The sequence below is a fragment of the Rhizobium alarense genome, from assembly GCF_021555155.1.
Classification (GTDB): Bacteria; Pseudomonadota; Alphaproteobacteria; order Rhizobiales; family Rhizobiaceae; genus Rhizobium_D; species Rhizobium_D alarense.
The window spans coordinates 6,984-48,251 of record NZ_JAKGBU010000033.1 but is presented as its reverse complement, the minus strand read 5'-3'; the positions used below and the strand labels follow the sequence as shown (position 1 = coordinate 48,251).

Annotated in this window: 50 protein-coding genes; 28 read left to right on the top strand and 22 right to left on the bottom strand. The window is 64.7% G+C overall.

Annotated features, from left to right (window positions below; genetic code table 11):
* The first annotated feature begins 98 nt into the window (after window positions 1-98).
* The 4 genes from LXM94_RS12330 to LXM94_RS12315 all read left to right on the top strand — a co-directional run bounded on the left by LXM94_RS12330 (window position 99) and on the right by LXM94_RS12315 (window position 2,466).
* Window positions 99-386: a PQQ-dependent sugar dehydrogenase gene (locus LXM94_RS12330; protein ID WP_235771673.1), complete on the top strand. Its 288-nt coding sequence runs from the start codon at window positions 99-101 to the stop codon at window positions 384-386.
* A complete protein-coding gene (locus LXM94_RS12325; protein ID WP_235771672.1) occupies window positions 383-1,279 on the top strand; it encodes a DMT family transporter in 897 nt (298 codons plus the stop codon). Before LXM94_RS12330 ends, LXM94_RS12325 begins: the two co-directional genes overlap by 4 nt.
* 425 nt (window positions 1,280-1,704) lie before the next feature.
* Entirely contained in the window at window positions 1,705-1,920 is a 216-nt protein-coding gene (locus LXM94_RS12320; protein ID WP_235771671.1) for a cold-shock protein, read from the top strand.
* Between the two features lie 144 nt (window positions 1,921-2,064).
* Complete coding sequence (locus LXM94_RS12315) at window positions 2,065-2,466, top strand: BA14K family protein (protein ID WP_235771670.1); 402 nt, start codon at window positions 2,065-2,067, stop codon at window positions 2,464-2,466.
* A 47-nt stretch (window positions 2,467-2,513) separates the two neighbouring features.
* Here the strand turns inward: LXM94_RS12315 and LXM94_RS12310 are convergent, their stop codons facing one another.
* The 3 genes from LXM94_RS12310 to LXM94_RS12300 all read right to left on the bottom strand — a co-directional run bounded on the left by LXM94_RS12310 (window position 2,514) and on the right by LXM94_RS12300 (window position 4,020).
* Complete coding sequence (locus LXM94_RS12310; RefSeq protein ID WP_235771678.1) at window positions 2,514-3,155, bottom strand: MBL fold metallo-hydrolase; 642 nt, start codon at window positions 3,153-3,155, stop codon at window positions 2,514-2,516.
* An 81-nt stretch (window positions 3,156-3,236) separates the two neighbouring features.
* Window positions 3,237-3,401, bottom strand: coding sequence for a hypothetical protein (locus LXM94_RS12305; RefSeq protein ID WP_235771669.1), 165 nt, complete (start codon window positions 3,399-3,401; stop codon window positions 3,237-3,239).
* A 160-nt stretch (window positions 3,402-3,561) separates the two neighbouring features.
* Window positions 3,562-4,020 carry an Lrp/AsnC family transcriptional regulator gene (locus LXM94_RS12300; protein WP_235771668.1) on the bottom strand — a complete coding sequence of 153 codons (459 nt, stop codon included), beginning with the start codon at window positions 4,018-4,020 and terminating at the stop codon, window positions 3,562-3,564.
* 126 nt (window positions 4,021-4,146) lie between these two features.
* Between LXM94_RS12300 and hppD the strand changes: the two genes are divergently transcribed.
* The gene (gene hppD, locus LXM94_RS12295; protein ID WP_235771667.1) at window positions 4,147-5,256 is read left to right on the top strand and encodes a 4-hydroxyphenylpyruvate dioxygenase; all 1,110 of its coding nucleotides are present in this window, start codon (window positions 4,147-4,149) and stop codon (window positions 5,254-5,256) included.
* A 210-nt stretch (window positions 5,257-5,466) separates the two neighbouring features.
* Window positions 5,467-5,730 (top strand): hypothetical protein, encoded by a 264-nt coding sequence (locus LXM94_RS12290; RefSeq protein ID WP_235771665.1) that lies wholly within the window; start codon window positions 5,467-5,469, stop codon window positions 5,728-5,730.
* A gap of 67 nt (window positions 5,731-5,797) precedes the next feature.
* On the opposite strand, the gene LXM94_RS12285 is transcribed toward LXM94_RS12290, so the two are convergent.
* On the bottom strand, window positions 5,798-6,688 hold the full coding sequence (locus LXM94_RS12285) for a branched-chain amino acid aminotransferase (RefSeq protein ID WP_235771677.1): 891 nt from the start codon (window positions 6,686-6,688) through the stop codon (window positions 5,798-5,800).
* A gap of 314 nt (window positions 6,689-7,002) precedes the next feature.
* Here LXM94_RS12285 and LXM94_RS12280 point away from each other — a divergent pair, with 314 nt between their 5' ends.
* From LXM94_RS12280 to LXM94_RS12270, 3 genes are read left to right on the top strand one after another with little or no spacing between them, the layout of a single operon-like run.
* A complete protein-coding gene (locus LXM94_RS12280; protein WP_235771676.1) occupies window positions 7,003-7,458 on the top strand; it encodes a MarR family winged helix-turn-helix transcriptional regulator in 456 nt (151 codons plus the stop codon).
* A 4-nt stretch (window positions 7,459-7,462) separates the two neighbouring features.
* Window positions 7,463-8,164 (top strand): response regulator, encoded by a 702-nt coding sequence (locus LXM94_RS12275; protein ID WP_235771663.1) that lies wholly within the window; start codon window positions 7,463-7,465, stop codon window positions 8,162-8,164.
* A 45-nt stretch (window positions 8,165-8,209) separates the two neighbouring features.
* Window positions 8,210-9,592 carry an ATP-binding protein gene (locus tag LXM94_RS12270; RefSeq protein ID WP_235771661.1) on the top strand — a complete coding sequence of 461 codons (1,383 nt, stop codon included), beginning with the start codon at window positions 8,210-8,212 and terminating at the stop codon, window positions 9,590-9,592.
* A gap of 21 nt (window positions 9,593-9,613) precedes the next feature.
* Here the strand turns inward: LXM94_RS12270 and LXM94_RS12265 are convergent, their stop codons facing one another.
* The 4 genes from LXM94_RS12265 to LXM94_RS12250 form a co-directional block, all read right to left on the bottom strand.
* Window positions 9,614-9,955 (bottom strand): tRNA-binding protein, encoded by a 342-nt coding sequence (locus tag LXM94_RS12265; protein WP_235771658.1) that lies wholly within the window; start codon window positions 9,953-9,955, stop codon window positions 9,614-9,616.
* 28 nt (window positions 9,956-9,983) lie between these two features.
* Window positions 9,984-10,802, bottom strand: coding sequence for a pyrroline-5-carboxylate reductase (proC, locus tag LXM94_RS12260; protein WP_235771657.1), 819 nt, complete (start codon window positions 10,800-10,802; stop codon window positions 9,984-9,986).
* 2 nt (window positions 10,803-10,804) lie between these two features.
* Window positions 10,805-11,305, bottom strand: a complete 501-nt coding sequence (locus tag LXM94_RS12255; protein ID WP_235771656.1) for a type III secretion system chaperone family protein — start codon at window positions 11,303-11,305, stop codon at window positions 10,805-10,807.
* Between the two features lie 391 nt (window positions 11,306-11,696).
* Window positions 11,697-11,957: an accessory factor UbiK family protein gene (locus tag LXM94_RS12250; protein WP_235771655.1), complete on the bottom strand. Its 261-nt coding sequence runs from the start codon at window positions 11,955-11,957 to the stop codon at window positions 11,697-11,699.
* A gap of 194 nt (window positions 11,958-12,151) precedes the next feature.
* Here LXM94_RS12250 and lgt point away from each other — a divergent pair, with 194 nt between their 5' ends.
* From lgt to LXM94_RS12220, 6 genes are all read left to right on the top strand, one after another.
* Window positions 12,152-12,988: a prolipoprotein diacylglyceryl transferase gene (gene lgt, locus LXM94_RS12245; RefSeq protein WP_235771653.1), complete on the top strand. Its 837-nt coding sequence runs from the start codon at window positions 12,152-12,154 to the stop codon at window positions 12,986-12,988.
* A 12-nt stretch (window positions 12,989-13,000) separates the two neighbouring features.
* On the top strand, window positions 13,001-14,101 hold the full coding sequence (locus LXM94_RS12240; RefSeq protein WP_235771652.1) for a class I SAM-dependent methyltransferase: 1,101 nt from the start codon (window positions 13,001-13,003) through the stop codon (window positions 14,099-14,101).
* 105 nt (window positions 14,102-14,206) lie between these two features.
* A complete protein-coding gene (pgeF, locus tag LXM94_RS12235; RefSeq protein ID WP_235771651.1) occupies window positions 14,207-14,992 on the top strand; it encodes a peptidoglycan editing factor PgeF in 786 nt (261 codons plus the stop codon).
* 16 nt (window positions 14,993-15,008) lie between these two features.
* Complete coding sequence (locus LXM94_RS12230; protein WP_235771650.1) at window positions 15,009-16,160, top strand: M24 family metallopeptidase; 1,152 nt, start codon at window positions 15,009-15,011, stop codon at window positions 16,158-16,160.
* A gap of 113 nt (window positions 16,161-16,273) precedes the next feature.
* Complete coding sequence (locus tag LXM94_RS12225) at window positions 16,274-17,065, top strand: RodZ family helix-turn-helix domain-containing protein (protein ID WP_235771649.1); 792 nt, start codon at window positions 16,274-16,276, stop codon at window positions 17,063-17,065.
* 120 nt (window positions 17,066-17,185) lie between these two features.
* Window positions 17,186-18,118 (top strand): ribose-phosphate pyrophosphokinase, encoded by a 933-nt coding sequence (locus LXM94_RS12220; protein WP_235771648.1) that lies wholly within the window; start codon window positions 17,186-17,188, stop codon window positions 18,116-18,118.
* 11 nt (window positions 18,119-18,129) lie between these two features.
* Here LXM94_RS12220 and LXM94_RS12215 read toward each other — a convergent pair whose 3' ends face one another.
* The 4 genes from LXM94_RS12215 to LXM94_RS12200 form a co-directional block, all read right to left on the bottom strand.
* Window positions 18,130-18,498: a DUF779 domain-containing protein gene (locus LXM94_RS12215; protein ID WP_235771647.1), complete on the bottom strand. Its 369-nt coding sequence runs from the start codon at window positions 18,496-18,498 to the stop codon at window positions 18,130-18,132.
* Between the two features lie 117 nt (window positions 18,499-18,615).
* On the bottom strand, window positions 18,616-20,124 hold the full coding sequence (gene adh, locus LXM94_RS12210; RefSeq protein ID WP_235771646.1) for an aldehyde dehydrogenase: 1,509 nt from the start codon (window positions 20,122-20,124) through the stop codon (window positions 18,616-18,618).
* 177 nt (window positions 20,125-20,301) lie between these two features.
* The gene (locus LXM94_RS12205) at window positions 20,302-21,264 is read right to left on the bottom strand and encodes a helix-turn-helix domain-containing protein (RefSeq protein WP_235771645.1); all 963 of its coding nucleotides are present in this window, start codon (window positions 21,262-21,264) and stop codon (window positions 20,302-20,304) included.
* A gap of 166 nt (window positions 21,265-21,430) precedes the next feature.
* Window positions 21,431-22,444 carry a 1-aminocyclopropane-1-carboxylate deaminase gene (locus LXM94_RS12200; protein WP_235771644.1) on the bottom strand — a complete coding sequence of 338 codons (1,014 nt, stop codon included), beginning with the start codon at window positions 22,442-22,444 and terminating at the stop codon, window positions 21,431-21,433.
* 160 nt (window positions 22,445-22,604) lie between these two features.
* On the opposite strand from LXM94_RS12200, the gene LXM94_RS12195 reads away from it, so the two are divergent.
* On the top strand, window positions 22,605-23,069 hold the full coding sequence (locus tag LXM94_RS12195; RefSeq protein ID WP_235771643.1) for an Lrp/AsnC family transcriptional regulator: 465 nt from the start codon (window positions 22,605-22,607) through the stop codon (window positions 23,067-23,069).
* 15 nt (window positions 23,070-23,084) lie between these two features.
* On the opposite strand, the gene LXM94_RS12190 is transcribed toward LXM94_RS12195, so the two are convergent.
* Window positions 23,085-24,536: a hypothetical protein gene (locus tag LXM94_RS12190; RefSeq protein WP_235771642.1), complete on the bottom strand. Its 1,452-nt coding sequence runs from the start codon at window positions 24,534-24,536 to the stop codon at window positions 23,085-23,087.
* Window positions 24,537-24,771: 235 nt separating this feature from the next.
* On the opposite strand from LXM94_RS12190, the gene LXM94_RS12185 reads away from it, so the two are divergent.
* From LXM94_RS12185 to LXM94_RS12165, 5 genes are all read left to right on the top strand, one after another.
* Window positions 24,772-25,386 (top strand): 50S ribosomal protein L25/general stress protein Ctc, encoded by a 615-nt coding sequence (locus tag LXM94_RS12185; protein WP_235771641.1) that lies wholly within the window; start codon window positions 24,772-24,774, stop codon window positions 25,384-25,386.
* A 212-nt stretch (window positions 25,387-25,598) separates the two neighbouring features.
* Window positions 25,599-28,010 (top strand): putative bifunctional diguanylate cyclase/phosphodiesterase, encoded by a 2,412-nt coding sequence (locus LXM94_RS12180; RefSeq protein WP_235771640.1) that lies wholly within the window; start codon window positions 25,599-25,601, stop codon window positions 28,008-28,010.
* A gap of 24 nt (window positions 28,011-28,034) precedes the next feature.
* On the top strand, window positions 28,035-28,772 hold the full coding sequence (locus LXM94_RS12175) for a substrate-binding periplasmic protein (RefSeq protein ID WP_235771638.1): 738 nt from the start codon (window positions 28,035-28,037) through the stop codon (window positions 28,770-28,772).
* Window positions 28,773-28,859: 87 nt separating this feature from the next.
* Window positions 28,860-29,573 carry an aminoacyl-tRNA hydrolase gene (gene pth / locus LXM94_RS12170; RefSeq protein WP_235771636.1) on the top strand — a complete coding sequence of 238 codons (714 nt, stop codon included), beginning with the start codon at window positions 28,860-28,862 and terminating at the stop codon, window positions 29,571-29,573.
* Window positions 29,570-30,052 (top strand): GNAT family N-acetyltransferase, encoded by a 483-nt coding sequence (locus LXM94_RS12165; RefSeq protein ID WP_235771634.1) that lies wholly within the window; start codon window positions 29,570-29,572, stop codon window positions 30,050-30,052. The genes pth and LXM94_RS12165 overlap by 4 nt, the downstream gene beginning before the upstream one ends.
* Here the strand turns inward: LXM94_RS12165 and LXM94_RS12160 are convergent.
* From LXM94_RS12160 to LXM94_RS12145, 4 genes are all read right to left on the bottom strand, one after another.
* Window positions 30,039-30,422 (bottom strand): hypothetical protein, encoded by a 384-nt coding sequence (locus LXM94_RS12160; protein ID WP_235771632.1) that lies wholly within the window; start codon window positions 30,420-30,422, stop codon window positions 30,039-30,041. The two genes, LXM94_RS12165 and LXM94_RS12160, sit on opposite strands and share 14 nt — an antisense overlap.
* A 61-nt stretch (window positions 30,423-30,483) precedes the next feature.
* A complete protein-coding gene (clpS, locus tag LXM94_RS12155) occupies window positions 30,484-30,792 on the bottom strand; it encodes an ATP-dependent Clp protease adapter ClpS (protein WP_235771630.1) in 309 nt (102 codons plus the stop codon).
* A gap of 86 nt (window positions 30,793-30,878) precedes the next feature.
* Complete coding sequence (locus tag LXM94_RS12150; protein WP_235771628.1) at window positions 30,879-31,280, bottom strand: type II toxin-antitoxin system VapC family toxin; 402 nt, start codon at window positions 31,278-31,280, stop codon at window positions 30,879-30,881.
* Window positions 31,277-31,537, bottom strand: coding sequence for an AbrB/MazE/SpoVT family DNA-binding domain-containing protein (locus LXM94_RS12145; protein WP_235771626.1), 261 nt, complete (start codon window positions 31,535-31,537; stop codon window positions 31,277-31,279). The genes LXM94_RS12150 and LXM94_RS12145 overlap by 4 nt, the downstream gene beginning before the upstream one ends.
* 137 nt (window positions 31,538-31,674) lie before the next feature.
* Here LXM94_RS12145 and ychF point away from each other — a divergent pair, with 137 nt between their 5' ends.
* The 3 genes from ychF to LXM94_RS12130 all read left to right on the top strand — a co-directional run bounded on the left by ychF (window position 31,675) and on the right by LXM94_RS12130 (window position 33,808).
* Window positions 31,675-32,778: a redox-regulated ATPase YchF gene (ychF, locus tag LXM94_RS12140; RefSeq protein ID WP_235771624.1), complete on the top strand. Its 1,104-nt coding sequence runs from the start codon at window positions 31,675-31,677 to the stop codon at window positions 32,776-32,778.
* Window positions 32,779-32,874: 96 nt separating this feature from the next.
* Window positions 32,875-33,354: a MaoC family dehydratase gene (locus LXM94_RS12135; protein ID WP_235771623.1), complete on the top strand. Its 480-nt coding sequence runs from the start codon at window positions 32,875-32,877 to the stop codon at window positions 33,352-33,354.
* Window positions 33,341-33,808 carry a MaoC family dehydratase gene (locus LXM94_RS12130; RefSeq protein ID WP_235771622.1) on the top strand — a complete coding sequence of 156 codons (468 nt, stop codon included), beginning with the start codon at window positions 33,341-33,343 and terminating at the stop codon, window positions 33,806-33,808. Before LXM94_RS12135 ends, LXM94_RS12130 begins: the two co-directional genes overlap by 14 nt.
* A gap of 12 nt (window positions 33,809-33,820) precedes the next feature.
* Here LXM94_RS12130 and LXM94_RS12125 read toward each other — a convergent pair whose 3' ends face one another.
* Window positions 33,821-34,366 carry an adenine phosphoribosyltransferase gene (locus tag LXM94_RS12125; RefSeq protein ID WP_235771621.1) on the bottom strand — a complete coding sequence of 182 codons (546 nt, stop codon included), beginning with the start codon at window positions 34,364-34,366 and terminating at the stop codon, window positions 33,821-33,823.
* 169 nt (window positions 34,367-34,535) lie between these two features.
* Here LXM94_RS12125 and LXM94_RS12120 point away from each other — a divergent pair, with 169 nt between their 5' ends.
* The gene (locus tag LXM94_RS12120) at window positions 34,536-34,889 is read left to right on the top strand and encodes a hypothetical protein (protein WP_235771620.1); all 354 of its coding nucleotides are present in this window, start codon (window positions 34,536-34,538) and stop codon (window positions 34,887-34,889) included.
* Window positions 34,879-35,211: a type II toxin-antitoxin system PemK/MazF family toxin gene (locus tag LXM94_RS12115; protein ID WP_235771619.1), complete on the top strand. Its 333-nt coding sequence runs from the start codon at window positions 34,879-34,881 to the stop codon at window positions 35,209-35,211. The genes LXM94_RS12120 and LXM94_RS12115 overlap by 11 nt, the downstream gene beginning before the upstream one ends.
* A gap of 56 nt (window positions 35,212-35,267) precedes the next feature.
* Here LXM94_RS12115 and LXM94_RS12110 read toward each other — a convergent pair whose 3' ends face one another.
* The 4 genes from LXM94_RS12110 to LXM94_RS12095 form a co-directional block, all read right to left on the bottom strand.
* On the bottom strand, window positions 35,268-36,146 hold the full coding sequence (locus LXM94_RS12110; RefSeq protein WP_235771618.1) for a cytochrome c1: 879 nt from the start codon (window positions 36,144-36,146) through the stop codon (window positions 35,268-35,270).
* Between the two features lie 28 nt (window positions 36,147-36,174).
* Window positions 36,175-37,443: a cytochrome b gene (locus LXM94_RS12105; RefSeq protein ID WP_235771617.1), complete on the bottom strand. Its 1,269-nt coding sequence runs from the start codon at window positions 37,441-37,443 to the stop codon at window positions 36,175-36,177.
* Window positions 37,444-37,457: 14 nt separating this feature from the next.
* Entirely contained in the window at window positions 37,458-38,036 is a 579-nt protein-coding gene (gene petA / locus LXM94_RS12100) for a ubiquinol-cytochrome c reductase iron-sulfur subunit (protein WP_235771674.1), read from the bottom strand.
* A 264-nt stretch (window positions 38,037-38,300) separates the two neighbouring features.
* The gene (locus LXM94_RS12095) at window positions 38,301-40,169 is read right to left on the bottom strand and encodes an ABC transporter ATP-binding protein (protein WP_235771616.1); all 1,869 of its coding nucleotides are present in this window, start codon (window positions 40,167-40,169) and stop codon (window positions 38,301-38,303) included.
* Between the two features lie 249 nt (window positions 40,170-40,418).
* Between LXM94_RS12095 and LXM94_RS12090 the strand changes: the two genes are divergently transcribed.
* Together LXM94_RS12090 and LXM94_RS12085 are read left to right on the top strand one after the other, a co-directional pair.
* Window positions 40,419-40,877 (top strand): (2Fe-2S)-binding protein, encoded by a 459-nt coding sequence (locus LXM94_RS12090; protein ID WP_235771615.1) that lies wholly within the window; start codon window positions 40,419-40,421, stop codon window positions 40,875-40,877.
* Window positions 40,878-40,880: 3 nt separating this feature from the next.
* Window positions 40,881-41,268 (top strand): molybdopterin cofactor-binding domain-containing protein (locus tag LXM94_RS12085; RefSeq protein WP_235771614.1); only part of this gene is annotated, 388 nt, incomplete at its 3' end.

Here is a 41,268-nt window from a genome sequence, read left to right as displayed (position 1 = left end):
ACCGGGAATCACATCTCAAACGAAATTAATAGGTCCTGAGCCTAGGAGCAGCCGCCCTCCTGCCGGGATCCGCCGGCAATCGCGTTGATCGCGGCGCCATGTTTCCCGAGCGGGACGGAGACCTGCCGGTCTCGGCGCTGAAGGACCAGTTGCCCGCCCTCAGCGCGGGTATCCCCGCCGAGGAGCGCCTGTGCGACGGCGCGTTCGGGCGCCTGCGAGACGTCCATGTCGCCCCGGACGCGGTGATCCTGGTTCTGACGGACGGCGGCGGCCTGCTGCGGGCTTCCCGCGCTCCGGCATCGGAACAGGCGCCGCGCTCTTGCCTGCCGACGCCGCCGGATGCTACCGCGCGCAGCGGACGCCCTTCCGACAGGATTCGACCATGACGCGCCTCCAGGCGAACCTTCTGCTGCTGCTTGCCGGTGCCATCTGGGGTGCGGGCTTCATCGCGCAGTCGACGGCGATGGAGAGCCTCGGCCCCTTCTGGTTCATCGGCCTGCGCTTCGCGGTCGCCACCCTGGTCTCCCTCCCCTTCGCGTTCGTCGAACGGCGGCGCGCGGCGGCTCCGGCGCGCCCGGCACACCGGCTGGGCTTTGTCCTGACGGGCCTCGCCCTTTTCGCCGCTGCAGCCACCCAGCAGGCCGGCCTGCTCACGACGACGGTCACCAATTCGGGTTTCCTCACCGGCCTCTACGTCGTCTTCACGCCGATCCTCACCGTGCTCTTCCTGCGCAGCAGGCCGCACTGGATCATCTGGCCCGCCGCCCTGTTCTCCGCTTTCGGCATCTATCTCCTGAGCGGCGGCGTGCTCTCCGCACTGTCGGTCGGCGACCTGCTCACCGTGGCCTGCGCCGTGCTGTGGTCGGCGCAGGTGATCTGCGTCGGCGTCTTCGCGACCCGCTCCGGCCGCCCGTTGGCGCTGTCCGCCGTGCAGTTCGGCGTCTGTGCGGTGCTCGGCTGCCTTGCCGGCGCGATGCTGGAACCCGTCAGCGTCGCGGCAATCAGCGGCGCGCTGCCGGAGATCCTCTATGCCGGCTTCTTCTCGAGCGGGCTCGCCTTCATCTGCCAGAACGTGGCGCAACGCTATACGACCGCGCCGCAGGCCGCGATCTTCCTGTCGAGCGAGGCGCTCTTCGCCGCGCTGTTCGGCGTGCTGCTGCTCGGCGAGAAGATCAGCAGCATGGGTTACGCCGGCTGCGTCGTGATCTTCGTCACGATGCTCGCGACCGAACTGGTGCCGGAACTCACGAAGGGACGCCGTCGCTCGGCTACCGTCTGAGAGCCCCGCAGGCACGTCGAGACATTTCCGGGACGTTGCACCGCGACGAAATATAACTCCTTCCCAGTGAAGAAGGTTTACCCACAAGCTTGAGGTTTTTTTCGGCAATCGCTTCGAATTTGACCAAAGTTAGGCAACCGTAAAGGGTCGGAAAACTTTTGCTTGCCAATTCAAGATAAACACAGCACTCTTGCTTCGTTCGGGCAATTTGCGAACATGGGAAGACCTTGAATAAAAGCGCGCCGGAGACGCGAAAATTCCGGGCAACCGAAGCCGGCAGTTCTCTCGAACGACCGGGCGGTTGACTGTGGCAACAGACAGGACCCTTTCCTCACATCGAGAACTGCCTGCCTCACGCCCTTCGGGGCAAAACTGACATGCTGCCCGCCGCCACGCAAACGGGCAGAGAGAAAAGGACCTGACGCATGGCCGAGACTGGCACTGTAAAATTCTTCAACACCGAAAAGGGTTTCGGCTTTATCAAGCCGGACAACGGTGGTGCGGACATCTTCGTACACATTTCCGCCGTACAGGCTTCGGGCCTGAACGGACTCACCGAGAATCAGAAGGTTAGCTTCGACACGGAACCGGATCGCCGCGGCAAAGGCCCCAAGGCGGTCAATCTGCAGATCTCCGGCTGAGCCGGGCCTGCGGAGCGTTACACGTTGAAGCCCGGCAGCGATGCCGGGTTTTTTTATTCAGACGCGGTTCAGACGAACGGGCCTAGCTTCCATCCTGTTTCCTCGATCGGGCACACCGCCCGTCGGCTTCACGGGAGCAGGAAGATGAACACGATCGCCAAGACCCTCGTACTGACCGCCGCCGTCGCGGCAACCGTCCTTTCCTCGATCGGCGCGGCGGATGCGCGTGACCGCTACCGGCGCCATCACAATCACGGCGACGCCTGGGCAGCCGGCGCCGTCGGGCTCGCCACCGGCATGATCATCGGCGGCGCGATTGCCAATTCCGGGTCGCGTTACTATGAACCGCCGCCGCGGCGCGTCTATGTCGAGCCGGAATACTATCCGGTCCGCCGCGTCTACCGCGAGCCCATCGTCGTGAACTCGCTCGAACCCTGGTCTCCGGCCTGGTATGACTACTGCTCGGCCCGTTACCGGTCGTTCAATTCACAAAGCGGCACCTATATCGGCTACGACGGGCTGCAGCATTTCTGCACTGCCGGCTGAATGCCTTCGACGGGGGCGGGTTCGCCCGCCCCCGTCGCGATCCGTCGCTAGAGCCCGCGCAGGAACGGGTTCGTGCGGCGCTCTTCGCCGATCTGCCCGCCCGGCCCGTGCCCGCAGAGAAAACCGGTCGCGTCGCCGAGCGGAAAGACCTTGTCCCGGATCGAGTCCAGCAATTGCCGGTGGTTGCCGCCCGGCAGGTCGGTGCGGCCGATCGAGCCGCGGAAGAGCACGTCGCCGAGATGCGCGAAGCCCTGCGCACGGTTGAAGTAGATGACGTGGCCGGGCGCATGGCCGGGCGTGTGGTAGACCTCGAATTCGTGTGCGCCGAAGGACACGCGGTCGCCCTCATCCAGCCAGCGGTCCGGCACGACATTCTTCACCTTCATCGGCACGCCGAACATGGCCGCCTGGCTTTCGAGCTTCTCGAGCAGCGGCAGGTCGTTCTTGTGCGGGCCGATGATCTCGAGCCCGAGTGCATCCTTCAGCTCCTTCGCGCCGCCCGCATGGTCGATATGGCCATGCGTCAGCCAGATCGCCTTGAGCGCGATGCCGTTCTCTTCCACCGTTCTCAGGATCACCTCGACGTCGCCGCCCGGATCGACGACCACGCCTTCCTTCGTCTCCATGTCGTAAAGGATGGTGCAGTTCTGCTGGAAGGGGGTGACGGGGATGATCCCCGCCTGAAGCATGCCCATGGCGCCCTCGTTCGCTCGTTCGTTCCCAGCCTCTATAGACCGCGAGCCGGGAGCGAACCAAGCCCGGATGCGGTCTTACCGGATGCTGGCGATCTCCTGGTTGGCCGCCACCGGCAGGGTCGGCGATACCGTTGAAAGAAGAAGCGCCGCGACCGCCACGTTCAAGGCCGCGTAGATCAAGACGATCGGGCGAAGCCGTGTGGCGACGGTCTGCCGGTCGGAAGCGGGTTGCGTGTCCATTGCCTTTGTCCCTGTCTGTGCCTGCGGCAGGCGCCGCATCGAAGCTGTGTCAGGCGTACAATGGCAGGCCGCCACGATCTGTTCCCGGGGTGACAGGCGACAGGCAAAACGTGACATCAATGCACAGGCCGCCGAACGGCGCCCGGCGGGATGCCCCCCTTCAGATCGGCAGGGCCGTCGTCTCCTTCAGCGTGTCGAGCACGATCGCCGTCTTCACATGCGCGACGGATTCGTGCGGCAGCAGCACGTCGTTGACGAAAGCGGAAAGCGCCTTGAGGTTCGGCACGACCACCTTGATGACATAGTCCATCTCGCCGGTCAGCGAGAAGGCTTCGAGCACTTCCGGCAAACTCGAAATGAGCCGTGCGAAGCGCTGGGCATTGTCGCGGTTGTGGGTGGCAAGCGTCACCGTGACGATGATGACGATGCCGAGATCGAGCTTCTCGCGGTCGAGTTCCGCCCGATAGGCACGGATGATGCCCTCCTCCTCGAGCCGAGCCCGCCGCCGCGAACATTGCGACGGCGAAAGATTGATGCGCTCGGACAGCTCGTTGTTGGTCAGCCGCGCGTCCTGCTGGAGATGCAGCAGCAGCTTGCGGTCGAAGTCGTCGATACGCATAAAAATGCCTCCTAAAGCCGTCTTAATGCATGTTTCATGCATAATTTTCGCCATGAATCGGCAGAATGCAAGCACATTGCGGCGAGAGAAGCTCATACTGTGCGCGGATGACCATAGGAGGATGAGATGGGGCCTTTCCCGCATGACGCACCGCCGGCCGAGATTTCGGCCGCCAACCCCGCCGGCACCGACGGCTTCGAATTCGTGGAATTCGCCCATCCCGAGCCGGAGAAGCTCGAAGAGCTCTTCGGGCGCATGGGCTACACAAAGGTTGCCAAGCACCGGTCCAGGAACATCACCGTCTGGCGCCAGGGTGACATCAACTACATCCTGAATGCCGAGAAAGGCTCGTTCGCCGACCGCTTCGTCGACAAGCACGGGCCCTGCGCCCCCTCCATGGCGTGGCGCGTCGTCGATGCGCAGCACGCGCTGAAACATGCAGTGGCGATGGGCGCGGAGGAATATACCGGCGGCGACAAGTGCCTCGACGTGCCGGCGATCGTCGGCATCGGCGGATCAATCCTCTATTTCGTCGAGACCTATGGCGAAAAGGGCTCGCCCTACGAGGCGGAATTCGACTGGATCGGCGAGCGCGACCCAAAGCCGGAAGGCGTCGGCTTCTACTATCTCGACCACCTGACGCACAACGTCTTCCGCGGCAACATGGACAAGTGGTGGGCCTTCTACCGGGAACTCTTCAACTTCCGGCAGATCCACTTCTTCGACATTGCCGGCAAGATGAGTGGCCTCGTGTCGCGCGCGATCACCTCGCCCTGCGGCAAGATCCGCATTCCGCTCAACGAGTCGACGGACGACAGGAGCCAGATCGAGGAATATCTGCGCAAGTACAAGGGCGAAGGCATCCAGCACATCGCCGTCGGCACCGAGGACATCTACGACGCGACCGATCGGCTCGCGGCAAACGGCCTCAAATTCATGCCCGGCCCGCCCGACACCTACTACGAGAAGTCCCAGGAACGGGTGCACGGCCACGAGGAGCCGATCGACCGGCTGAAGACGCACGGCATCCTGATCGACGGCGAAGGCGTCGTCGACGGCGGCATGACGAAGATCCTGCTGCAGATCTTCTCGAAGACGGTGATCGGCCCGATCTTCTTCGAGTTCATCCAGAGGAAGGGCGACGAGGGTTTCGGCGAAGGCAATTTCAAGGCGCTCTTCGAATCCATCGAGGAAGACCAGATCCGCCGCGGCGTCTTCAACGACGCAGCCGAATAAAGGACAGGCGGGAGGGGTGCAGGGCGGGCCGGCGACGGACCGCCCGTCCGTCGCCTGCAGATGCCGCCCGGCCTCCCACGGCAAATTGACAGCGCCCCGATTCACAACCACGGTAGGAGCTGCCGGGATCCGGCACCGGGAGGGCTCGCGGGCCGGCCCGCAATCGTGACGCTGTTCCGCGCTCGGGCGCGGTCAATGTGGGAGGGAACCATGGAAGCATTGATGCCGATCGTCACACAACTGATCGCAGGCGCGATCGGAGGCAATGCCGCCGGGGCGGCGCTGAAGCAGCAGGCGGTCAGCGTGATCGTCCGCACCATCGTCGGCGCGATCGGCGGCGTCGGCGGCGGGCTGCTGCTGCAGCTCGTCGGGGGGGAAGCCGGGCTGACCGGTCTCGTGTCCGATGCCATTGCCGGCCTTGTCGGCGGCGGTGTGCTGCAGGCAATCGTCGGCGCCGTGATGAACAAGCGGTAGCAGATCCGCCGACGGAGAAGGCGGCCCCTGGGCCGCCTTCAGCTTTTCGGAGGGGAGCCGGTGCCGGTCATTCCGCCGCGGCGGCGACCGGATAGACCTCTTTCATGTAGTCGTTCATCAGCGTCTCGCAGATCGCGGCCGGCATGAAGCGATAGGGGCCGATCTCCGAGACGGGCGTGACCTCGGCCGCCGATCCGGTCAGGAAGCACTCGCTGAAGCCGGAAAGCTCCTCCGGCAGGATGACGCGCTCGACCACCTGGTAGCCGCGGCGCCTGGCGAGTTCGATGACCGTGCGGCGCGTGATGCCGTCAAGGAAGCAGTCCGGCACCGGCGTGTGGATCACGCCGTCCTTCACGAAGAAGATGTTGGCGCCGGTCGCCTCGGCGACCTGGCCGCGATAGTCGAGCATCATCGCATCCGCATAACCCTTGGCTTCCGCGGCGTGCTTGGAGATCGTGCAGATCATGTAGAGACCGGCCGCCTTCGACTTGGACGGCGCAGTCTTCGGGTCGGGGCGGCGGTATTCCGCGATGTCGAGGCGGATGCCCTTCAGCTTCTCGGCCGGATTGAAGTAGCTGCCCCACTGCCAGATGGCGATCGCCACATTGATGCGGTTGTTCTGCGCCGAAACGCCCATCATCTCCGAGCCGCGCCAGGCGATCGGCCGGACATAGGCTTCCGAGAAGCCCTGGCGCTTCAGCAGTTCGACGCTCGCCGCGTCGAGTTCGGCGACGCTGTAGGGAATCTTGAAGCCGAGGATCTCGGCCGACTGATGGAGCCGCTGGTTGTGTTCGGTGAGCTTGAAGATGCGGCCGCCATACGCGCGCTCGCCCTCGAAGACGGCGCTCGCATAATGCAGGCCGTGGGTCAGCACGTGGATTTTCGCATCCTTCCAGTCGACGAATTCGCCGTTGAACCAGATCTGCCCGTCCAATTGATCGAAAGGTACCGCCATGATGTCTTCCTCCGGCGCCGTCACGCCATTCTTTATGTTGATTGTTCCGCCCGATACGGTCTAACCAGAAGCAGGGCGCGGATTGTGGGTTGAAGAATAATCCGGATTGGAGATCGGGGGAACACCGCATATCGTCACGAGGCTGTGCCCAGCGGATCGCCATTCTGAGGAAACGCTAGCAATGGCGTTAAAATATGTCAACAAAGCTGACATATTTTTGTATTAGTTGCGCTGGAGCGTTGCTGAATGAAAGGAAACACGCCTTGGCACGTCAATCGCCGGAGAAGCGGACGGTCGTCGAAGTCCACGAGGACGCCATGACCGGCGAAGGCAGGATCGACTTCGAAGTGATCGAGTCCTTCTTCTTCGCCTATCGCGACTTCATCTCCGACCCGGATGCGATCCTCGAGAAGAGCGGCTTCGGGCGTGCCCACCACCGCGTCGTGCACTTCGTCAACCGCGAGCCCGGCATGACGGTCGCCGACCTGCTCGACACGCTGAAGATAACGAAGCAGAGCCTGGCGCGGGTTTTGAAACAGCTGGTGGATTCGGGCTATATTCGACAGGTGACGGGCCCGGAGGACCGGCGGCAGCGCAAGCTCTATCCGACGCGGGCGGGACGCGAGCTGGCACTTGCTCTCGCCGAGCCACAGTCCCGCCGCATAGCACGCGCATTCGAGGGCCTTTCGGCAAACGACCGCCGCGCCGTGACCCGGTTTCTCGCCGGCATGCAAAACCCCCGCATGACCGACGGCGAGACGGAGAAGGCATGAGACGATGACCGCTCCCACCGCCCTTTCGGACGATGCACCCCACCTGCTGGTGGTCGACGACGACAAGCGCATTCGCGAACTGCTCAACCGTTACCTCACCGAGCAGGGATTCCGCGTGACCGTCGCCGCCGACGCCGACGAGGCGCGCCGCAAGCTGAAGGGCCTCGATTTCGATCTGATCGTCATGGACGTGATGATGCCGGGCGAAAGCGGCCTGTCGCTGACCCAGAGCCTCAGGGCGATCAAGTCCGTCCCGATCATCATGCTGACGGCGCTGACGGAATCGACCGCGCGCATTGAGGGGCTCGAGGCAGGCGCCGACGACTATCTCGCAAAGCCGTTCGATCCGCGCGAACTCGTGCTGCGGATCAACAACATCCTGCGCCGCAACGCGTCGCCGGCAGCCCCCAAGATCGAGCAGGTGATGTTCGGCCCCTACACCTTCTCCATCGTCCGCAGGGAGCTGAAGCGCGGCGGCGACAGCATCCGGCTGACCGACCGCGAACAGGAGATCATGCTGCTCTTTTCGCTGAGGGCCGGCGAAACCATTCCGCGCCACGAACTCATCGGCGAGGAGACGGAAGTCGGCGAGCGGACGATCGACGTGCAGATCAACCGGTTGAGGCGCAAGATCGAGGACGACCCGTCCAATCCGGTCTGGCTCCAGACGGTCCGGGGCGTGGGCTACCGGCTGAGCATCGAATAGCGCGGTGTTGCAAGCCGTATGGGAAAGAACAGGCATAATGATCACATGACGACCTTCGAGACGTTCAGGCGGGAGATCGAGCGGGCACCGCGCACGGGCTGGAAGCGTTTTGCGCGCTGGCTCCGTCGCCAGTTGCCGACCGGCCTTTATGCGCGCTCCCTGCTGATCATCATCATCCCGATGGTGATCCTCCAGTCGGTCGTCGCCTTCGTCTTCATGGAGCGCCATTGGCAACTCGTCACCCAGCGCCTCTCGACGGCCGTGACCCGCGACATCTCGGCGATCATCGACATGATCGAGACCTATCCGCAGAACGGCGACTATTCCGAGATCGTCCGCATCGCCCGCGAGAGGCTTGATCTCAACATAGCGATCGACCCCGGCGACGAGTTGCCTCCGCCGCGGCCGAAGCCGTTCTTCTCGATCCTCGATCATATCCTCAGCGAGGAGATCACCGACCAGATCAAGCGGCCGTTCTGGATCGACACGGTCGGCGAGAGCAACATCGTCGAGATCCGCATCCTGATCGGCGACAAGACGCTGCGGGTCTATGCCCGGCGCAGCCACACCTATGCCTCCAACACGCATATCTTCCTGCTCTGGATGGTCGGCACGTCCCTCGTGCTGCTGACGATCTCGATCCTCTTCCTGCGCGGCCAGATCCGGCCGATCCTGTCGCTCGCACATGCCGCCGAAAGCTTCGGCAAGGGCCAGAAGATGCCCGAGGATTTCGCGCCGCGCGGCGCGGAGGAGGTCAGGCGTGCGGGGCTCGCCTTCATGCTGATGCGCGAGCGCATCGAACGCCAGATCGAGCAGCGGACCGCGATGCTCTCCGGCGTCAGCCACGACCTGCGCACGATCCTCACGCGATTCAAGCTGCAACTGGCGCTCGCCGGCGACAATCCCGACCTCGCCGGGCTCAACAAGGACGTCGAGGACATGCAGAGCATGCTCGAAGGCTATCTCGCCTTCGCCCGCGGCGAGGCCGAGGAGGATGTCGGCAAGCTCAAGCTCGGCGAACTCTTCGAGAAGCTCGGCATCGAGGCCGAACTTCTCGAAAAGCACCTGACAAGCGAGATCGAAGGCGCCGACGCGGTGATGGTGCGGCCGAATGCCTTTACCCGCCTCGTCACGAACCTCGTCTCGAATGCGCTGCGTTATGCCGGCAAGGTGCATATCGGCGTGCGCCACGGCACCAAATGGCTGACGATCACCGTCGACGACGACGGACCGGGCATTCCGGAACGCTCGCGCGACGACGTGTTCAAGCCGTTCTTCCGTCTCGACGAGGCCCGCAACCTCGATGCCTCCGGAACCGGCCTCGGTCTTGCGATCGCCCGCGACATCGCGCGAAGCCACGGCGGCAACGTGACGCTCTCCGACAGCCCGCTCGGCGGCCTGCGCGCGACGATCCGCATCCCGGCCTGACGGCCGGCCATCCGCCGGATTTCAGAAGAGCTTCCTGCCGTTCGGCACAGGCTGGCTGACGGCGGCGAGCACCACGGCGCCGTTCTCGTCCTCGAATCCGAGCGTCAGCACCTCCGAGCGCACGGGGCCGATCTGGCGCGGCGGAAAGTTGACGACGCCGAGCACCTGCCGACCGACGAGGTCCTCCAGCCTGTGGCGCACGGTGATCTGCGCCGAGGACTTCTTCACCCCGATCTCGGGCCCGAAATCGATCGTCAGCCGGTAGGCCGGCTTGCGCGCCTCCGGAAAGGGCAGAGCCTCGACGACGGTGCCGACGCGGATGTCCACGCGCTCGAAATCGGCATAGGCGATGGTCTCGGTCATGAATGTCTCCGGATGTCTGCGGCCTGGCTCAGCCCGCCAGTTCCTCGGCACGCTGCCGGGCAGCGGCAAGCGCCCTGTCGAAGAGCGGTTGCATGCCGTCCGCTGCCATGAGGATGGAAAGCGCCGCGGCGGTCGTGCCGCCCGGCGACGTCACGTTCTGGCGCAGGCGCGAAGCGTCGTCCGGGGACTGGTGAAGCAGTTCACCAGCCCCCGAGACGGTCTCCCGTGCGAGACGCATGGCGAGGTCCGCCGGCAGGCCGAGTTTACGGCCTGCCTCTGCCATGCATTCCACGAGATAGAAGACATAGGCCGGGCCGCTGCCCGAGAGCGCCGTGACGGAATCGATGTCGGTCTCGCCGCCGACCCATTCGACAGGCCCGCTCACTTTCAGAAGGGCATGCACGAAATCGCGCTGCCGGGGAGAGACCGCCGCGTTGGCATAGGCGCCGGTGACGCCGCGCCCGACCATCGCAGGTGTGTTCGGCATCGCCCGCACCATGGCGGCCTCGCCGAGATGTGCCGAAAGATTGGCAAGCGTCTTGCCCGCCGCAACGGAGACGACGACGGTATCCGAACCGACAAGCCCCTTGAGCGGCGGCAGCACAGTGTCGATCACCTGCGGCTTGACGGCGAGAAACAGCACGCCGGCCTTGAGCCCGTCGGGCGCGCCGGTTTCGTGGCGGACGCCGTTGTCGGCAATCAGCTTCGCCATGGCGGGCGACGGGCCGGGATCGATCACGAGCACCGACGAGCCCTCGACGCCGCTCTTCAGCCAGCCGGCAAGCATCGCGCCGCCCATGTTGCCTGCGCCGACGAGAACGATCGGACCGGATGCGGCCACCGCCATGCTCAAGCCTCGCCCACCGTTTCGAAGAGAACCGCATCGACGGCGGACTGCGCGTCGAGCCCGGACCACACGACGAACTGGAACGCCTGGTAGTAGGCCTCGCAGGTCTCGAGCGCGCTCGACAGCAGCACCTCGACCTGCCGGTTGGTCGGCTCCGCACCGCCGGCGAGCAGCAGAGACTGGCGGAAGATCACCACCTCCTCCTGCCGCCAGAGGTCGAAATGCCCCATGAGCACCTGGCCGTTGACGTGGGAGAGCAGCCGGATCACCTCGTTCACACGGCTTTCAGGAACCTTGATGTCGAAGGCGCAGGCGAGATGGAGCGCTTCGAACTCCTCCATCCAGGAAAAGGAAACATGGTAGTCGGCCCACTTGCCTTCGACGGTCATGGCGATTTCGTCTTCGCCGGACCGCTCGAAGCACCAATCGTTGTTCGCCGCGACGAACTCGATCATGTCGACCGGATTGGACTGGCGCGCGTATTCCAATTCTATGAGGCTCATGCATCACCTTCTTGACCAGCAGGCATGCGTCATCGCGTCCACTCACACACGATGCGGCAAACCATACTCCGGTTACGATACTGAATGATTGCCCGGCACTTTAGCGAAGCTTGACTGAACTACCCTGCCCGAAGCTTGCGCCGCCCGTCTCGAATCATCATTTAAAATCAGTGTATAACGGCAGAGTCAGGAGACCAGCCCCAGGCCTGGGATTTTACGCCTTGCTTGTGGACAGCGGATTCGAAACCAATGAAGCCGTTCAGCTTAAGCGACTCTCCGGAAAGCACTTTTCGCGAGTGTCCACAGGGCAGAAAATTTTAATAAAAAAATGGGTTGCCGCAGCCAGAATCACACCGATTGGTTGCGGCCGCGGGAAGAGACTCGAATTGCGCTATTTCCGGCTGGCGGCGACCGTCGCCTCGAGTGCCTCGATGCGCTTCTGCAGCGCCTCGTTCTCGTCGCGCGCCTTGATGGCCATTTCCCGGACGGCCTCGAATTCCTCGCGCTTGACGACGTCCATGCTGTTCATCAGTCGCTCGGCCTGCGCACGGAACACGGTCTCCATCTCGCGGCGCACGCCCTGTGCAGCGCCCGCGGCATCGGTCATCAGCTTGGCGAAATCGTCCAGCAGACGGTTTGTTCCGGTGGTCATGTCCGGTCTCCTCGGGCTTAGAGCATGGTATCTCGGCAGGTGCCGCGCCCTATCAGGTAGGGTCTGCCTCCACTCTATGCAAGCGGATTTGCATGTGTGCAACCGTCAGGCCCATCTTACGCCGCCTTTGCATTTCAGGTAGCTGTGTCATCCATTCCCGGCCGTACACGGCCCCCGGAGCAACGAGAGAAGCCTTGAACACAGCCCCGAGTCTCCTTGCGATCATGCCCTTTCCGGAGATCGACCCGGTGGCCTTCGCCATCGGCCCGGTGGCGATCCACTGGTATGGCCTCGCCTACGTCGCGGGTATCATGCTCGGCTGGCTCTATGCCCGCAGGCTCGTGTCCAGCCCCTCGCTGTGGGCGGACGACAAGCCGCCGATGACCGTCGCACAGCTCGACGACTTCCTCGTCTGGGCGGCGGCCGGCATCATCCTCGGCGGGCGGATCGGCTACATCCTCTTCTACGACTTCGCTGCCGTGGCGGACAATCCAGTCCGCGCGGTCCAGATCTGGAACGGCGGCATGTCCTTCCACGGCGGGCTTGCCGGAACGGTGCTGGCAATGCTCTTCTTCGCGCGCCGCAACGGCATCGCCGTCTGGAGCCTGTTCGACACCGTCGCCACCGTCGTGCCCTTTGGGCTGCTCTTCGGCCGCATCGCCAACTTCGTCAACGGCGAGCTCTGGGGGCGCCTTTCGGATGCGCCCTGGGCTGTCGTCTTTCCGAACGGCGGCCCCTTCGCGCGCCATCCGAGCCAGCTTTACGAGGCCGCGCTGGAGGGCATCGGCCTGCTGCTGCTGCTCGCGCTCGCCGTCTACGGCTTTCGCACGCTGAAGAGGCCGGGCTTCACCGCCGGTCTCTTCGTCTGCGGCTATGCCGCCTCGCGCATCTTCGTCGAGTTCTTCCGCGAACCCGATCCGCAACTCGGTTATCTCGCCGGCGGCTGGCTGACCATGGGCATGCTCCTTTCCCTGCCGATGGTCGCCCTCGGCCTGTGGGCGATGCTGCGCGCTCGCCGCGCCGGCGCCTGAGCGGGTGCGCCCATGCCGACCGCGCTTGCCCGCAAGATCAAGACGCTGATCCGCACCGGCGGACCGATCAGCGTGACCGACTATTTCGCGCTCTGCCTCGCCGATCCAGAGCACGGCTACTACCGCACCCGCGACCCGTTCGGGCGCGCCGGCGATTTCGTGACGGCACCCGAGGTCAGCCAGCTCTTCGGCGAGATGCTCGGTGTCTTCCTCGTCCAGGCCTGGCAGAAGCACCGCGGGCCGCACCCTGTCCGGATCGTCGAGATCGGCCCGGGGCGCGGCACGATGATGGCCGACATGCTGCGCGTCGTCGCCCGCCTCGCGCCCGATCTCCTCGACGCCGCAAGCGTGCATCTCGTCGAGACGAGCCCGAAGCTGCGCGAGGTGCAGCGCCAGACGCTCGGCACCTTCACCGAGCGCCTGTCCTGGCACGACGGCTTCGACGACATTCCGCCGGGCTTCCTATTGCTTGCCGCCAACGAACTCTTCGACGCCATCCCGATCCGCCAGTTCGTGAAGACGCAGGCCGGTTTTCGCGAGCGCATGGTCGGCCTTGACGCGCAGGACGACCTTGCCTTCGCCGCCGGCGTCGCCGGCATCGATCCGGCACTGCTGCCGGAAACCCACGTCAACGCGCCGGTCGGCACGATCTTCGAGATCGCCCCGGCGCGCGAAGCGGTGATGCAGACGATCTGCGAACGGCTCGCCCACCAGGGCGGCACGGCGCTCGTCGTCGACTACGGGCACTTCGTCACCGGTTTCGGCGACACGCTGCAGGCGGTGCTGAAGCACGATTTCGATCCGCCGCTCGCCCATCCCGGCGAAGCGGATCTGACCAGCCATGTCGACTTCGCGAGGCTCGCATTGACCGCGGCCGATTGCGGCGTGCATGTGCATGGAATCCTGCACCAGGGCGACTTTCTCATGGGCCTCGGCCTCGCCGACCGTGCCGCGGCCCTCGGCCGCAATCGCGACGCCGACATGCAGGCCCAGATCGTCGCCGACGTCCAGCGTCTCGCCGGCTCCGGCGCCGGCCGGATGGGCGATCTCTTCAAGGTTATGGCGGTCAGCAGCGAGGCGATCGCACTCGCCCCCTTCCGCAACGGCGATTGACAGCCGCCCGGCGGGAGGCCAACATCCGGCCGAATCCTCCCGGCAGCGTCCCGTCACGCCCGGCTTCATCCCTCACCGCGCGCAACCAGAAGGACTGGCCACCCGATGACGCACGATGCGCTTTCACCGGTCCTCAGTCCGCTGCTTGAGGCAGCGGGCGGCTCGGCGATCCGGCATGGCTATTTCAGCCGGGCCGGCGGCGTCTCGCAAGGCCTCTATGCCGGGTTGAATGTCGGGCTCGGCTCGGCCGACGACCGCGCCCGCGTCCTCGAAAACCGCGCGCGCGTCGCGCGATGGTTCGGCGCCGCGCCGGAAGCGCTCGCGACCGTCCACCAGGTGCATTCGCCGGACGTCTTCACCCTGTCCGGCGCCTATGACGGGACGCGCCCGGCGGCCGATGCGCTGGTGACCGCGACGCCCGGCATCGTGCTCGGCGTGCTTTCGGCCGATTGCGGCCCCGTGCTTTTTGTCGATCCCGAAGCCGGGGTCATCGGCGCCGCGCATGCCGGCTGGAAGGGCGCGCTCGGCGGCGTCCTGGAGAATGCCATCGAGGCGATGGAGGCCCTCGGCGCCGCGCGAAGCCGCATCCGCGCCTGCCTCGGCCCCTCGATCAGCGGGCGCCACTACGAGGTGGGGTCGGAATTCGTCGCGCGCTTCGTCGGAACCAATCCGGACCATGCCGGGTTCTTCAGGCCGTCGCCGCGCGAAGGCCATGCCATGTTCGACCTGCCCGGACTGAGCATCGCGCGTCTGACGGCCGCAGGTGTCGAGGCGGAAAACCTCGACATCTGCACCTATGCGGACGAAAGCTACTTCTCCTACCGGCGCACGACACATCGCGCCGAGCCCGACTACGGGCGCCAGATTTCAGCGATAATGATAAGAGACTGAAGAAGGGAGACACCCGATGGCCCTGCATTTCGAGACCGAGGAATACGCAACGCGTCTACAGCGCCTGACGGCCCGCATGCGCGAGGAAAAACTCGATGCCATGCTGCTGTTCGCCCAGGAAAGCATGTACTGGCTGACAGGCTATGACACGTTCGGCTACTGCTTCTTCCAGACGCTCGTCGTCACGGCGAGCGGCGAGATGACGCTGCTCACCCGCGTGGCCGACCTGCGCCAGGCCCGTCATACGTCCACCATCGCCAATATCCAGGTCTGGGTCGACCGCGTGCACGCCGACCCCACCATGGACCTGAAGAACCTGCTGTCGGAACTGGACCTGCTTGGCTGCCGCATCGGCGTCGAGTACGACACGCACGGGCTGACCGGCCGGAACGCCCGCCTGCTCGACAGCCAGATCCAGAGCTTCGGCCAGATCGTCGACGCCTCCGCGATCGTCAGCCGCCTGCGCCTCACCAAAAGCCCGGCCGAGATCGTCCATGTCGAGCGCGCCGCCGCGCTTTCCGACGACGCGCTGGCGGCCGCCCTGCCGCTGATCGTCCCGGGCGGGGACGAAGCCGCCATCCTGGCGGCGATGCAGGGCGCGGTGCTCGCCGGCGGCGGCGACTACTCGGCCAACGAATTCGTCATCGGCTCCGGTGCCGACGCCTTGCTCTGCCGCTACAAGTCCGGCCGCCGCAGGCTGGATGCGCAGGACCAGATCAGCCTGCAATGGGCCGGCGTCAGCGCGCACTACCATGCACCGGCGATGCGGACGATCGCCATCGGCGAACCGAGCAACCGGCACCGTGAACTCTACAGCGCCTGCCGCGAGACGATGCAGGCGATGGAAATGGTCCTCCGGCCCGGCAACACCTTCGGCACCGTCTTCGACACCCATGCCCGGATCATGGAGGAGCGCGGCCTCGCCCGTCACCGCCTGAACGCCTGCGGCTATTCCGTCGGTGCACGCTTCTCGCCGTCCTGGATGGAGCACCAGATGTTCCTGGCCGGCAATCCGCAGGAGATCGAGCCGGACATGTCGCTCTTCCTGCACGTCATCATCATGGATTCCGACACCGGCACCGCGATGACCCTCGGCCAGACCTATCTCACGACCACCGACTCGCCGCGGGCGCTCTCGCGCTACGGGCTTGATGTCATCGAGGCATGAGGCGACGCCCCCGTCCCCGCGAAATCCGACGATTGACAGGAGGGGCCGCGGGGAACCATAAATTCGTCCGGGGACAGAGAGACCGCCAGAGTCTCGCAAGACGGACGGACATGATGCAACACGGGCTCATCCGGCTGGCACTGATCGGCCTCCTCGCAGTGCTTCAATCCTGCAACAGCACCGACGCGCTGACGCCGCAGGTCGGCATCGGCGACGAAACCCTGCAATCCTCCACGGTCACCCAGGGCGACCTGGACCGGGCGGGCACATCCGATCAGCCGGTCGGAGCCGCCCAGCAGGCGGCGATGTCCGGCGATGCGGGCTCGACGGCCACCTCGCTCGCCGCCGAGGGCAGCACCCTGCAGGCGCAGGCCGACGCACTGCAGCGCAACAACGTCAACCCTGTGGCGAGCGGCGACCCGACGGCGGGCCAGACGACGACCGTCTTGACGGATCAGCAGCCGGCGGTGACCGAGAATGCGGAAAGCGCGGCGGACACGACCCGGCAGACCGCCGCGCTCGATCCCGCCGCCGCCGGCACCGGCACGATCCGCTTCCTGCCGATCATCGGCGCGCCCGTCCAGGCCGTGACGCCGCTCTCGCGCAAGCTCGGGGCGCTTGCCCGGGCAAACGGCCTGACGATCAGGAGCTCGACCGACACATCGAGCCAGCACATCCTGAAGGGCTACCTTTCGGCCATGACCGACAACGGCAAGACGACCGTCGTCTATGTCTGGGACGTGCTTGACGGCAGCGGCGGGCGCCTGCACCGCATCCAAGGGCAGGACAGCGTCTCGCGCACCGCCGACGACCCGTGGGCGGCGGTGCCGCCCCGCACGATGGAAACAATCGCCGAGCGCACGATCGACGCCTATCTCGAATGGCGGCAGCAACAGCGCGGTTAACCACAGTGAAAACGGCCGCGCGGCTTTCGCGCTGCGGCATGGGCCTTGCATTCGCCCGCGGGGACGCTAAAAGGCGGCCATCAGCATACTCAGACAGGCCATCAGACAGGCGGACCACATATGAAGGTTTTCGCGGGCAACTCGAACCGGCTGCTGGCCGAAGCGATCTGCAATTATCTCAATGTTCCGCTGGGCCGCGCCAGCGTCCGGCGCTTCGCAGACCAGGAAATCTTCGTTGAAATCCAGGAGAACGTGCGCGGCGAGGACGTCTTCGTGGTCCAGTCGACGTCCTTCCCGACGAACGACCACCTGATGGAGCTCCTCATCATGATCGATGCGATGCGCCGCTCCTCGGCACGCCGCATCACCGCCGTGATCCCCTATTTCGGCTATGCGCGGCAGGACCGCAAGCCGGGCCCGCGCACGCCGATCTCGGCGAAGCTCGTCGCCAATCTCATCACCGAGGCCGGTGCCGACCGCGTGCTGACGCTCGACCTGCATGCCGGCCAGATCCAGGGCTTCTTCGACATTCCGACCGACAACCTTTACGCCGTGCCGATCCTCGCGCGCGACGTGAAGGAGAACTACAATCTCGAAAACGTCATGGTCGTCTCGCCGGACGTCGGCGGCGTCGTGCGCGCCCGCGCGCTTGCCAAGCGCCTCGACTGTCTTCTGGCGATCGTCGACAAGCGCCGCGACCGCCCGGGTGAATCGGAAGTGATGAACGTCATCGGCGACGTGGCCGGCAAGGACTGCCTGCTGATCGACGACATCGTCGATTCCGGCGGCACGCTGTGCAATGCCGCCGAGGCGCTCCTGAAGAACGGCGCGACGAGCGTCACCGCCTATATCACCCACGGCGTACTCTCCGGCGGCGCCGTCGCCCGCGTCACCTCGTCGAAGCTCAAGGAGCTGGTCATCACCGACTCGATCCAGCCGACGACCGCCGTGCAGTCCGCCCACAACATCCGCGTCATCTCGACCGCCAACCTCATCGGCGAGGCGATCAACCGCACGAGCGCGGAAGAATCGGTGTCGAGCCTCTTCGACTGAGCCCGTCCGCGTCACGGCACCGCACAGCCCTCCCCGCCGCCGAAGAGCCGCGAGCGTGTGAGAAAACGCCGCTCCCGGCCGTTGTCGAGCGAGAACATGCCGCCCCTGCCCGGCACCACGTCGAGGATCAGTTGCGTATGCTTCCAGACCGCATATTGCGATTGCGAAATATAGACCGGCACGCCGTCGATCTCGCCGAGCTTCACGTCCCGGTCGCCGACGATGTAGTCGTCCGCCGGATAGCACATCGGCGAGGAGCCGTCGCAGCAGCCGCCTGACTGATGGAACAGGATGTCCGGATGGTCGGCCCGGATCTCCCGGATGAAGGCGCGCGCAGCCTCGGTGGCGACGACGCGGGGCTCGCTGTCCGTCTCGTTCATGCCAAACCTCCTCCTTGCCGTCTCGCAAACGGGAAAGGCGCCGACCGGGCGGATCGGCGCCTCTCGCATCGGCTGCCCGAGCCCGTTGCCGGGCGGGCAGCCGGTTCGCAGTCCGGCTCAGAAGAAGCCGAGCGCCTTGGGAGAGTAGCTGACCAGCATGTTCTTGGTCTGCTGGTAGTGGTCGAGCATCATCTTGTGCGTCTCGCGGCCGATGCCCGACTGCTTGTAGCCGCCAAAGGCGGCATGCGCCGGGTAGGCGTGGTAGCAGTTGGTCCACACGCGGCCGGCCTGGATGTCGCGGCCGAAATGGTAGCAGCGGTTCGCATCGCGGCTCCAGACGCCCGCGCCGAGGCCGTAGAGCGTGTCGTTGGCGAGGGCGAGCGCCTCCGCATCGTCCTTGAACGTGGTGACCGAGACGACCGGCCCGAAGATTTCCTCCTGGAAGATGCGCATCCTGTTGTGGCCGCGGAAGACGGTCGGCTTGACATAATAGCCGCCGGCGAGATCGCCGCCGAGATCGTTTCGTCCGCCCCCGGTCAGCACTTCCGCGCCTTCCTGCTTGCCGATGTCGATATAGGAGAGAATCTTCTCAAGCTGCTCGGAAGAGGCCTGCGCGCCGATCATCGTCGCCGTGTCGAGCGGGTTGCCCTGCACGATCTTCTCGACGCGGGCGATCGCCTTTTCCATGAAGCGGTCGTAGATCTTCTCATGCACCAGCGCACGGCTCGGGCAGGTGCAGACCTCGCCCTGGTTGAGCGCGAACATCGCAAAACCTTCGAGCGCCTTGTCGAGATAGTCATCGTCCTCGGCCATCACGTCGGCAAAGAAGATGTTGGGCGACTTGCCACCGAGCTCCAGCGTCACCGGAATGAGGTTCTGGCTGGCATATTGCATGATAAGGCGGCCGGTCGTCGTCTCGCCGGTAAAGGCGATCTTGGCGATGCGCGGGCTGGAGGCAAGCGGCTTGCCGGCTTCAAGGCCGAAACCGTTGACGATGTTGAGCACACCGGCGGGCAGAAGATCGCCCACGAGTTCCGCCCAGACGAGGATCGAGGACGGCGTCTGTTCGGCGGGCTTCAGCACGACGCAGTTGCCGGCGGCAAGTGCGGGCGCCAGTTTCCAGGCAGCCATCAGGATCGGGAAATTCCACGGAATGATCTGGCCGACGACGCCGAGCGGCTCGTGGAAGTGATAGGCGATCGTCTCGTGGTCGACCTCGCCGATCGTGCCCTCCTGCGAGCGGACGCAGGCGGCGAAGTAGCGGAAATGGTCGATGGCGAGCGGAATGTCGGCCGCCATGGTCTCGCGCAACGGTTTGCCGTTGTCCCAGGTCTCGGCCTTGGCGAGCAGTTCGAGATTGTCCTCCATCCGCTGCGCGATCTTCATCAGGATGTTGGAGCGCTCGGTCGTCGGCATGCGGCCCCACTTGTCCTTCGCGGCATGGGCCGCGTCGAGGGCGAGTTCGATGTCGGCAGCGTCCGAGCGCGCGACTTCGCAGAGCTTGCCGCCGGTGATCGGCGTGGTGTTGTCGAAATAGCGGCCGGCGACGGGCTCGCGCCACTCCCCGCCGATGAAGTTGCCGTACTTCGCCTTGTAGGGGTTCTCGACGATCTTCTGATGCAGCATGAAGAATTCCTCCCTTGGAAACGGCCAGGATGTGCCGGTGGAGGAAGCGTGCACCCGAACGGGACGAGGCGAAAGGCACGGACGAAGGACGGTCGGCGCAACTGTTTCACAAATGCGACAGATGCCTGTCATACGGCATGCTGCAGTGCGGAAGGCGGCACCCGCACCTGACGATCGTCAATTGAGCGAGAGCCGGTGCATCTTCCGGTACAGCGTTGCCCGGCTGATGCCGAGAAGATCGGCGGCCTGCGAGACGTTGCCGGAGGTCCGCGACAGCACGCGCCGCAGCGCCGCCCGCTCCGCGTCCATCAGGTCGCCGCCGCAAGGCAGGGCGCTTTCCTCCCTGAGCAGGTCGGAGGCCGGCACGCCGGCGGCGATGCGGCGGTCGTCGAGGCCGAGCGCCTGGCGGGCCGCACGCGTCGCCCCGAGCACGAGGTCGTCCCGGTCGACGGCGATGAGGGCCGGCGCACTGCGGGCATCGACCGGCACGAGAACGATGCGCGCCGTGTCGAACATGCGGCGGAAGAGCCCCGCCTCGATGCGCCCGGCCGCATCGCGGACCGCCTGCGACAGGATCGCCATGGTGATCTCGTTGGCGTCGTCCCGGCAGGTGGAGATGTCGATCGCCGCTGCGATCTTGCCGCGGTGGTCGCGGATCGGCGCCGTCACGCAGGAAAGCCCGGTGTTGCGCGACAGGAAATGCTGGTCGCGATGGATGACGACGGCGCGCTCGTCGGCAAGCGCCGTGCCGATGCCGTTTGTCCCGACGCTCGCCTCGCTCCAGACCGTGCCGGACCACAGGCCGACGCCACGGAAGTCGCTGTCGTCGCCGGCCGCCCCGCGCCGGTCGAGCGCGACGCCATTGTCGTCGGTCAGCAGGAGGCAGCATCCCGCCTTGCCGACGGTGGAAAACAGCCGGTCGAGTTCGTTGGACGCTTCGGCGACGAGGATCTCGGACCGCTCGCGCACCAGGTCGAACTCGTGCTCGGTCAGGCGCCAGGGCGTGCGGGCCTCGTCGGGCTCGAGCTTGTGCAGCGTCAGGCAGCGACGCCAGGACGCGGCCACCGGTGAACTGGCAGCCGCGGACGACTGGTGTGCAACGGTATGCACGTGATCGGAATGGTCGAGAACAGCAGGCATCGGCTTCCTCCCCGAAGCGCACCTCCAGCACCGGTCTCCCTCCAGAGACCGGTGTGACGGGATGCATAAGCGCCGAGACTATAGGAAGCTTCACCGCTGCGGTCCATGGCGACGATGGTCGCAGGGCATCGCGAGATCTCGCGATGCCGGAGCGCAATCCCGTCCGTCAGCCGTTGCGGAAGGCGTAGCCGTAGCCGTTGAGGGCCGGCGCACCGCCGAGATGGGCATAGAGCACCTTCGAGCCGTCCGGAAAGTAGCCCTTCCTGACGAGGTCGATCATGCCCTGCATCGATTTGCCCTCGTAGACCGGATCGGTGATCATGCCCTCGAGGCGCGCGCAGAGCCGGATCGCCTCCTTCGTCTCCGCCGACGGCACACCGTAGACCGGATAGGCATAGTCCTCGACAAGCACGACGTCGTCGGCCGTCAGGTCCTTGCCGAGATCGACGAGGTCGGCCGTGTTGCGGGCGATCTCGAGGACCTGCGCCTTGGTCTGCGCCGGCGTGAACGACGCGTCGATCCCGATGACGTTGCGCTCCCGCCCGTCCTTGGCGAAGCCGACGAGCATGCCGCCATGGGTGGAGCCCGTGACGGTGCAGACGACGATGTAGTCGAACGTGAATCCCAGGTCGGCCTCCTGCGCCCGCACCTCCTCAGCGAAACCGACATAGCCGAGACCGCCATATTTATGGACCGAGGCGCCGGCCGGGATCGCATAGGGCTTGCCGCCCTTCGCCTTGACTTCGTCGATCGCCTCCTCCCAGCTCCGGCGGATGCCGATGTCGAAGCCCTCGTCGACAAGGCGTACGTCGGCGCCCATGATGCGGCTCAGCATGATATTGCCGACCCGGTCGTAGACGGCGTCCTCGTGCGGCACCCAGCTTTCCTGCACCAGACGGCACTTGAAGCCGATCTTGGCCGCGACGGCGGCGACCATGCGCGTGTGGTTCGACTGCACGCCGCCGATCGAGACGAGCGTGTCGGCGCCGGAGGCGATCGCGTCCGGCACGATATATTCGAGCTTGCGCAGCTTGTTGCCGCCATAGGCGAGGCCGGAGTTGCAGTCCTCCCGCTTGGCATAGAGTTCGACCTTCCCGCCGAGATGCTCGGACAGGCGACTCAATTTCTCGATATGGGTCGGACCGAAGGTCAGGGGATAGCGGTCGAATTTCTCCAGCATGGCGGCTCCTTGGGCAGGGTTTCGAAATCGGCCGGACGCTACCACCGTCTGAATGAAATGTGTTCTCAAACTTTGGCACTTATTATACATATTCTTCCCATGAATGCGGTCATCATGATTGATCCAATCATTAAGTCTCATGAAATAGAAAGAATCTTCCGTGCTCGAAAATCTCGACCGCATCGACCTCAAGATGCTGCGGCTGCTGCAGCGCAACGGCCGCCTCACCAATGCCGATCTCGCCGGTTCCGTCGATGTCAGCCCTGCGACCTGTCATCGGCGCACGCAGCGTCTTTTCGACGAAGGTTTCATCCGCGGCGTGCGCGCGCTGATCTCGCCGCAGACGGTCGATCGCGGCACACTGGTCATGGTCGGTGTCGTGCTCGACCGCTCGACGCCGGAAAGCTTCGCCGCCTTCGAGGCGGCGGCCGCGAAACTCAAATTCGTGCTCGACTGCCATCTGGTGGCCGGAGACTTCGACTATTTCCTGAAGATCCGGGTGAGCGGCATGCCGGAATTCAACACGATCCACGGCACGCAGCTTCTCGGCCTGCCGGGCGTGCGCCAGACGCGCACCTTCTTCGTCATCAAGGAAGTGGTCGACAACGCGCCGCTCGATTTCTGACCGCCGCCGCGACCGCTACGGCTGGAAGGGCAGCGGCTGGCCGTTCATCAGCACCTTGCCCGCCTCGTCGACAGAGACGTCCCACCGGAGACTGCCGTCGCCCTGGTCGATGCCGAAGCCCTTGACCATGAGCAGCACGAAGGCGGCCTGTCCGAACTGCGGCACGGCCGACGCGTTTTTCTGCAGGAAGGCGACGGTCTTGTCGAACGCGCGCGCGACGATCGTCACGTCTGCCGTCTGCCGCGGCGTCTCCTCCGGATAGACGGTCATCCGGCCAGTCATCGACACGTCGTAGATCGCGGATTTCGCCTCAACGGTCTCGAAATCGAAGGTCATCGCACCACCCGGCAGCACGATGCGGCCGAGTTCGCGGTTCTGCGCCTCGGTCAACGGTTGCCTGGCCGTGAAGTCGGCATTGTCGATCAGGTAGGCGACGGCGCCCGCGAGGTCGAGATCGGTCATCGCGCCCCTGAAGCGTGCCGTGGTCGGAAGGGCCTCGCGAAACGCGTCGGGCACCAGGCCGGCCGGCGGCCGCGGCTCGTCGACGCTCAAGCCGAAGGACACCCGCGTGCTGTGCGCCACGCCGTTCATGCCGATCTCGTAGCCGACGCGCCTGGCCGCGAAGACGCCCTTGTCGGTCGCAACGGTGACGTTGTTGGCGGTGATCGTCTCCTTGAGGTCGTCGAAGACCGGCAGAACCGCACGCAGCATCGATTTCAGCGCCGCCGCCTCGTCGGCCGTGAGTTGATCGCGATCGATCCGGTCCAGCACGAAAAGCACGATATCCTGCAGCGCCTTGTAACGCGCGCCGTCCATCGTCACATCGATGTCGACGCTGTCGACGTCGATCGCGACCCGCCCCGTCTGCTTGTCGACGATCGTCTCGTTGAAGGTTTCGATCAAGCCGCGCGACGTGATGTCGATCGCATCCGTCGCGGATTTCTGTGCGGCGAGCGCCATCGTCATCGTGCCGATGCGGGCATCGACGGACTGCTTGTCCGTCTGCGAGGTAATGTGCGCACCGTTCAGGGAGAAGTCGGCGGAGCGGAAATAGAAGATCGCGGGGTCGTAGACGCCCGTCATCTTAATCGTGTCGATCAGATAGGTGAACGACGTTCGCTCGGGGATCGTCGTCGTCGCCCTGATGTCGAGCTTGTCATTCGCCTCGACGGAATAGAGCCCGTCGTCGAGCGGCCGGACATAATAGACGAAGGGCTTCAGCCCCATCACCGAGAAGCGCCGGGGATCCGTCCTTGCCGCCAGCGGCGCGAGGTCGAGGCGCAGTTCGTAGAAGCTGGTGGCCGCACGGACCGTCACGAGACCGGCGGAGACGAGATCGGCCGGCAGATAGCGCGTCAGCGCCCGCTCGATGTCGCCGGCACCGCTCTGCGTCACCTCCGCGGCCTGGACGGCACCGGCCGCGGCCAGCCCCGTCGCCAGAACGAGGCCGAGCTTGTTTGCGCGCATTCCCGTCTCCCTGTTCGCATCGGCCGGCCCGGCGGCACCATTGCGCCCTACCGCGGGCCTGTCAACGGCCACGGGCCCCTTGCATTTCCGGCCGTTCTCGGTTATCGAGCCCCCGTCCGCGCAGACACCCTTGGAGGCAACGCGGATGAGGCTTTCACGAAATCCTCAAGTTTTGGACGGCCGAAGCTTGGCTTCGCCCGTGCAAGGCTCTCCAGTAATCTAGAAAGGTTAAGCCATGAGCCACGATTCCTACGAGCTCAAGGCCGAGACGCGCGAACGGGTTGGTAAGGGGTCCTCCCGTGAACTTCGCCGCAACGGCCTCATTCCTGCAGTCATCTATGGCGACAAGCAGACCCCGCTTGCCATCGCCGTCTCGACCAAGGACGTCACCCTGCGTATCCACGCCGGCGGCTTCAAGACGACGGTTGCCACGATCGACGTCAACGGCGAGAAGATCAAGGTCCTGCCGAAGGACTACCAACTCGATCCGGTGCGCGACTTCACGATGCATGTCGACTTCCTGCGCGTTTCGGGCGACACCCATGTCGTCGTCGAAGTGCCGGTTCACTTCGTCAACGAAGAGAAGAGCCCGGGCATCAAGATCGGCGGCGTTCTGAACGTCGTTCGCCACGAAGTCGAGCTGCACGCCTCCGCCGACTCCATTCCGGAGTTCCTGACGGCCGACCTGACCGGCCTGAAGATCGGCGACGGCATTCACATCTCGAACATCAAGCTGCCGAAGGGCACGAGCCCGGTCATCACGGACCGTGACTTTACGATCGCCACCATCGCGACGCCGGCCGGCGGCGTGAAGGAAGAGGCTGAAGACGCAGGCGCGACCGAGGAATAATCGGTCCGCATACGCTGCGAAACTGGCCCGCCGTCGGAACCGACGGCGGGCTTTTTCGTGCCGGATCGCCGCCGCCAAGGAAAACCGCCCCGGGAATGCGGGAATCAGGCTCGCCGATTTCAGCAACATTTAAGGATTTGATGAAAGTCTATCATCAACAACGAGAAACCTGAGAACACGAGGCACGGGCAAACCAGTCCGACGAAGGGGGCATGGGCATGAAGATGCACTCGGTGGAGAGCCGGTTCATCGCGATCGTCATTGGCGCCCTGCTCGTCTTCGTCGCGCCGTTGTTCCTTCTCTTCCTGATCCTGTCATCCGACCGCGTCGCGCGCGAGCGGCTCCAGAACACGGAAACGCTCCTCCATGCCAACGTGCAGGCCCTTGGCAAGCCGATCTGGGACTTCGACCGCGAGAGCGTCGAGCAGATCGCGACCGCGCTGCAAGCAGGCTCCAATATCAGCTATGTCCGGGTGCGCGATACCTCGAACGTCATCGACATCCGCAGGCCGGAGGCGGAGCCCGATCGCTCGACAATCCAGTCCGTCGTAACCGCCGACATCCTGCACAAGTCGGCGGACGGCATCCGCAATGTCGGCACGGCGGAAATCTGGATCACCAAGGAAGGCCCCTTCTCGCGCTTCACCAAGGACGAGATGATGATCTTCGCCATCTTCTTCTTCGCCGTCGGCACGCTCTTCACGGCCGCCATCATCGGCAACCGCATCACCATCATCCGGCCGCTGATGCGGCTGACGGCGGCGATCGACGCCACGCAGCGCCTCGGCTCCCGCCATCACGTCGACTGGAATTCCAATGACGAGATGGGCAGCCTCGCCCGCAACTTCAACGAGATGCAGACCAAGCTGGAACGCGAGGAGCAGGAGCTGAAAAGCGCCCACGCCCGCGCGACGGACATCTACAACCGCACGCCGGCCATGCTCTTCTCGATCGATGCGCTCGACCGCATCACGGCGGTCAGCGACTACTGGCTGACGGCGACGGGCTACGAGCGGCGACAGGTCATCGGCTGCAATTTCTCCGACTTCGTCGACGATGGCGAGCGCGACGCCTATCGCATGCGCCGGGAGCAGACGGCCGAAAGCAACGGCACCGTGGAGGTGACCCTGCGCTTCCGCAAAGCCGACCAGTCGGTGATGGACGTCCTCATCCTCGAGACCAATACGGTGGCGGCCGGTGACCGCCAGCCATTGTCGCTCTCCGTCATGACGGACGTGACGCAGCTCAAGGAGGCGGAAAGCCGCAACCACCACCAGGCGATCACCGACCACCTGACCGGCCTCCTGAACCGGCAAGGCTTCGAGGCGGTTCTCGACGAGATGATCAGCGAGAGCGACGCCTCGAAGCAGAAACTGGCGTGCCTCTTCGTCGACCTCGACCGCTTCAAGTGGATCAACGACAATCTCGGCCATGCAGCCGGCGACGAGGTGCTCTGCCAGGTGGCCGCGCGCATCCGCAACCAGCTTCGCTTCAACGACATGGTGGCGCGCCTCGGCGGCGACGAGTTCGCGATCCTGGTCTGCGCGGCCGACGCCAGGCAGGTGGCGATCGACATCAGCCACCGCCTTGCCGCGACTCTCAGGGAGAGCCTTGTCGTCGACGGCACCGAAATCAAGGTCAGCGCCAGCATCGGTGTCGCGGTCTATCCCGACCACGCCGCCACCGCTCCCGACCTGCTGCAGAAGTCGGACATGGCGATGTATGCGCGCAAGCGCGGCGGCAAGAACGGCGTGCAGCTTTTCGATAGCAACATGGTCGACATCGTGCGCAAGCGCCTGGAGATGGAGCAGTGCATCGACCAGGGACTGCGTCAGGACTGGTTCCAGGCCTATCTCCAGCCGATCGTCGACCTGCCGAGCGGGCGCGTCGCCGGCTTCGAGGCGCTGATGCGGCTGCACCATCCCGAAAAGGGCATCCTTCCGCCGGCGGAGATCGTCGGCCTGGCGGAGGAAAACGGCTCGATCCTGCGTGTCGGCGACATCATCCTGACCAAGGCGATCGCAAATCTCGCCGTCGTCTCGCGCCTCTCCGGGCTCGAGGAGAGCTATCTCGCCGTCAACTTCTCGCCGCTGCAGTTCGAGCCGGGCCTGCCCCACCGGCTGGCGGCCCTGCTGCTCGAAAACGGCGTCCTGCCCTGCCGGATCGTCATCGAGATCACCGAAGCGGTGCTGATGCTCGACAGTCCCGTCGTGTGCAGCGTGCTCGAATCGCTCTCAAGTCTCGGCTGCCGCATCGCGCTCGACGATTTCGGCACGGGTTATTCGTCGCTGAGCTACCTGAACCGGTTCCCCGTCGATATCGTCAAGGTCGACCAGTCCTTCACCCGCTCGCTCGGCAGCGACCAGCCGGAGGTCGCCCGCAAGAGCCGCATGCTGATCGAGGGCATCCGGACGATTTCGCATCAGATGGGCTGCGCCGTCGTGGCCGAGGGCATCGAAACCGAGGAAGAGCGGGACATGCTGTGCCGCATGGGCCTTGAATTCGGCCAGGGCTACCTTTTCAGCAGGCCGCTGCCGCTTAACGAACTGATGGACCGCCTCGTCGAGTTCACCCCTCAGGAGCAACCCGACCACAGGCTGCTCGCCACCGTCATGACGGGATAAGGCTCCGGCCGGAAGGACAATCTCATGAAGACCCTGCTTTGCGCCGCATTCGCCTTCCTGCTCTCCGGTCCCGCCCTCGCGGACGAGATCACCTTCGTCACGGAGGAATACGCCCCGTTCAACTACACCGACAACGGCAAGGTGACGGGAATTTCCGTCGACCAGGTGCACGCGATCGCGGCCGCGGCCGGACTCGACTACCGCATCGAGATCATGCCCTGGGCACGCGCCATCGCGCTCGCCGAAACACAGCCGAACCACTGCGTCTTCACCACCGGGCACAACCGGACGCGGCATGAGCGCTTCCTCTGGGTGGAACCGCTCCTCAAGGACCACATGGTGATGGTGAAACGGCGCGGCGGCACCGTCACGGCAACGACACTGGACGAGGCACGCGCCTTGCGCGTCGGCTCGCAGCGCGGCGACTTCGCCGTCGAGGCGCTCGAGGAGCAGGGGTTTGCGGACATCGATCTGGCGGCGGACATCGACGTGACGCTCGGGAAGCTGATCAGCGGCCGCATCGACCTGATGCCGACCTCCGTCAAGACATTCGAGAAGATGGTGCAGGACGGCCATCCGGTGCAGAAGGCGATGCTGATGGACGGCCAGATCTACAGCATCGCCTGCCACAAGGACCTGTCGCGGAACCTCATCGCGACGATGCAGCGCGCGCTGAAGGACCTCATCGCCTCGGGCGAGCAGGACCGGATCTTCACCCGTTACGGATTGCCGCCCAACACGCAGACGGCCGACGTGAAGTGAGCCGAACGACCGAAAGCGGTTGACAAGACGGTGATTTGCCTGTCGTGAAGGTCGAACATTCGTCACGACCTTCCGGAGAGCGAACCGATGCTCATCATCGCGGGACTCGGCAATCCCGGCGCCAAATATGCCGGCAACCGGCACAATATCGGCTTCATGGCCGTCGATGCGATCCATCGCAAACATGCCTTCTCGCCCTGGTCGAAGAAGTTCAAGGCCGAGATCGCCGAGGGCGAGATCGCCGGCGAAAAGGTGCTGCTCCTGAAGCCGCAGACCTTCATGAACCTCTCCGGCGAAGCCGTCGGCGAGGCGATGCGCTTCTACAAGCTGTCGCCGGCGGATATCGTCGCCGTCTATGACGAACTCGACCTGCCGGCCGGCAAGGCGCGCATCAAGACAGGCGGCGGCCATGGCGGCCACAACGGCATCAAGTCGCTCGACGCCCATTGCGGCCAGGACTACCGGCGCCTGCGGCTCGGCATCGGCCATCCCGGCGACAAGGAACGGGTCACCGGCCACGTGCTCGGCGATTTCGCCAAGGCGGACTCCGTCTGGCTCGACCCGCTGCTCGACGAGATCGCCATCGCCGTCGACATGCTGGTGCGCGGCGAGGAATCGCAGTTCATGAACAGGCTGGCGCTCTCGACCGGCGGCAAGGCGGAGGCCGGACCGAAGGCGGAGAAGAAGCCCGCCGGCCAGTCTCACGTTCACCAGGCGCGCAACCACGCGCAGCCGAAGACACTGCCGGCGACCGGCCCGATGGCCGACATGCTGAAGAAGATGTTCGGCGACAAGGGATGAGCGGAGACGCGGTCCTGCCGATCCGGGCAGCGAGAGCGGCAGACCTGCCCGGCCTGCTCAACCTCTATTCCCAGCTCAACCCCCGCGATCCGCCGCTCGCCCCGGCGGTCGCGGAAAAACGGTTCGCGAGCATGCTCGCACATCCCGGCCTGAGCGTCCTGGCGGCGTTCGACGGCCGGACGCCGGTCGCAAGCTGCACGCTCGTCATCGTGCCGAACCTGACACGCGGTGCAGCACCCTATGCGCTGATCGAAAACGTTGTGACCGACAAGGCATGGCGGCGAAAAGGCGTCGGCAGGGCTGTCCTTCTGCGCGCCGTGGCGGACGCCTTCGCCGCCGGATGCTACAAAACCATGCTGATGACCGGGCGGAGCGATCCCGGAACGCACGATTTCTATCGACGCTGCGGCTTCATGCAGGACAAGACGGGCTTTCAAATCCGCAACGACAAGGCCGGACAGACCGTTAGAAAACCGTGACCGTGCCCAGCCGATGCAGAAACAGGCCCCAGAGCCACGCGAGTGCCGCGTCTATCCCCTGTGCGATGGCGATCGACGCGCCGTCGGAAAACACCATCACGGCAAGCCCGCCGAAGCCGGACATCAGGCACGCATTGCGGACGTTGCGGTAGGAATCGAGACGGTAGAAGCCGCCATCGTCATATTCCGTGCCCAGCAGCTTGTCGTTCCAGCCATAGCCGTCGCTGACGAGCATATCCATCGTGTCGTTGTCGGAGAGGCGGTCCGGAAACATGTTGAAGACGGCGCGCGTCACGTGCCCGACCGCGCCGAGCACGAGGAAAAGCGCGAATGCGACGGCGTAGTGCCAGGTGGCGGCCTCTTCGACCATGCCGGTCTCCCCGTTTGCGGCGGAGTGTACCGGCAAGCGGCTAAGGAAGGCTGAATCCGCCCTATTCCTCCGGCTCCGTCTGGAACAGCAGCGGAAAACCCGCCTCCTTGGCGAGGTCCGTCGCCTCCTTCGCCTTTGTCTCGGCGATGTCCCTGGCGCAGACCACGACGACGCACGAACCCATCCTGTGCGCGGTCAGCATCACGCGATAACCCGCTTCCTCGCTCATGCGGAAGACGGCCTTGAGCACCATGATCACGAATTCGCGCGGCGTATAGTCGTCGTTGAGCAAGATGACCTTGTAGAGCTTCGGCCGCTCCAGCTTCGGTTTCGTGACGGTTTTGGGGGTGACGGTGGTTTCTTCGCTCATCGCGTTTCGGCTCCCGATGACGGCGTCGGCCCTTCGCAACGCGATAAATCGTATCGCAGATGCGAGGCGGCAGGCAAGCCCGAGGTTCAGTCCGGCGCAAGCAGGATGCAGCCTCTGCCCTTGCCGGCGACGATCTCGGCGGCCTGCCTGTCGAACGTCGCGAAAAGATCGCCGCCTCGTGCCCGACCCTCGAACTCGATGATCCCATCGGCGAAATCACCGCCGGCAATCATGAATTCAAGCCCGGCAAGCGCGGCCTCACGGTCGCAGTGAACCTTGCCGTCGTTGAGGAGCAACAGCACGCTGGACGCGATGTCCCGGCTCTTCAGCCGGTAGCTTCGCGACGCGACCCAAACAAACTCGCAAAGCACTTGAATCGGCACCGCAATCCCGTCCGCTTCCGCAAGGCAGCGACGGGCCTCGCGGCTTTGCGCCGGATCGTCGTCGAGCGCCGCCCGAAGCAGAACGTTCGTATCTGCGATGATCATCGTCGACGCGTCGCCCACGCCTTGTCGATCTCGTCCTTCAGTTCATCGATCGTGAAATGCAGTCCGTGAGGGTTCCTCAAGCTGCCGAAGAAGTCGTCGATGCGACCGCCGCTCGCCGGTTTCTCCGCCGAGATTTGCAGCTTGCCGTCGGGCAGAATCGCCACTTCAAGCTTGTCGCCCGGCTTGGCGTTCAGATGCCGCAGGAACTCCTTCCTGAGGGTCACTTGCCCTTTTGCTGTAACGGTGAGAACTGTCATCGTCGGCCTCCGCAGCAAAAAGTAAGGCAAAACTGCCTTACACGCAATGTCCGGCTCGGTCGCAAAGCCTTGACCCTCCGGGCGGTTTCGCCCATAGCGACGGCAACAGTTCACATCAGATACGGATACCTCGGTCCATGGGCTTCAAATGCGGTATTGTCGGACTGCCGAATGTCGGCAAGTCCACCCTCTTCAACGCGCTGACCAAGACGGCGGCCGCGCAGGCGGCGAACTACCCCTTCTGCACCATCGAGCCGAACACCGGCGAGGTGGCCGTGCCCGATCCGCGCATGCAGAAGCTTGCCACCGTCGCCGGCTCCAAGGAAATCATCCCGACGCGCATCTCCTTCGTCGACATCGCCGGCCTCGTGCGCGGCGCCTCGAAGGGGGAAGGCCTCGGCAACAAGTTCCTCGCCAACATCCGCGAAGTCGATGCGGTGGTGCACGTGCTGCGCTGCTTCGAGGACGACGACATCACCCATGTCGAGGGGCGCATCAACCCGGTGGGCGATGCCGACACGATCGAGACCGAGCTGATGCTTGCCGACCTTGAAAGCCTCGAACGCCGGGTCGAGCAGACCCGCAAGCGGGCGGCCAGCAAGGACAAGGACTCCATGGCGCAACTGCCGGTCATGGAAGCCGTGGTGAAATTGCTGAACGACGGCAAGCCGGCCCGTCTCCTCCTGAAGACGCTCGCACCGGAAGAGATCGACATCCTGAAGGGCCTCAACCTCCTGACGTCGCACCCGGTCCTCTATGTCTGCAACGTCGCGGAAGCCGACGCGTCGACCGGCAACGCGCACACCGAAGCCGTCGCCGCCATGGCGAAGGAACAGGGTGCCGAATGCGTCACCATCTCGGCCGCGATCGAGTCCGAGGTCGCCCAGCTTCCCGAGGAGGAAGCCGCGGAGTTCCTCTCCGCACTCGGTCTCGAGGAAGCGGGTCTCGACCGTCTCATCCGCGCCGGATACCACCTGCTCGACCTGATCACCTATTTCACGGTCGGCCCCAAGGAGACCCGCGCCTGGACCATCGTGCGCGGCACCAAGGCACCGCAGGCCGCCGGTGTCATTCACACCGATTTCGAACGCGGCTTCATCCGCGCCTTCACGATCTCCTATGACGACTACATCGCCTACAAGGGCGAAGTCGGCGCGAAGGAGGCCGGCAAGGGGCGCGACGAAGGCAAGGAATACGTGGTGCAGGACGGCGACGTCATTCACTTCCGCTTCAACACCTGACGCCTTCGACCAAAGCCGGCTTGCCATGTGCCGCAAAATCGAAATGATGCCGGTGCCGCCTCGGCGCGGGCATTCCGATTTCTGCCGGACGATACGATGACCCCTTCCCTCATGACATTCGAGGATTTTCCGCCGGGCACAAGGTTCGACTTCGCGCCCCGCACGGTCACCGCCGGGGAGATCGTCGCCTTCGCGCGGGAATTCGATCCGCAGCCGATGCACACCGACGAGGCCGCCGGCAAGGCGAGCATCCTCGGCGGCCTCGCGGCGTCGGGCTGGCACACGAGCGCGATGATGATGCGCATGCTCTGCGACAGCTATATCGACCGCACCGCCGGCGAGGGATCTCCCGGCGTCGACCGGATGGAGTGGAAGCGGCCGGTTCTCGCCGGCGATACACTGTCGGGCTATTGCACGGTGCTGGAGGCGCGGCAGTCGCGTTCGCGGCCGGAGATCGGCATCGCGACCTTCCGCGCCGAACTCTTCAACCAGCGCGGCGAGGCGGTCGCCGTCTGCGACTACGCCAACATGATCCGCCTGCGCCGTCCGGAGGACACCGCCGATGCGCATGGCTGAGCTCTACCCCTTGAACGAACCGGTCGTCATCGGCTCGCACGTCTTCACCGCCGAGGACATCGTCCGCTACGCCCGCCAGTTCGACCCGCAACCCTTCCATGTCGATCCGGACGCCGCGAAGAACGCCCTCTTCGGCGGACTCTGCGCCTCTGGCTGGCACACCTGCGCCGGCTGGATGAAGTGTTTCGTCGCGTTCTGGATGGCGGAATATCAGCGGCTGAAACGGGAGGGCATCGAGCCGCCCGAACTCGGCCCCTCGCCCGGCTTCACCAATCTGCGCTGGCTGAGGCCGGTCTATGCCGGCGACACGATCACCTATTCGGTGGCATTGCTGGCGTCGCACGAACGTGCGTCGCGGCCCGGCCGGCTGATCGACACGATCCTCTGCGCCGGTGAAAACCAGCACGGCGAAGCGGTGATCCGCTTCGAAAGCACGGTTCTGGAATTCGTCTGACGAAGGCCGCCGTCAGTGTCCCTCGAAGGCGACGAGCGTACGGACCTCGACGCCGAGCGCCTCGAGCTTCCTGCGCCCGCCGATCTCCGGCAGGTCGATGACGAAGCAGGCCGCGACGATGTCGGCCCCCATCTGGCGCAACAGCTTCACCGCCGCCTCGGCCGTACCGCCGGTGGCGATCAGGTCGTCGACGAGAAGCACCTTCTCGCCCGGTTTCACCGCATCCTTGTGCATTTCCATCTCGTCCACGCCGTATTCCAGGCTGTAGGCGATGCGCACCGTCTCGTGCGGCAGCTTGCCCTTCTTGCGGATCGGCACGAAGCCGGTCGACAGCTGGTGCGCCATGGCGCCGCCGAGGATGAAGCCGCGCGCCTCGATGCCCGCCACCTTGCCGACGCCGTTGCCCGCATAGGGATGGACGAGTTCGTCCACCGCCCGCCGGAATGTCCGCGGATTGCCGAGCAGCGTCGTGATGTCCCGGAAGACGATTCCCGGCTTGGGATAGTCCGGAATATTGCGGATGGAGGCGATCAGGTCTTTTTCGAGGGTCGAAGTCATGGCGCTCGTTCGGTGCGGATGAAGACGGCAGACCTTGACGGCGGAACCGGCGCTTGTCCACCTCTGGATGGACATGGTCACGACATTTTGGTGAAGGGTAGACACGGGGGTTTCGCAATGTTATAAGACCCCCCATAGACCCATATAAATCAAAAACAGGAGCCCCCCCATGGTCCCGCAGGTGCGAATTTCCGACATTGCCATCTGGTTCAAGCATATCGAAAGCCCGGAGCTTCAGGCCCGGCTGCGCACCCTCCGGGATGAGGAATATATCAATCTCGAAACCGACGGCGTCGTTGGACGGTGGGTGCGGATGAAGACCGGCAAGGACGGGCGCCCGACGGAAGCGATCCGGCCGGAAGGCAGCATGAAGGAAGTCTGGGGACGATGGTACAAGTCCCGCCGTGGTGAAGCTGTCCCGCTGCGCGAAGTTAGGCTTGTCGACGACTACCTCAAGAACATCTCGACTCTGTTCCCCGAGTGGGAAAGCGAAGCAGACGACGAGGCCTTCGGTGATCTGTGAACGCTACGAGACGGTCGTCGTTCCCTTCCCCTTCTCGGATGTCCCTGTCCTGAAACGGCGACCCGCAGTCGTCCTTTCCGGCCCGTCATTCAACGAGCGAAACGAATCGAGCGTGGTGGCGATGATCACGACCGCGAAGGCGACCGCGTGGCCGAGCGACGTCACCCTTGCCGACCTGACGTCGGCGAACCTGCCGAAAGCTTGCGTCGTCCGCTGGCGGCTCGCCACGATTCCGAACGCGCTCATCCTGCGTCGATTGGGTCGCCTCGGTCCGATGGACCGGCTTGCCTGCGAACGGGAGTTCGCCAACATTCTGCTCTGACCGAAACACAAAAAGGCGGCCCGGGAGCCGCCTTTCTCATGTGAACGCCGAAGCGCTCAATGTTCCTTGCTGGCGTAGACCGACTTCTTCGTCAGGTAGATGAGGCCGGTGAAGATCACCAGGAAGACCATGACCATGAAGCCGGTGCGCTTGCGGTCCTCCAGATGCGGCTCGGCGGCCCACATCAGGAAGGCGGCGACGTCGTGGGCATACTGGTCGACCGTCTGCGGCGTGCCGTCGTCATAGGTGACCTGGTCGTCCGAGATCGGCTTGGCCATGGCGAGCGCTGCCGCATTGGCGAAATACGGGTTGTAGTGCGTACCCTCCGCCACCTCGACATGCGCCGGCTTCTCTTCGTCGTAGCCGGTCAGCAGCGAGTAGATATAGTCCGGCCCGCCTTCCTGGTACTGCGTGAAGATGTCGAACACGAACTGCGGGAAGCCGCGGGTGATGCCGCGCGCCTTGGCGATCAGCGAGAAGTCCGGCGGCGCCGCGCCGTTGTTCGCCGCCGCGGCCGCTTCGTGGTTCGGATAGGGCGACGGGAAATAGTCGGACGGGACCGCCTTGCGGGTAAACATCTCGCCGTCGCCGTTCGGGCCGTCCTCGACCTCGTAGTTGGCGGCGAAGGTCTTCACCTGCCCTTCCGAATAACCGAGGCCCTCCAGCGTGCGGAAGGAGACGAGGCGCATCGAGTGGCAGGCGGAACAGACTTCCGTGTAGACCTTGAGACCGCGCTGCAACTGGCCCTTGTCGTACTTTCCGAACGGGCCGGCGAAGGACCATTCCTGCTGCTTCGGCTTATGCAGCGGATAGTGCGGCGTGGCGTGTTCCGCCTCGGCGGCGCCGGCCGCAGGCTCGTCCTGCGCGGTGGCGATGGACACGCCCAGGCTGGCGACGACTGCGAGCGACAGAATGCTTGCAACAAGCTTTTTCATTGTTTCGGTTCCTTTCGTCGCGTCGCGATCAGGCCTTGGCCGGCTTTGCGTTCTTCTTCTCCAGAACCGCTTCCGTGATGGAATTCGGAATGCGCTTCGGAGACTCGATCAGGCCGAGGACCGGCATGACGACGAGGAAGAAACCGAAATAGTAGAGCGTGCCGAGCTGGGACAGGATGACGTAGATGCCTTCAGCGGGCATGGCGCCGAGCCAGCCGAGCAGGATGGCGTTGGCCACGAAGATCCAGAAGAACAGCCTGTACCACGGGCGATAGACGGCAGAGCGAACCTTGGACGTGTCGAGCCAGGGCAGGAAGAACAGCACGATGATCGCGCCGAACATCACAAGCACGCCGCCGAGCTTGGAGTCGATCGGGCCGACATTGAAGGTGATGGCGCGCAGCATGGCGTAGAACGGCAGGTAGTACCATTCCGGCACGATGTGGGCGGGCGTCTTCAGCGGGTCGGCCGGGATGTAGTTGTCCGGGTGGCCGAGATAGTTCGGCATGTAGAAGATGAACCAGGCGAAGACGATCAGGAAGACCGAGACGCCGAGTGCGTCCTTCAGCGTGGCAAAGGGCGTGAAGGCGACCGTGTCCGTCTTGGACTTCACCTCGACGCCGGTCGGGTTGGTCTGGCCGGTGACGTGCAGCGCCCAGATATGCAGGACGACGACGCCGGCGATCATGAAGGGCAGCAGGTAGTGCAGCGCGAAGAAGCGGTTGAGCGTCGGATTGTCGACCGCGAAGCCGCCGAGCAGGAACTGCTGGATCCACTCGCCGACCCACGGGAAGGCCGAGAAGAAGCCGGTGATGACCGTCGCGCCCCAGAAGGACATCTGGCCCCAGGGCAGGACGTAGCCCATGAAGCCGGTCGCCATCATCAGCAGGTAAATGACCACGCCGAGGATCCAGAGGATTTCGCGCGGCGCCTTGTAGGAGCCGTAGTAGAGGCCGCGGGCGATGTGCAGATAGACCGCGATGAAGAAGAAGGACGCGCCGTTGGCGTGCATGTAGCGCAGCAGCCAGCCGTGGTTCACGTCGCGCATGATCTTCTCGACCGAGTTGAACGCGACGGTCGTTTCGGCCGCATAGTGCATGGCAAGCACGACGCCGGTCAGGATCTGCACGATCAGCATGACCGACAGCATGGCGCCGAAGGTATAGGCATAGTTCAGGTTGCGCGGAACCGGGTAGGAGACGAAGCTGTCATGGATCATGCGCGGCAGAGGCAGGCGCGAATCGACCCATTTTTCGATGCCGGACGTCGGCTGGTAGGTGGAATGTTCAGCACTCATTATCAGGTGTCCCCTCAACCGATCTTGATAACTGTGTCGGAAACGAACGAGAAGGTCGGCACAGGCAGGTTCTCGGGCGCCGGGCCCTTACGGATACGCCCGGCGGTATCGTAGTGAGAACCGTGACAGGGACAGAACCATCCGCCGAAATCGCCGGCCTGGCCGAGTGGCACGCAGCCGAGATGGGTACAGGAGCCGATCATCACGATCCAGTTCTCCTTGCCCTCGCCGGCGGAGCGGTCGAGGTCGGTCGCCTCCGAGTCCGGCGCGATGTTGGCGTTGCGGGCGACCGGGTCCTTGAGATCAGCCAGCGCGACGGCCTTGGCCTCCTCGACTTCCTTGTCGGTGCGGTTGCGGATGAACACCGGCTTGCCGCGCCACTTGGCGGTCAGCGACATGCCCGGCTGGAGGCTCGACACGTCGACCTCGATCGAGGCGAGCGCCAGCGTCGAGGCGTCCGGCCGCATCTGGTCGATGAAGGGCCAGGCCACCGCAACGGCACCAACGGCACCCGCCATCCCCGTGGTCAGATAGAGAAAATCGCGGCGAGTGGGCTCGCCCAGGGATTCGCTTGACGTCTCGTGTTCGCTCACAGCTAAACCATCCTCTCGCGCAATAGTGTTGCGGAACCGCATCGCCTCATTTGCAACCGGCCAAATCCGGACACAGTACGGCCACAGATTCCCCGCCAATCGGGCGCGTTCTATGCTTGATCGCAAATTATGTCCAGCCTTGGCAAGGGCATGGGGGCACAATGTCGCGGGAAAACGAAAGGCCGTGATTTCCTTGCCAAACCGCGGCGCGCAGGCAAGCGGCAAAGCCCCGTTTTCCGGTTTGCGGGAGAGCGTTGCGGCGGGCTATTCGGCCGCCCGCTCGTGGCCGAGGAAACCGCCGGACTGGCGCGCCCAGAGCTCGGCATAAAGGCCGCCGCGTCCGATCAGCTCGTCATGCGTGCCCTGCTCCACCACCCGGCCTGCGTCGATCACGATCAGCCGGTCCAGTGCCGCGATGGTGGAGAGCCGGTGGGCGATGGCAAGCACCGTCTTGCCATGCATCAGGCGTTCGAGATTGGACTGGATGACGGCCTCTACCTCGCTGTCCAGCGCCGAGGTCGCCTCGTCAAGCACCAGGATCGGCGCGTCCTTCAGCATGACGCGAGCGATCGCGATGCGCTGGCGCTGTCCGCCAGAGAGTTTGACGCCACGCTCGCCGACATGGGCGTCGTAGCCGCTGCGGCCGCGCTGGTCCCTGAGCGCGAGGATGAAGTCGTGCGCCTCGGCCCGGCGGGCGGCCTCGACCATCTCCGCCTCCGTCGCGTTCATCTTGCCGAAGAGGATGTTGTCGCGGATCGACCGGTGGAGCAGCGCGGTGTCCTGGCTCACCATGCCGATGCCGGCGCGCAGGCTGTGCTGGGTGACGGTCGCGATGTCCGTTCCGCCGACGAGGATGCGCCCGCCTTCGAGATCGTAGAAGCGCAGCAGCAGGTTGACGAGCGTCGACTTGCCGGCGCCCGAGCGACCGACGATGCCGACCTTCTCGCCGGGGCGGACGACGAGCGAGAGACCGTCGATCACACCGCTTTCCCGGCCATAGTGGAAACGCACGGCCTCGAAGCGGATTTCGGGCCGGACGATCGTCAGTTCACCGGCGTCCGGCCGATCGACGAGGCCGATCGGCTGCGAGATGAGCTCGGCCGAATTCAGGATCGTGCCGATGTTGCGCATGATGGCGTTCAGCTGCGTCATCAGCCGGTTGAGCAGGAAGTTCATGCGCAGCACCAGCGCCATGGTGAAGGCGACGGCGCCGGAGCTGATGGCGGACTGCAGCCACAAATGCACGCAGAGCACCGCCATGGTGGCGATCATGATGCCGGAGAGCAGCGCCATCGAGGCGCGCACGCCGGTGAGGAACCGCGTGAAGCGCAGGATCGCGTCCTGATAGATCTCGAAGCCGCCGCGCACGTAGCCATCGTTGACGTCGTCGCGTCCGAAGAGTTTTAGCGTCTGGATGTTGGAATAGGCGTCGACGAGCCGCCCGGACAGCATGGAGGCGGCCTCCGCGGACTCCTTCGAATGCACGCGGATGCGCGGCACGAAGAAGCGGGCGAGCACCGCGAAGACGAGAAGCCAGACGCAGATGACGCCGGCGAGCAGGAGGTCGAGCTGGCCGATCAACACCAGCATGGACGCCGTATAGATGCCGACGAACCAGACGCTCTCCATGAAGGAGGTGATGACGTCGCCGGTCGCCTGCCCGGCCGACCAGACCTTGGTGACGATGCGGCCGGAGAAGTCGTTCTGGAAGAACGACAGCGACTGGCGCGCCACATGCGCGTAGGACTGCCACCGCACCAGATTGTAGAAGCCGGGCGTGAGGACCTGCTGGTCGACGAGCGCCGTCAGGAACGTCACCAGGAAGCGCACGACGGCGATCAGGACCAGCATGCCGACGAGCTCGGGACCATGTGCATCGAGAAGGCCGGCCCAGCCGTCACCCGGCTTCACCGTCGCCAGGACGTCGACGATCCGGCCGACGAACCAGAAGGTCGCCGCCTCGATCGAGGCCGTCATGCCGCCAAGCACCAGCATCGCCACGAAGGGCATCTTGGCCTGCCGCACATAGAACCAGACGAAGGCGACGAGACCGGTCGGCGGACGAAGATCGTCCTGCCGCGCAAAGGGCCGTATCCAGTTTTCGAAGAAGGAGAAGATCGCGCGCAGGAGCATGCGCGAGATATATGCGGATTCCGCCGGCCGGCAAATTAAAGTTCGGCAAGGTTCGCCCGCTGTCGGCGCAGACTCGCCGGCATCGGCGTCAAGTCAATCTATCGTTACCGCGGCCGCCGGCCGCCCGGCCGCCGCCGCACTGGAATTCGTCCCGCGGCTGCCTAAATGACCTATGTTGCGACGATCCCGACTGGCGTTGCTGCCAACACGCCCCATAGGCCATGCCTGGGCACTTCCAGAGGTTCGAAGATGGTTACTTTCACGCTCAACGGAGAGGAACGCCGTTTTGACGGCGATCCCGACACGCCCCTCCTGTGGGTCATACGCGATTTCGAGAAACTGACCGGAACGAAATACGGCTGCGGTGTCGCCCAGTGCGGCGCCTGCACCGTGCATCTCGACGGCATGACGCGCCGGTCCTGCATCACGCCGATCTCCATGGTCGACGGCTCCGACGTGGTGACGATCGAGGGCCTGTCCGGCCGCGAGGCCGAGGCCGTGCACAAGGCCTGGGTGGCGATCGACGTGCCGCAATGCGGATACTGTCAGTCGGGGCAGGTGATGTCGGCCGTCGCCTTGCTCCAGATCACCCCGAAGCCGACGGACGAGGACATCGACGGCGCCATGGCCGGCAACATCTGTCGATGCGCCACCTACCATCGCATAAGGCAGGCGATCCACGACGCCGCCGCATCGATGGAGGGCTGAGCCATGACGCTTCATCATGTCACGCCCACACGCCGTGGTTTCCTGACCGGAACCGGCCTCGTCATCGGCCTCGCGCTCGCCCCGAAAATCTCAGCCTTCGCCGCATCCGACGGCGCGCAGGCCGGCGGGCCGGACGGGCTCGCGACGCTCAATACCTTCGTCAAGATCGGCACCGACGACACGGTGACGGTGCTCTCCAAGCACATCGAATTCGGCCAGGGTCCGTTCACCGGCCTCGCCACGCTCGTGGCGGAGGAGCTCGACGCGGACTGGAGCCAGATGCGCGCGGCGCATGCGCCGGCGGACGACAAGCTCTACGCCAATCTCGCCTTCGGCCTCCAGGGCACGGGCGGCTCGACCTCGATCGCCAATTCCTACGAGCAACTGCGCA

Bases quoted from the DNA above. Each gene is read 5' to 3' on its own strand.
- LXM94_RS12330 (WP_235771673.1), top strand. From the start codon at position 99: ATGTTTCCCGAGCGGGACGGAGACCTGCCGGTCTCGGCGCTGAAGGAC.
- LXM94_RS12325 (WP_235771672.1), top strand. From the start codon at position 383: ATGACGCGCCTCCAGGCGAACCTTCTGCTGCTGCTTGCCGGTGCCATC.
- LXM94_RS12320 (WP_235771671.1), top strand. From the start codon at position 1,705: ATGGCCGAGACTGGCACTGTAAAATTCTTCAACACCGAAAAGGGTTTC.
- LXM94_RS12315 (WP_235771670.1), top strand. From the start codon at position 2,065: ATGAACACGATCGCCAAGACCCTCGTACTGACCGCCGCCGTCGCGGCA.
- LXM94_RS12310 (WP_235771678.1), bottom strand. From the start codon at position 3,155: ATGCTTCAGGCGGGGATCATCCCCGTCACCCCCTTCCAGCAGAACTGC.
- LXM94_RS12305 (WP_235771669.1), bottom strand. From the start codon at position 3,401: ATGGACACGCAACCCGCTTCCGACCGGCAGACCGTCGCCACACGGCTT.
- LXM94_RS12300 (WP_235771668.1), bottom strand. From the start codon at position 4,020: ATGCGTATCGACGACTTCGACCGCAAGCTGCTGCTGCATCTCCAGCAG.
- hppD (WP_235771667.1), top strand. From the start codon at position 4,147: ATGGGGCCTTTCCCGCATGACGCACCGCCGGCCGAGATTTCGGCCGCC.
- LXM94_RS12290 (WP_235771665.1), top strand. From the start codon at position 5,467: ATGGAAGCATTGATGCCGATCGTCACACAACTGATCGCAGGCGCGATC.
- LXM94_RS12280 (WP_235771676.1), top strand. From the start codon at position 7,003: ATGACCGGCGAAGGCAGGATCGACTTCGAAGTGATCGAGTCCTTCTTC.
- LXM94_RS12275 (WP_235771663.1), top strand. From the start codon at position 7,463: ATGACCGCTCCCACCGCCCTTTCGGACGATGCACCCCACCTGCTGGTG.
- LXM94_RS12270 (WP_235771661.1), top strand. From the start codon at position 8,210: ATGACGACCTTCGAGACGTTCAGGCGGGAGATCGAGCGGGCACCGCGC.
- LXM94_RS12265 (WP_235771658.1), bottom strand. From the start codon at position 9,955: ATGACCGAGACCATCGCCTATGCCGATTTCGAGCGCGTGGACATCCGC.
- proC (WP_235771657.1), bottom strand. From the start codon at position 10,802: ATGGCGGTGGCCGCATCCGGTCCGATCGTTCTCGTCGGCGCAGGCAAC.
- LXM94_RS12255 (WP_235771656.1), bottom strand. From the start codon at position 11,305: ATGAGCCTCATAGAATTGGAATACGCGCGCCAGTCCAATCCGGTCGAC.
- LXM94_RS12250 (WP_235771655.1), bottom strand. From the start codon at position 11,957: ATGACCACCGGAACAAACCGTCTGCTGGACGATTTCGCCAAGCTGATG.
- LXM94_RS12240 (WP_235771652.1), top strand. From the start codon at position 13,001: ATGCCGACCGCGCTTGCCCGCAAGATCAAGACGCTGATCCGCACCGGC.
- pgeF (WP_235771651.1), top strand. From the start codon at position 14,207: ATGACGCACGATGCGCTTTCACCGGTCCTCAGTCCGCTGCTTGAGGCA.
- LXM94_RS12230 (WP_235771650.1), top strand. From the start codon at position 15,009: ATGGCCCTGCATTTCGAGACCGAGGAATACGCAACGCGTCTACAGCGC.
- LXM94_RS12225 (WP_235771649.1), top strand. From the start codon at position 16,274: ATGCAACACGGGCTCATCCGGCTGGCACTGATCGGCCTCCTCGCAGTG.
- LXM94_RS12220 (WP_235771648.1), top strand. From the start codon at position 17,186: ATGAAGGTTTTCGCGGGCAACTCGAACCGGCTGCTGGCCGAAGCGATC.
- LXM94_RS12215 (WP_235771647.1), bottom strand. From the start codon at position 18,498: ATGAACGAGACGGACAGCGAGCCCCGCGTCGTCGCCACCGAGGCTGCG.
- adh (WP_235771646.1), bottom strand. From the start codon at position 20,124: ATGCTGCATCAGAAGATCGTCGAGAACCCCTACAAGGCGAAGTACGGC.
- LXM94_RS12205 (WP_235771645.1), bottom strand. From the start codon at position 21,264: ATGCCTGCTGTTCTCGACCATTCCGATCACGTGCATACCGTTGCACAC.
- LXM94_RS12200 (WP_235771644.1), bottom strand. From the start codon at position 22,444: ATGCTGGAGAAATTCGACCGCTATCCCCTGACCTTCGGTCCGACCCAT.
- LXM94_RS12190 (WP_235771642.1), bottom strand. From the start codon at position 24,536: ATGCGCGCAAACAAGCTCGGCCTCGTTCTGGCGACGGGGCTGGCCGCG.
- LXM94_RS12185 (WP_235771641.1), top strand. From the start codon at position 24,772: ATGAGCCACGATTCCTACGAGCTCAAGGCCGAGACGCGCGAACGGGTT.
- LXM94_RS12180 (WP_235771640.1), top strand. From the start codon at position 25,599: ATGGGCATGAAGATGCACTCGGTGGAGAGCCGGTTCATCGCGATCGTC.
- LXM94_RS12175 (WP_235771638.1), top strand. From the start codon at position 28,035: ATGAAGACCCTGCTTTGCGCCGCATTCGCCTTCCTGCTCTCCGGTCCC.
- pth (WP_235771636.1), top strand. From the start codon at position 28,860: ATGCTCATCATCGCGGGACTCGGCAATCCCGGCGCCAAATATGCCGGC.
- LXM94_RS12165 (WP_235771634.1), top strand. From the start codon at position 29,570: ATGAGCGGAGACGCGGTCCTGCCGATCCGGGCAGCGAGAGCGGCAGAC.
- LXM94_RS12160 (WP_235771632.1), bottom strand. From the start codon at position 30,422: ATGGTCGAAGAGGCCGCCACCTGGCACTACGCCGTCGCATTCGCGCTT.
- clpS (WP_235771630.1), bottom strand. From the start codon at position 30,792: ATGAGCGAAGAAACCACCGTCACCCCCAAAACCGTCACGAAACCGAAG.
- LXM94_RS12150 (WP_235771628.1), bottom strand. From the start codon at position 31,280: ATGATCATCGCAGATACGAACGTTCTGCTTCGGGCGGCGCTCGACGAC.
- LXM94_RS12145 (WP_235771626.1), bottom strand. From the start codon at position 31,537: ATGACAGTTCTCACCGTTACAGCAAAAGGGCAAGTGACCCTCAGGAAG.
- ychF (WP_235771624.1), top strand. From the start codon at position 31,675: ATGGGCTTCAAATGCGGTATTGTCGGACTGCCGAATGTCGGCAAGTCC.
- LXM94_RS12135 (WP_235771623.1), top strand. From the start codon at position 32,875: ATGACCCCTTCCCTCATGACATTCGAGGATTTTCCGCCGGGCACAAGG.
- LXM94_RS12130 (WP_235771622.1), top strand. From the start codon at position 33,341: ATGCGCATGGCTGAGCTCTACCCCTTGAACGAACCGGTCGTCATCGGC.
- LXM94_RS12125 (WP_235771621.1), bottom strand. From the start codon at position 34,366: ATGACTTCGACCCTCGAAAAAGACCTGATCGCCTCCATCCGCAATATT.
- LXM94_RS12120 (WP_235771620.1), top strand. From the start codon at position 34,536: ATGGTCCCGCAGGTGCGAATTTCCGACATTGCCATCTGGTTCAAGCAT.
- LXM94_RS12110 (WP_235771618.1), bottom strand. From the start codon at position 36,146: ATGAAAAAGCTTGTTGCAAGCATTCTGTCGCTCGCAGTCGTCGCCAGC.
- LXM94_RS12105 (WP_235771617.1), bottom strand. From the start codon at position 37,443: ATGAGTGCTGAACATTCCACCTACCAGCCGACGTCCGGCATCGAAAAA.
- LXM94_RS12095 (WP_235771616.1), bottom strand. From the start codon at position 40,169: ATGCTCCTGCGCGCGATCTTCTCCTTCTTCGAAAACTGGATACGGCCC.
- LXM94_RS12090 (WP_235771615.1), top strand. From the start codon at position 40,419: ATGGTTACTTTCACGCTCAACGGAGAGGAACGCCGTTTTGACGGCGAT.